Source organism: Haploplasma modicum ATCC 29102, from assembly GCF_000687835.1.
GTDB lineage: Bacteria > Bacillota_I > Bacilli_A > Acholeplasmatales > Acholeplasmataceae > Haploplasma > Haploplasma modicum.
In genome coordinates this window covers 288,358-346,028 of record NZ_JHYB01000002.1, presented here as the reverse complement: position 1 = coordinate 346,028, position 57,671 = coordinate 288,358, and the positions used below count along the sequence as shown (strand labels likewise).

The window sequence follows — 57,671 nt, the reverse complement described above, 5'->3', positions numbered from 1 at the left end:
ATTTAATTAAGTTAAAACAAAAAAAATATCAAACCGAGTTTGATGAATTTTTAGTGTTTGGTGAGCATTTAATTGAAGAAGCTAATAAATATAATCTTATTAAAGAAATCTATACAACAAACAACCAAAAATCAGGAACTTTAATTAGTAAGGAAATAATGAAACAAATTAGTTTTACAGAAAGTCCAAGTGAGAGGGTCGCTGTAGTTAAAAAGTCTGTTTTAAATATCAAAAGTGATAAAATATTAATATTAGAAGATGTTCAAGATCCGAATAATGTAGGTGCGCTTCTTAGAAGTGCCTCAGCATTTGGATTTAAGGAAGTTTATTTATCCGAAAAATCTGCTGATATCTATAACGATAAAGTGATAAGAGCATCCCAGGGCTCAATCTTTCAACTTAAAATTGAAAGACTAAATGTTATTGAAAAAATTAAAGAATTGAAAGTTAAAGGATTTAATATTTATGTGACATTACTGAATGGTGATGAATCAATTAGTTTTGATGAAAAAGCTGTTTTAGTATTAGGAAATGAAGGTAGTGGCGTAAGTAGTGAAGTAATAGCTCTTGCAGATAAAAAAATCACTATTAAAACCTCTACAGTTGAATCGCTAAATGTAGTTGTTGCTGGTTCGATATTAATGTATTTAGGGGGAAAATAATGAAAATAATTAGTTATGTTGATTTTTATGGCAATGATTTAGATACACAAGTTAATACCGCAAAGTCTTTAAGCATAACTAACATTATCTTAAGAAATATATTTGATAAGAAGATATATGACTTAACAAGTGAAGACTTAGAAAACATTAATTTAAGCTTTAAAGATGAAAAAATAAATATTTTCGCACTTGATCCCAATATTTTAAGGTATGATATTTATAATGAAGAAGAAGTTATAAAAGTTTTAGAAAATTATTATAAGACAATTGACTTTGCACAATTATTAAAAGTAAATAATGTTTTTTTAAACCTGCCTAAAATAAATAATGTAATACAAGAGTATGATGCAATAAATTATAGTATTGATAAAATAGTAAAATATGCTAAACTAAAAAAAATTAATTTGTTAGTTAATACAAAAGATGAAAAAACTAGTACTTTTAACTATCTCTTAAAAAAAGCAAAATATTCAAATTTAAGCTTTATTTTTAATCCAAGTCTGATTGTTCAAAACAAAGAGTCTGTTTTAGTAGCATATAGAACGCTTAAAGGAAGTTTTAATTTAGTTGTAGCCAATGATTCAGATAAGAATAACAATCCTGAATTGCTAGGATATGGCAAGATAAATACACTTGATTTATTCAAGCGACTTTTACGTGATAAATACCAAGGAGATATTTTATTAGACGAAAGATTTAGCAATCTCTTTGATATGGGCGAAGAAAAAAGAGTTCCTTTTTACAAGAAACTCTTACCAAATAAAGATAAATCAATTTTACTTAATTATAGTAGTAAAATCTTTAATAATGAACCTAAAAGAGTTCCTACACTAAATGAAATACTTGAAAGTCAAATTAGCGCATTAAAGATTATTTTTAATCTGAAATAATTTCAAATGCAGGCTTTGCATTTTCTAATTTAGGAAAAAGTTTTTCCGTGAATAAAACACCTTCTAAGTGATCGTATTCGTGTTGGAAAACAATACCGATATAACCACTAACTGTAATTTCAACTGGAACAACAATATCAGCTTTTGGTTCATATCTTAATGCTTTAAATTTAACTTTATTGTATCTTGGAGTCAAACCTTCAGTTACTCTATCAACACTAAGACAACCTTCACCACCAGGTAAATAGATTAGACTGTCATCAATTATTTCCATAGTTGGATTAAGTAAAATATATTCATATAATACATTATCAAAATCTTCAACTGAAATAGCAAAAATTCTTTTTTCAATACCTAATTGTGGAGCAGCAATACCAACTGCAGGTCTTAAATCGTATTTTGTCGCTATTTCATGGTCTTGTGAATTTAAAACAAACTCAAGCATTTCTTTTGCTAATTTTTTATCATTTATTGATAAAATTTCTGGAACATCTTTGGCTTTTTTATTTAAAGTCGGATGTCCTTCTCTAATTATATCATCCATTAATATCATAATAACACCTCAGTAGGTATTATAACATAAAGGAGTTAAAATGCGCATTGATAAGTTTCTAAGTAATCTAAAATATGGTAGTAGAAGTAATATAGGTATCGATATTAAAAAAGGTTTAGTAAAAATTAATGATAAGATTATTACTGATAGCCATTTTAAAGTAAATCCTCTGAAAGACAAAGTATTTTATAATAATATTTTAGTACCATATTTTAAAAATTTAAATTTAATGATTTATAAACCAAAAGGTTATCTATCGGCAAATAGTGATAACCTACATGAGGTTGTTGTAAGTTTAATTAAAGATCCATTTGACAAATATGATTTAAAGATTGCTGGAAGACTAGATCTAGATAGTGAAGGATTATTAATCTTAACAAATACCGGTAGTTTTGCACATAAAATAACAAGCCCTAATAGTAAAATAGCTAAAATTTATGAAGTTTTAACTGATAATACAAATTTAAATTACGAAAAAATGTTAGATGGTGTTATAATAAAAGATAAAGATAATGTTGATTTTTTAGCCAAAGCCTTAAAAATCATCAAAATTGGTGAAAATTTATTCGAAATTACAATCGATGAAGGTAAATTTCACCAAGTCAAAAGAATGTTTAAAGCTTTAGAGATGAATGTAATAAATTTAAAAAGAATTCAAATTGGTAAACTTAAACTAGGTGACCTAAAACCTGGTGAATATAGAATTTTTGATGAGGATGAACTATTATGACAAATTTAACAATGCTTGCTTATGATTATTTAGATGAGTTAAGAATGGATAAAAATTATATAGATTACCTTAAAATAAATAAGGAAATTAAAGAAAACTATAAAGATGAATTAATTAAAATTAATGAATATAAAGTTGCCTTTGAAGAAGTATTATCATATGGTACATATCATCCAGATTTTAAAGAAATCTCAGAAAAATATTCAAATTATAGTAAAGAATTATTTAGTCAACCGATATTTATTGAACAATTAAGACTAAATACCTTAATAGAACATCAAATAAATGAATTTATAAAAAAAATAACAAATAGTATTTCATCTTATATTCCTTATCCAAATGAATATGGGATGATTAGTAAAAAAGGAGTTAATAGTTGTGGATATTGAAAGAATGTTATATATTATTTACTTCAAAGGTAATCATATTATTAAAAAAATTGAAACATTACCTGTAAATGTAAGCTATGTTTCTAAGAAAATGAACTATGCAACATTTTATGGGGAAAAAAGTGGAGAGAAAAATTATTTTAACCAATTAAAAAATGTTAAAGGTTTTTTAAAATTTGAGAAGTCGGAAAGCTATAATGAAGAAGTAAATTATCAAATTAGTAACAATGTTAAGTAAAAAGGCTTGACATTGTTTTTTATTTTGTTATAATGATATAGAAATAAATGAAAGAGAGTGAATATAAATGGCAGTTAAAATTAGATTACAACGTTATGGATCAAATAAAAAACCTTTTTACCGTGTAGTTGCAAGTGATGCAAAAGCACCAAGAGATGGAAAATTCTTAGAAATTATTGGGACATATGATCCACTAACAAACAAAGTAGCAGTTGATAGTGAAAAAATTAACAAATGGTATGCACAAGGTGCTAAACCAACTGATACAGTAAAGAGCTTATTTAAAAAATACAACGTATTAGACAAGTAATTGAAAGGGGTGATTTGAATGGCAGTAAATTTTGAAGTTTTAGTAAAAAACATGATTGAGCCATTAGTAACAAACCCAGAAGATGTTGTTGTCAAAACGTTGTCAAATGATAGTGACAATATTTCAATTCAAGTTATGGTTAACAAAGACGATTTAGGACGTGTTATTGGAAAAGGTGGAAAAATAGCAAGTGCAATTAGAACAATTGTATATGCTGGAGCAACTAAAGAAAATAAAAGAGTTCAAATCGACATTGATGCATTTTAAGCTATATGTTTGAAATTGGAAAAATAACAACAACCCATGGAATTAAGGGTGAACTTAAAGTAGTTAGTTTAAGTGACTTTGATCGATTTAAAAAAAATGAAAAAATGTTTATTGTAAAAGATAATCAAAAAATAGAACTAACAGTAGAAAACATTAAAAATCAAGTTAATAATTTAATTGTTAAATTTAAAGAATTTAATAATATAAATGAAGTCTTAGACTTTAGAGGATTAATTATCTATAGTAATACTAGAGGTAAGCTTAATAAAAATGAATTTTATTATGAATCATTGTATGATTTAGAAGTATATAACGTTAATGATAATAGTTATATTGGTAAAGTAACTGATATAGTTGAGTTACCACACGGAAAACTTTTAGAAATATATAATGAAGATAAGAAGATTTTAATACCTTTTGTTGATGAATTTATTGTAGAAGTTACTGATACAAAGATTATGATAAAACCAATTGAGGGATTATTATGATTATTGATATTGTTACGATTTTTCCTAATTTTTTTAATGAATTTTTAACAACATCAATTGTTAAAAGAGCAATTGAAAGTAATATTGTTAAAATTAACATTCATGATTTAAGAAATTATAGTGATAATAAACATAAACAAATAGACGATACACCTTATGGTGGAGGCGTTGGAATGTTAATGACATTCCCACCATTTTATAGAATTATCAAAGAACTAAAAACTAAAGACACTAAAGTAATCTTTCTTACTCCACAAGGAAACCTTTATAATCAAGAAACAGCAACTAAATTTGCTTTGGAAGATAAACACTTGATTTTACTTTGTGGACATTATGAAGGAATAGACCAAAGAGTCCTAGAGTTTGTTGACTATGAAATATCAATTGGTGATTATGTCTTAACTGGTGGTGAAATACCAGCAATGATAGTATCTGATGCTATTGTTAGACTTTTACCAGGTGTTATTCAAGAAGAATCTCACACAACTGATTCATTATCTAATGATCGGTTAAAATATCCACAGTATACAAAACCTGAAAGTTTTGAGGGATATGATGTTCCAAGTGTTTTAGTTAGTGGTCATCATGGAAACATTGATCTTTATAGAAAATACATGAGCATTAAAGTTACTGAAGAAAAAAGACCGGACTTAATAGTTAAGACTCCTCTAAGTAAAGAGGAATTAAAAATAAAAGAAAAATATATGAAAAAATAAAAACTTTTGTTCCGCTAGATAAAATTCTATGAGCAAAGAAGAGGAAAGAGGAAAAATAATGTCAAAATTAAAAGGACAAGACTTACTTAATAAAGTAACAGAATCTTATTTAAAAGAAGTTCCAGCATTCCAAGCTGGAGATAACGTTCAAGTTAACGTAAAAATTAAAGAAGGTAACAGAGAAAGAATCCAGATGTTTGAAGGTTTAGTAATTAAACGTCAAGGTGGAGGTATTTCTGAAACATTTACAGTTAGAAAAATATCATACGGTATTGGTGTTGAAAGAACATTTGCTCTACATGCACCAACAATCGATAGTATCGTAGTTGTAAGACGTGGTAAAGTTAGAAGAGCTAGACTATTCTACATCCGTACTCTATCAGCTAAAGCAGCTCGTATTAAAGAAAAACGATAAATTATGGAAGGGCTTGAAGGCCCTTTCTTTTTATGGTAAAATAATTGTAGCAAAGGGGTGAGATTCATGGCTAATAATGCAACTATATATGATGTCGCTGGTGCAGCAGGTGTTAGTTTAGCTACTGTATCGAGAGTTTTAAATAATCCGGATAAAGTGAAGAAAGAAACTCGTGAACGTGTTTTACGTGTAATTAAAGAGTTAGGATATCGTCCTAATGTGATAGCTAGAGGATTAGCAAGTAGAAAAACAACAACAGTAGGTGTTATCGTATCTGATATGACAAGAGCTTCTGTTGCAGAAATGCTTGGTGGTATTAGTGATATCGCTAGAAAATATAAATACTCTATAAAATTATTTACAATTGATGAATTTGCAGATATTTCTGATGAATTACACAATATTATTGCTGAACAAGTTGACGGTGTTTTATATTTAAATGATGAATTAACTGAAGCAGAAGTTGCCAAAGTTAAGAAAATATTTAACAATAATAATACTCCTTTTGTTTTTGCTAACGTTGCATCTGAAGATCCAACAGTTGCAGCAGTAAATATTGACTATAAAAAAGCTGGTTATGAAATTACGAAAGCAATTATTGATGATAATACAAAAGAAGTATATTTATTATCAACAACTAGAAGATATGCAACAAATGACCTTAAAGAACAAGGTTATATTGAAGCGATGGAAGAAGCAGGACTTGTACCAAATATCTTTAGAACAAGTGGTGACACTAAGATTAATAGACCTCACTTTGAAACATTTTTTGATGACAAGAAAGTTGATGCTGCAATCGGTGTGCGTGACTCAATTGCTGTTTCATTTATGAATAGTGCAATTGAACATGGTAAGAAAGTTCCTGAAGATTTACATGTTGCAGGGTTCCAAAACACTAAATATGCAGAACTTTCAAGACCAAAATTAACATCAATTAATATTCCAGTATATGAAATTGGTGCAAGTTCAATGCAATTATTAACACAAATGATGCATAATGAAAAAGTTGATCAAATCAAGATTATTCTTCCACACAAGATAATTTATAGAGAATCAACAAAAATTAAATAGTCGGTGAAGTATTAAAAGTAAGGTATAGAATCCTAATCAAGAGATCTTATGGTGGTGAAAATAAGAAGAAGTCTATAACTGAATTACGAATACGGAGACATACTATAATGAGTGCTAGATTATATCTAGAACTAAGGTGGTACCGCGTATTTCTACGTCCTTAGATTTTTTCTTTGGACGTATTTTTTTTAAAATTAAAGGAGAATTATTTATGAAATTATATGATGAGTTAATCTTTAGAGATTTAATAAAAGATGTTAGTGATGTAGAAAAAGTTAAAGAATTATTAAATGAAAATAGCATTAGATTTTATTGTGGATTTGATCCAACAGGAAAATCACTTACTGTTGGTCATTTAGTACAAATAGTTAGAATGAAATTATTACAAAATTATGGTCATACTCCAGTTGTTTTAATTGGTGGTGGGACAGGTTTAATTGGTGATCCAAGACAAACTAGTGAACGTCAATTATTGAAATTAGAAGAAAGTTTAGAAAATGCTAATTTAATTAAAAAACAAATTTCTAGATTTTTAGATGAATCAAAAACAATATATGTAAATAACTATGACTGGATTAAAGATATTAATATGATAACTTTCCTTAGAGATTATGGAAAGAATTTTAATATTAATTATATGCTATCTAAAGAAAATGTACAATCAAGACTTGAAACAGGTATCTCATATACTGAATTTTCATACATGATAATTCAAGCACTAGATTTCCTTCACTTATACCAAACAATGGATGTTAAAATGCAATTTGGTGGTTCAGATCAATGGGGAAATATTACTTCGGGATTAGAATTAATTAGAAAAACATTAGGAGAAAATGATGCAGTTGGGCTTACATCTCCACTCTTATTAAAATCAGATGGTCAAAAATTTGGTAAAAGTGAATCAGGTGCAATTTGGTTAGATGAAGAACTAACAAGTCCATATGAAGTATATCAATATTTCTTTAACACATCAGATAGTGATATTTCGAAATACTTAAGAACTTTAACATTACTTGATAGTAATGAAATATTAAGTCTTGAAGAACAAGCAAAATTAGAGCCTGAAAAACGTGTTGCTCAAAGAAGATTAGCAGAGGAAGTAACTAAATTTATTCATGGTGAAGAAGCGTTAAAAGAAGCATTACTAGTTACGGAATCACTATTCACTGGTGATTTTGCTAGTTTAAATGAAAAAGCCTTTAAAACACTAGAAAAAGTTTTAGAAACAAGGAAAGTTGAATTAGATTCATCACTTATTTCAGTAATTCAAGAATTGAAACTTGCAAGTTCAAACCGTGAAGCAAGAGAATTTATTTCAAATGGTGCTATTTTATTAAATAGCGAGAAAGTTTATGATGTTAACTATAAAATTAATAATACAAACTTATTGTTTGATAAATATATTATTGTTCAAAGAGGAAAAAGACGTACAGGTCTTTTAATAGTTAAATAATGGACGTCATATTATTTAATCCACTATCTAGAAATGGTAAAGGACAAAAAAGTGTTGAAAAATTATCAAAACAACTCTTAAAACAAAAAAGAGAGTTTAGATTAGTTAATATCTTAGAAATTACTAACATTCATGACTTTATTGAAGAAAACCAAGTTGTAGATAGATTCATCATAATCGGTGGAGATGGAACTTTAAATAAATTAATAAATGAAGTAAAAGGAAAAGAGATTATTCCTGATATTTGTTTATATCGCTCAGGAACTGGTAATGATTTTGCTAGAAGTATTAAGCATAAAAAAGGAATAGTAAGTATCAAAGAATACCTTAGAGTATTACCTACTGTATCATTTGATGATCAAGAAAAATATTTTCTAAACGGTGTAGGACTAGGTCTTGATGGACTTACTGTAAGTAAAGTAAATAATTCAAGATTTAGAAAAAATAAACTTAATTATTTTCGTCATGCGCTAGAAGCATTTCGTGAACATAAACCAGGTAAAATTACCGTCGATACTGAAAACCAAAATATTATTGTCGATAAGGCTTGGCTTGTTGTTGTTATGAATGATAAGTATTTAGGTGGGGGAATGAAAATTGCACCTAAAGCCAACAGAAATAATGAAATGCTAAATGTTGTTATTGTTAAAGATGCACCAAGATATTTAGTACCATTTTTAATGCCTACAATTTATCTAGGTATACATACTATGTTTAAAAAATATGTGAAAGTAATTGAAACTAAAGAAGTAACTATAACATCACTAGATAGTACTTTTATGCAGATGGATGGGGAAGATTACGAAAACATTAATAAAATAGTAGTAAAAAAGGATAATAACTAAATAAATATCTTGCAATGTTATAAAAAGTATGTATAATTGTTGCTAAAGACTATGAAGGATAGTAGTAATTAATTTAGAATTTTAAGTGAGCTAATGGTTAGTGTGAATTAGTAATTACAATTAATGAACGTGATCTGGAGTTGTTAGGTCGAAGTTATTTGAGGCCTAAACGTATTTCGGCGTAAACGAATTTATAAGTGCTAGGAAACTAGAACTAAGGTGGTACCGCGTAAATTTACGTCCTTAGACATTAATTAATGTCTAGGGATTTTTTTTATTTTAAAGGAGAAGAAGAAAATGAAGAAACAAATAATGATTTTAGTTTTAATTATATCAAGTGTATTCCTGCTTGTAGGATGTAGTAGTAAAAATATTTATACATATATCTTAGATGATTCATATAAAGAATATTTAGTAATGGGAACATCAGCTGACTATCCACCTTATGAATCACCTAAAAAAGTAAACGGTAAAATGGAATTAGTTGGTATTGATATTGAACTTGCTAAGGAAATTGCTAAAGCAGCAGGGAAAAATTTAAAAATAGTTAATAAAGATTTTGACTTTTTATTAGATGATCTAGTAAATAATAAAGTTGATTTTGTAATATCGGGAATGAATCCATCACCTGAACGTGAACTTATTGTAGATTTTTCTGATGTTTATTATGAAGCTACACATTCAGTTATCATTAATAATAAGAGTAAAGATAAATTTAATAGTGTAGAAGACTTAAATAATAACAAAATAAAAGTTGGAGCACAACTTGGATCGATTCAACAAGAAATTGTTGAAGCAGATATGAACCAAAGTAATACCGTATTTTTAAAGAATGTAACTGATCTAATCATGCAACTTAAAGATGATAAACTAGATGCAGTAATTTTAGAAACTCCGGTTGCATCAAGTTTTATAAAAAATAATAAAGATTTATCGCTGCTTAACTTTACTGTTGGTACTGGTGAAGATGGAACAGCGGTTGCGGTATCTGAGGGTAATGTAGAGTTATTAAACTTAATAAACTATGTTATTAATAATCTAATTGATACAGGTAAAATGGAACAAATTATTAATGATGCAATTTTAGGTGATGAAATAGTAGAAAAAAGTTTTCCATTCTCATTTATCTTTAACATCGATTATGTAAAGATATTACTACAAGGCTTATTAATGACAATAGTATTAGCATTACTGTCAGTAACCCTAGGTAGTTTAATTGGCTTATTCGTTGCATTAGGTAGAATAGTTGATAATAAATTTATTAATACAATTAGTAAGGGATATGTTGAAATCATTAGAGGAACACCACTTTTAGTCCAAGTATTATTAATTTATTCATTATTCAAGTTGCCAGTAATCTTAGTACTTGGAATTGATTTATCTAGCTTCATTCCAGGTGTTATTGCTTTACTTATTAATTCAAGTGCTTATGTTTCTGAAATTATTAGAGGGGGAATTAACTCAATTGATACGGGACAAAAAGAAGCGGCATTAAGTCTAGGATTTAATGATAAACAAGTCATGAGAAAAATTATTTTACCTCAAGCAGTTAAAAATATTATTCCATCACTTGGTAATGAGTTTGTAACAATGATTAAAGAAACATCAATCTTTATGTATTTAGGAGTTGCAGAATTGATGTATGCAGCAAGTATTGTAAAGGTTCAAACATATCAAATCAAAGAAGTTTATATTGTTACAGCACTACTATATTTAGTACTTACATTATCAACATCAAAACTAATGACTATGTATGAAAGAAAGTTAGGTCTTAAAGATGAAAAATAAAATATTTGAAATAAAAAATGTAAAAAAAGAATTTAAAAATGGGACAAAAGCCTTAAATGGTGTCAATCTATATATTAATGAAGGTGTTACAACTATCATTGGTCCAAGTGGATCGGGTAAAAGTACCTTGCTTCGTACACTTAATTTATTAGAAAAACCAACTGATGGTGAGATAATATATAAAAATAATAATATTTTAGACAAAGACTTTAATTTAATTGAACACCGTAAAAAAGTTGGAATGGTTTTTCAAAACTTTAATTTATTTCCACATTTAACTATTACGCAAAATTTAAATATTGCACAAATAGATGTCTTGGGTAAAAGTTTAGATGAAGCAACAGCAATCTCTGAAAGTTACTTAAAAAAAGTTGGTTTATTTGATAAAAAAGATAATTATCCTAATCAATTATCAGGTGGCCAAAAGCAAAGAGTTGCGATTGCACGTGCACTTACAATGAAACCAGAAGTTATTTTGTTTGATGAACCAACTAGTGCACTTGATCCTGAGATGATTAAAGAAGTTTTAATAGTAATGAAAGATTTAGCAAACCAAGGAATGAATATGATAATAGTAACGCATGAAATGGAATTTGCAAAAAAGTTTAGTAATGAAGTTGTAGTAATTGATGAAGGTGAGATTGTTGAGGTAGGTAGTGCACTACAGATTTTCAGTAATCCAAAAGAACAAAGAACAAAGAAATTTATTGATAGCATTTCGTTAGACTTCTATAACTAAAAATTTGTGATATACTAAATGCAGGTGATAATATGCATTGTTGTTTAGAAAATAAAAGTGAACTATGTGTTGCTAAAGTTCCAATTTTTAAAACCTTAACTTATTTAGAGCAATTAGATGTCTCAAAACTCGCCAAGACTAAAAACTATGAAAAAGGTAGTTACTTATTTAATCAAGGCGACTTAATTGATTCCTTATATATAATTAATAAGGGAAAAATTAAGATTGTAAGATATTCATTTAATGGCGATGAGCAAGTAATTAGAATTTTAAAAGAAGGTGACTTTCTCGGTGAAAAGAGTCTTTTTAAAAATAGTCCAGCAGATAATTTTGCAATATTTTTAGAAGATACAAGTCTTTGTACAATTACTAGCAAAGATTTAAGAAATGCCTTAATTGGAAAAGAGACAATAAGTTTTAAAATAATTGAAGAATTAAGTGACAGATTATACCAAGCTGAAAATACGATAGAAAATATTAATCTATACTCTGTAACTAAAAGAATTGCAGATGCTTTACTTAAGTTTAAGAGTAGAAAGATTATCTTACCAATTTCTAAATCAGATTTTGCATCAAGTCTTGGAATGAGTAAAGAAACACTTAGTAGAAAATTAAGTGAGTTTCAAAATAATAAGATAATTAAGTTAAATGGTCAAAGAGAAATTATTATCTTAGATAATGTTAAATTAGAAAATTTAAGTTATGAATAAAAAATATAATTATTATTATTTAGATAATTTAACAATACCACTTTATGTAGTAATAGATGATGATAAAAATATTATATACATAAATACAAATTTAAATGATTTTAAAAATGACCAATTAACGGAAATTAACGATAAATATAAACATTCAATATGGTTAGAGTTTAATAATTATTTTAATAATAAAAGTAAAAAAATTAATCTAAAAATAAAATTTAGTGGAACAAAATTTGAAATTGATGTTTGGAATAAACTATTAGAAATTCCATATGGAATTAACGTATCATATAGTGATATTGCTAAAAAAATGGGTAATATCAAACTCTCGCGGGCAGTAGGTAATGCGATTGGAAAAAATCCTATCTTAATTATTATTCCATGTCACAGGGTGATAAAAAAAGATGGTTCACTTGGTGGTTTTAGCTCAGGTATTAACAATAAAATAATTTTACAAAACATTGAAAAGAACTTTAATTAATATTTAATTAGAGTTCTTTTATTGTAAAAAAAAGACGCTAATAAGCGTCTATATTTATTTTTTTATAGTTTTAAGTAATCTAAGTCCACTTAAAATAACGACTAAAGTACTACCTTCATGAATCACAACTGCAAGTGGCATTTCCATAATTCCTAAAATATTTGTAACAAGTAAGAATAAAACAACAGTCATTGCAAATATAATATTTTGAATAACAACTCTTTTTAACTTTTTAGCAACCTTATATGTATAAACAAATTTGTTCAAATCATTTTTCATTAAAACAGCATCAGCTACATCAATAGCAATATCAGTTCCACTACCCATTGCTACACCAATATTACTTGTAGCAAGAGCAGGAGCATCGTTTATCCCATCTCCAACCATAGAAATAACCTTGTTATTATCACGATATGACTTAATAATTGAGGCTTTTTCAGTAGGTAATACATTAGCATGAACTGTAGTAATATTTAGCTTATTAGCAATCGTTTTAGCAGTATTTTTAGCATCTCCTGTGATCATTACTGTTTCTATATTTAAATTATTTAGTTCTTTTATCGCATCAATGCTTGATTCTTTTATATTATCAATTAAACCAATAATTGAAATAGTAATATTATTTTCTTTAAAGATAACAACAGTCTTACCATCATTTTGTAGGGTGCTAATTATTGAATTTATATTTTCATTTTCAAAATCTTCATCAAGTGGTTTGAATATTTGATAATCATTGTTGTTATAAGTAGTATGAACACCTAAACCAATCATATTTACAACTTCTAAATTTAGATTTTCACCTTTATTAAAATGGCTTGTTAGAGCTTTTGCTAGTGGATGATTTGAGTTACTCTCCATATGATAAATGATATTATCATGAAAACTAACATTACTATCTTTTACTCTAATTACATCAGTTACAATTGGATAACCTGTTGTAAGTGTTCCTGTTTTATCAAACGCAACAACATCTAAGTCTGCCATATTTTCTAGGTATGATCCTCCTTTAAATAGAATACCATTTTTAGCTAAATTTGAAATTGCTGATAGAGTTGCTGGTATATCTGTAACTGCAAGAGCACAAGGAGAAGCACCGATTAGTAAAACCATGGTACGGTAGAAGGCAATGTCCCTGTCCCATTTAAATAGGTACATCCCTAGTAAGAAAAATATTGGAGCAAAAATTAAAACAATATTAACATAAATAGGTTCTATCTTTTTGATTAAAACTGCTGTTTTACTTAAATCATTTTGAGTTTGACTAACAAGCTCAATTATTTTTGCTAAAACAGTTTCATCACTATTTTTATTAATTTCAACAATTAATAAACCTTCGCCGTTAATCGTACTTCCAAATACTTGATCACCAACTTTTTTGTAAGTAGGGATAGATTCACCTGTTATGTTTGCCTCATTGATTTCTGAATGTCCTTCAATTATTATTCCATCTGAAGGAATAGAACTTCCATTTAAAACTCTAACTTTATCACCTATTTTTAAAGTATCACTAGCAACTTCACTAAAAGAACCATCTTCATTAATTAAAAGTGCTTTTGACTTGTTAAGGTTTAGTAATTTTTTAATTTCCTTAGTACTTTTTTCACTGGCAAAATCTTCAAGAAAATGCGCACCTGCAAAAATTAGTATAAGTAGCACTGCTTCAATATATTCACCGATAATTAGTGCACCAATTGCCGCAAGTAACATTAGAATATGGACATTAGGTGTAAATTTCTTTTTCTTTTTAGTGCTTTTAATTGTATCTTCAATACCCTCTTCAATAACATGAAAACCAGATAAAAATAATATTAAATAATATACGGGTATAAGAATATATTTATTATTAAAAGTATTACCAAATATTGTTACATTGTTACCCATTTTGAAAAATAGTGTAACTATAAATATTACTAGACCTACTAAATATAAAATAAAAAATAATTTTACATTGTGGTGTTCATGTTCGTGTTCGTGTTCCTTTAATGGAATAATAACTTTTTTACTTGTTTCTTCATTTTTTAATTTCATGACAATTCTCCTCTGTAACGTGTTCGTAAGTTTGTTCTAAGATTAGTGAGACATGATTATCGGAGATTGAATAAAAGATATTTTTTCCAACTCTCTTTGTTTTGACTAAATTATTTTCTCTCAGTAATCTCAGTTGATGTGAAATAGCACTTTGACTAATATTTAAACTTTCAACTATCTCATTTACTGATAATTCGCCATTTTTAAGAGATTCGAGAATTCTAATTCTTGTAGGATCAGATATTACTTTAAATAAATTACTTGCTTTAATAATTATTTTTTCATCTAACATAAATAACCTCCACATATGAATAACTAATCATATGAGTATTTTATCATATATTGAATAATTGTCAATAGATTAATAGTATTATTTAAAAAATGTTATAATATAAATATAATTTATAGTAATTAATTATAAGGGGGATTACAATGGGTGAACTATTAATATTTTTTTCCAGATATTATTTAATTGTATTAAATATGAGTGTTATTATTGTTTTTGCCTCACTAGTTAATTTATTAAATCCTGAATTAGAGTCAAAAGGATCAAAAATAGGACTAAGTTTAATTATTTCAGGAATTATTATTATAATTATGTCTAGTTCATATCGTTTTGGAAATATTTACTATTTTGATTCAAGAAGTATTGTTCTTGGAATAAGTGGAGCTTTTTTTGGGCCTGCAGTCAGCATTTTGCCATTTATTACAGCAATAATAGTTAGATTATTTATTGGCGGAACAGGTACGTATATGGGAGTATTTGAAATCGTCTATGCAATTTTAATTGGTATTGTTTGGCAAAGAATAATGAAAAATAGCAAGTATAATAATAAATTACTTAAAGCAACTATTTTTAGTTTAATCGTAAATCTATTTTCTTTATCGGGTATTATATTCTTTGGTTTTTATAATAAACTGTCGGCGACGGTTTTTTTGACATTTATAATCTATCAAATATTAAACAACCTAATTGGAATAATTGTTCAAATATTACTTTATAAATTTAATGAAAAGAAAATTTTAATTAAAAAAATTAATCATGAAAATCGCTTATTAAATCAAATCGTCAACATAGTAGAGGACTTAGAAATTTATACTCTAGATTCAAACTATAATTATTTAGGTTTTAATGATCATCACAAGATTATTATGCGTTCTTATTCAGGTTCTAATATTAAAGTCGGGGATAATTTTTTTAAATTATTAGATAATCATCCAAAAATTGCAAGTATTCAAAAGTCATTTTTAGAAACAGCATTAGAAAAAGGTGAATATCACTCTAATTTGGAAATAAAGGAACATAATCTATTTTATGAGGAATATTATTATTTGATTAAAAATAATGATGAAGTAATTGGTACTTCAGTCTTTTCTAGAAATATAACTAATGATATTTTACAAACAAAAGAAGTAGAGTACTTAAGTTATCATGATGGACTGACAGGATTTTATAATCGTAGTTTTTTCAATATTTATTCTAAAAAATTTGATACTAAAAAAGAGTGTTCAGTTATTTATTTAGATGTTAATGGTTTAAAGTTCTTTAATGATGCATTTGGTCATAATGTAGGTGATCAGTTATTAATCTTAGTTTCAGATTTAATTAAAGAAGCATTTACTGATTCACTTACATTTAGAATTGGTGGCGATGAAATACTAATTATTAGTGAAACAAATAATCACAATGATTTTGAATTAATGTTAGAAAAAATGGAAGATAGTTTAAAAGATAAAACAGTAAAAAATATTAGTATATCTGTTTCCAGTGGTATTGTTAGAAAGAGTGAAAATCAATCATTAGATGAAGCTTTAAAAGAAGCAGAAGATAAGATGTATTATCAAAAATTAATGAATTCAAACGAAAAACAAATAGAAAATTACTTATCAATAATTCAGTCAAGTAAAAATTCTAGCAAAAAGAAAAAAAACGTATTAAAATATACTGTAGAAATAGGTAGAGAATTAAAGTTTAGTGAAGATGAATTAATGAATTTGAAACTTGCAGCAACAGTCTATGATATTGGAAAAATCGGTCTTGATAAAGAAATTAAAGAAGAGTTCAAAAATACTAATGAATTACCTAACTTAACTAGATATGGTCATACAGTTATTGGTTTTAGAATACTTCAAACATCAAAAGCACACCTAAATGTTGCTTATGATGTACTTTCATGTCATGAAAATTATGATGGAACAGGTTTTCCGCAAAATTTAAAGGGAGAAAATATTCCTATTAATGCAAGAATTATTCGCTTAGCTGATTATGTTAGTAACTATTTTGATGTAGAAAAATCTGAGATTAATGATATAATTGATAAACTATTGAATTTAAGTAATGTTTATTTTGATCCAAAAATAACAAAAAGTTTTATAAAAATTTTGAAACGAGAGAATAGGAGCATAAAATGATTACTAAATATTTTGGTACAGATGGAATTAGAGGAAAAAGTTTTACTGAATTAAACTCAAAAATAGCATTTTCTATCGGACAAAGTTTAAGAGAGACATATAATAAAAATCAAGTTGTAATAGGTCATGATACTAGAAACTCTTCACCGATGTTAGCATATGCAATTGCAAATGGTGCAATGAGTGTAGGTATTAATGTGGTTTTTGCAAAAGTTGTTTCTACACCAATGATTGCTCATTATTCAAAGGTTAAAGAAATTCCTGGAATAATGGTTACAGCAAGCCATAATCCTTATACCGATAATGGAATAAAAGTTTTTAATTGTGGTTATAAGTCTACTATTGAAGAAGAACTTATCATGGAAAAATACATTGACAGTGAGATTATAAAGGGTAGTAATTGGGGTGAGTTTTTATTATCTTTAGATATAAATAAAGAGTACTTAAAGGTTATTGATAAATTAGGATTAAATGAAAGTAGCCTTAAAGTTGTTTATGATAGTGCTAATGGAGCAAACTATTTAATTGCTAAACAAGTAATGAGTAAATATTTTAAAAATAGTGTACAACTTGCATCTGAACCGGATGGTCTAAATATTAACTTAAACTGTGGGTCAACTAATCTTTCCTATATTAGAGAATATGCTAAAAATAATAATATTGATATTGGCTTTTCTTATGATGGTGATGGCGATAGAATGCTCATGATTGATAAAAACGGAGTAACTTACGATGGTGATTACATTATATATTTAATAGCAAATTATTTGAAAAATAAAAACATGCTAAATAAAAATACAGTTGTAGTTACCAAAATGACAAACCCAGGAATCTTAAAGGCATTAAGAAGTAAAAATATTGATTATATTTTAACTGATGTTGGTGATAAATATGTTAGTAAGGAATTAATTGATAATGATTTATCATTAGGTGGTGAGTCAAGTGGTCATTTAATTATTAGAGATATTCTACATTCAGGTGATGGTTTATTATCTTCATTGTTTATTTTAAAACTTTTAGAAGAAGAAAAAATTGAATTAGAAGATATCGTAAAAGAAATAGAATTATATCCATTTAGTCTTGTTAATATTAAAAATATTAATAAAGATGTTTTAAAAGATAGGGAAGTTTTAGATTATTTAGAAAAAATTAAAAATTCACTCGATACCGATGATTTATTTTTAATAAGAGCAAGTGGAACTGAACCACTATTAAGAGTTACTATAAGTGTAAAAGAAGAAGATAAACTTGATAATTTAATTAGTGAAGTTGTTGAGTTTTTAAAAAAGAAAGGTAGTTATTAATATGAATTATTCATTAATATTAGCAGCAGGTAAGGGTACTAGGATGGAGTCTGACTTACCAAAGTGTGGATACCCAATCTTACGTAAACCAATGATTGAATATATCATTGAAAATATGGAAAAATCAGTTGTTGATCAATCGGTTGTTGTAGTTGGCCATAAGAAAGAATATTTAATGCAAATACTGGGAAACCGAGTTAGTTATGTTTTTCAAGAAGAACAACTTGGAACAGCACATGCTGTTTTACAAGCAAAAGAGTTTTTCAAAGATAAAGAAGGAACATTATTTATAACTGCTGGCGATGTTCCATTAATTGGTAATCACTTAATTAATAAAATCATTAGAGCGCATGAAGATATGGGAAATGATTTAACAGTTGTTTCAATGAATGTTGATTATCCTAAAGGATATGGCAGAATAAATAGAGATGAATATGGCCAAATTATTTCAATCGTTGAGGAAAATGACTGTAATGATTATCAAAAAAATATTAAAGAAGTTAATACTGGTATTTATGTTGTAGACATTAAAAAAATTATTTGAAGTTTTAGATTTAGTAAAAGTTAATAAAAATAAAAATGAATACTACTTAACAGATATTGTTGAATTAATGCATAAAAAATATAAAGTAAATTCCTTCTTAGCAAGACACCCTCACGAAACAATGGGGGTAAATGATCTATATAGTATTAGCATTGCTGAAAAATATATTAGAGACATGGTAAATAAACGTCATATGCTCGAAGGAGTATCAATAATTAACCCAGAAACAGTTACTTTAGGGGACAATATAATTATTGAAAGAGGTGCAATTATTTTACCTAATACTACAATTACAGGTAATACTGTTATTAAGAAAAATGCAAAAATAGGTCCAAATACAGAAATTCATGATTCTGTGATTCATGAAAATGTAACTGTTAAGCATTCATTAGTTTATGATTCAGTAGTAATGGAAAATACAACGGTTGGTCCATTTGCTCATTTAAGAGAAAAAACTGTAATCGGAAAAGATAATCGTATTGGTAATTTCGTGGAAGTAAAAAAATCAACAACAGGAAATAATACTAAAGCAGCTCATCTTGCCTACATAGGTGATAGTGAAGTTGGTAATAATGTCAATTTTGGTTGTGGATCAGTAACGGTTAATTATGATGGCGTTTTAAAACATAAAACAAAAATTGGTGATGATGTTTTTATCGGATGTAATGTTAATTTAATTGCACCTGTAGAAATTGGTAATAATGTGTTCTTAGCAGCAGGTTCTACGGTTACTCAAAACGTTCCAAGTGGTAGTCTTACAATAGCAAGAAGTAAACAAATTAATAAAGAAGATTATGCAAAAAATTTAATTAAACCTAAAAAAACAATTGAACAGACAGCTGATGATATCAGCGTGGAGATAAGTAAATGAAAATATTAATTACAGGTGGTACAGGCTATATTGGTTCACATACGGCAGTCGAATTAATTAAAGATGGTCATGAGGTTGTTATTGTTGATGATTTAAGCAATAGCTTTGAAGATGTTATTGATAAAATTAAAACAATCACAAATGTTTTAGTACCATTTCATAAAATTGATTGTAAAAATTATGATTTATTGGATAAATTATTTAAAGAAGAAAACTTTGATGGAATTATTCATTTTGCAGGGTTTAAGGCAGTTGGTGAGTCGACAAAAGAACCACTTAAATATTATGAAAATAATTTACTTTCAACAATTAATTTAGCAAAACTAATGGAGAAATATGATGTTAGTCATTTTATATTTTCCTCATCAGCAACAGTTTATGGCGATCAACCAAGTCCTTTAAGTGAAAAAAGTCCCTTAATGGAAACTACTAATCCATATGGTGAAACGAAAAAAATGTGTGAACGTATTTTAAATGACTATGCAAAAAACAGAAGTGATAAAACAATTGTATTATTAAGATATTTTAATCCAATTGGGGCACATAAGTCAGGCTTACTTGGTGAAATACCACAAGGAACTCCTAACAATTTGATGCCTTATATTACACAAGTTGCAAGTAAGAAGCGTGATAAACTCTTTATTTTTGGCAATGACTATGACACTGTTGATGGGACTGGTGTTAGAGATTATATTCATGTTGTTGATTTAGCTAAAGGTCATTTGGCAGCATTAAATAAAGCAAATAAAGGATGCTCAGTTTATAATCTAGGAACTGGAGTTGGAATCTCAGTCTTAGAGTTAGTTGAAACATTTAAAAAAATTAATAAAATAGATATTCCTTATGAAATAGTTGCAAGAAGAGCTGGGGATATTGCTACAGTTTATGCAAGTTCAGAAAAAGCTTTTAAAGAGTTAAATTGGGAAACTAGTTTAAGTGTAGAAGATATGGTTAGAGATTCGTGGAATTTTGAAAAAAATATAGAATAATAAAAACATAATTTTAGTAAATGTGTTCCTAGAGACCAATTAGTGATATAATTGACAAATACATTTATTTAAGGGAGAAAAAAATGAAGTTTTTAATAAACATACTTAAGGGGTCTATCGTAGGAATATCATTTATTTTACCCGGAATAAGTGGTAGTATGCTAGCAACCTCACTTGGTATTTACGAAAAATTGATTGAAGCATTAAGTAATTTAAATAAGAAACCAATTAAATCAATTCTAAGTATCTTTGATTGCTTAATTGGTATTACGCTAGGAATTTTAATTGGAGTATTAGCTATTAAAAGTGTTTATAGCTTATTTCCAATTCCAGTTACCTTACTTTTCATTGGTTTTATTTTAGGTGCAGTACCTAATATTTTAAAGTCAATAATTAATAATAAGAAGATTTGGTATAATTTTTTAATAGCTACAATAACATTAGTTGTAATGATTGCTATAATGTTTATTAAGCCAAGTGCTAGTCAAGAATTAAATTTACTAAGTTACTTTATAATTGGCTTATTAACAGCAATACCTCTAATAGTTCCAGGCCTATCAAGTGCAATGTTTTTAATGATTTTTGGTGTTTTTGATACAATCATTAGTGATATATCAAATTTGGTATCAGCCCTAACAACATTAAAAATTAATGAAGCATTTAGATATTTACCAAGTACTTTATTTTTAATGCTTGGTATGTTAATAGGTGTAGTAATTTTATCAAAATTAATTAATGTTTTAATAAAAGAACACCGAATTTCATTTAATTATTCGGTTTTAGTAATCTTACTAATCTCGCCAATGAATATAATTTATTCAATGTATAAAGATAGTAAGTATCACGACTTTTTTGATAAAATAAACTATGTAACAATAATAGCAAGTATATTATTATTAGTTCTAGGATTTAGTATAGCATTTGTTTTAGACAAAAAGAGTAGTAAGGAGAATTTAAATGCAGAGCTTAAAGAAGAATAGATTTACATTACTTTTAGTATTAATTGATATAATAATAATTATCTTATCCTATGTATTTTCAGTTTTAGTGGTAAGAGTGATAGGTGGAAACTCAGACTTTCCAATTTTAATTCAATCACTAGTTGTGATAACAATGATTAAGATAGCAATTAATTTTGCATTTGGGATATATAATATTATGCTATCTCATCTAGATTTTAATAATGTACTTAGGATATTTTTAGTTATTTTATTAACTAATTTTATGCTAGTTTTATTACTAATGTTACCAAGTATTCCTAAATTTATGCATAAATCAGTATATTTATTTATTACAGCTTTTGAGGTTACAGGAATATTAGGATATCGTGTCGGGATTAGAATCTTTTTAACATATGAAAAAGTAAAAGTTAAATCACTAAAAGATTCAAAACGTACAATTATTTTAGGAGCTGGTTCACAAGCTGAAATGGCTATTTTTGAAATAAATAATAATAAAGATTTAAATAACTATGTAGTTGGTTTCTTAGATGATGATCCAGTTAAACTGGGTAAAACTATTTCAAATAAGGCAGTTCTCGGTACTTTGTCACAATTAGATGATATTATTGAGAAATATAAAATTGATGAGGTTATTTTAGCAATTAATGATTTTCCTAAGGCTAAATTAAATAATATTTTAGAATATATTAATAACAATAGAATTGGTATTTCATTAAAGCAAACATCTTTTATGAATGACTACAAAAAAAATCAAAGATTAAGTATTGAAACTATTAAAATTGAAGACTTATTAGAAAGAACAGTCGTAAAACTAGATAATAATCAAATTTTTGATTTACTAACAGATCAAGTTGTCCTTGTAACAGGTGGTGGTGGATCAATTGGTAGTGAGTTATGCCGCCAAATTTTTGAATTAGGTCCCAAAGAATTAATTATTTTTGATATTTATGAAAATAATGCATATGATATTCAAATGGAATTAGAACGTTTAAAATATAAAAATCGTTCAATTAAAACTGAACTTAAAGTTTTAATTGGAAGTGTTTATAATGAAAAAAGAATTGAAGAGATTTTTGAAACATATAAACCATCAATTGTATTTCACGCAGCAGCATATAAACATGTACCTTTAATGGAAGATAGTGCACGAGAAGCAATTAGAACTAATGTTATTGGAACAAATAATGTAGCAAAACTTTCAGTAAAATATGGCGTTAAAAAAGTTGTTTTAGTTTCAAGTGATAAAGCTGTTAGACCAACAAATGTTATGGGAGCAACAAAAAGATATGCTGAACTTATTATTAGTTATTATAATAATCAAGGTAAAACCATGTTTTCTTCAGTAAGATTTGGTAATGTTTTAGGGTCTAATGGTAGTGTGATTCCCTTGTTTAAAAAACAAATTGAAGATGGTGGTCCAATCACTGTTACCCATAAAAACATTACAAGATATTTTATGACAATACCTGAGGCTGTTGGCTTAATATTACAAAGTGCCGCATATGCTAAAGGGGGAGAAATATTTATATTAGATATGGGAGAACCAGTTAAAATTATTGATTTAGCTAATAAAATGATTATGCTTGCTGGTTTAATTCCTGATGTAGATATAAAAATTGATGTTGTTGGGTTAAGACCTGGTGAAAAATTATACGAAGAACTATTAATTGATCATCGCATCAATAATTTTACTGAGACAAGTAATTCTAGAATTTTTATTGAGCATCAAGATGATAATTTTGATTGCAGTATTCAAATTGAACATATTTCTAGTATATTTGAAAATATATCAAATGATGAAGTAAAAAACGAACTATCGAAAGTAATAAAAGGATATACAAGAAATGAAATTTAAAGTACCAAGTCATCTTGCTATTATTTTGGATGGAAATGGTCGGTGGGCACAAAAAAGAGGCTTACCGCGTAATTTAGGACACTATAACGGGGCAATAAACTTATTTAAAATAGCTAATCATGCTAATAATTTAGGAGTGAAGTTTCTAACTGTTTATGCTTTTAGTACTGAAAATTGGAATAGACCAAAAGCTGAAGTAGATTATTTAATGTTAAAACCACTTGAATATTTAAATGAAAATATAGATCGATTAAAAGACATTTCATACAAGATAATTTTTGTTGGGAGAAGAACTAAACTACCTAAAGAAACAATTTTGGTTATAGATAAATTAGAATCGCAAACAAGAAATAATAAGGGAATGATTTTACAAATTGCATTTGATTATGGTAGTAAAGAAGAAATAATTAATGCATTTAATCAAATTGAAAAACCTTATACCGAGGAAAAATTGCGTGAGTTTTTATATGTGAAAGAAGATGTTGATTTATTAATAAGAACTAGTGGAGAAGTTAGATTGTCAAATTTTCTGTTGTGGCAAAATGCTTATGCAGAGCTAATTTTTATTAAAAAACATTGGCCTTCTTTTTCTAAGAAAGATTTAGAGAAATCATTTAAAGAGTATAGTAAAAGAAATCGTAGATTTGGCAAGCTTTGATCATTCAAAGCTTTTTCTTTATACTTTAAAATTAATTAAAGTATACTTGAAATATAATAAAATATTATGTATAATTAATATGTTCGGTAGTTGAACAATTGGAGGGTTTAATGAAAAAAAATAAAAGAGTAACATTATGGGGCGAATACATCAGTATAAAAGATTTTTTATTATCCCTTTTAATAAGTCTTAGTATTTTATTAATTGTAATACTAATGCCCGCCTTAAATAAAGATTTAAAGTTAATTTTAGGATTATCTGCAGTAGTAATAGGATTTATTATTAATACAATTTGGATTAAACCAAAAAGAAATGTAAAAGTAGTTAAAGGTGAGAGAAAATGACTATTGATCTAATCTTAATTTTTCAAATGGCCCTTGGTGCCATTTTAGCTACATTCTTGTATACAATTGTTGGAATTATACCAGGAACTGATGAGACATCAGTTATTGTTCCAGTTACTGCAGTTTTAGTTATTATCGGAATTCCACTTCCAATTATTTTAACCTTTTTTATTGCATCGATAGTAACTATTACAACAACTGCCTCAATTCCAACGGCATTAACTTCAATTCCAGGTGGGGTTATGAGTACACCTTTAATTGAAAGTAGTAGTTATTTAAAAGAACAAGGTAAAACTTCAAGTAGTATTAGAAAAATGACTATTGGCTCATTTATAGGAACGGTTGTTGCTATTCCGGTTTCATTGTTAGTATTTTTCTTTGTTTATTTAATTGAAAAAAACACAAATTTTGATATTAAAGGTAATATTGCTAAATATAATGGTCAAATATTTTTAATAGGTGCAATTGTTTTATCATTACTTAATAAGAAAAAAATAATTTCATTACTAGCGATAATTCCTTTTGCATTAATAGTTGTCTTTTCAAGAAAGATTCATCCTATTGGTGGTACACCATTTTTTCTAAGTATTACAATGGGCCCACTACTTTTTAGTATTTTTATGTTATTTTTTAAAAAACAAAGACAAAAGGCAACAGTAGAAGGAAATAAAGAAATAACAATTGAAAAAGAAGATGATTCAAACTATAATTTATTTAATATCTTAGATAAAATAGAAATGAAAAAATCCGTCATTTCAAGTATTTTAGCAAGTTTAACAATATTTTTATCACCAGTTGGAATGACATTACTAATTGGTGATACACTATCTAGTAATATCAAAGATAAAGAACAAAAGGCATTTACAAAAGTTAGTATAATGAATGCAATAAGTAATGCATCATATCTTGCTGGAATAATGATTTCACTTTTAGCCTTCAAATTTCCGTTATCACCAGCAGCAATGGGTCCAGGTGCGATAATCTTTAATCCTGATAACAAATTTTTTGAGTTAAGTTTTTCAGTAAGTTTAATTGCAATTTTAATTGGTGTAGCAATTGCTCTTTCAATTACTGTTTATTTATCTTTGAAATATTCTAATAAGATGACTGAAATAGTTTTTAAGTATATTCCACAAGAGGCAGTTTTAACATTGTTATTATCATTGGTTGTTTTGCTTGTTTACTTAGATTCTGGCTTTATTGGGTTGTTAATTATTTTAGCAATAAGCCTATTAAGTGGCTTTTTATCAAAAATTGGGGTTAGTTTTGGTGTTTTATTTATGTCATTTTATGCCTCACCATTTATTTATGAGTTATTGATGAGGATATTTTAATGAAAATAGGTATAGGAAAAGCAGGAGCTAAAATAATTTTGATTGGTGAACATTCTGTAGTCTATGGCAAGCCAGCAATTGCAATTCCTTTTAATGGAATTGAAACAATGGTTGAAATTACTAAAACTAATGATGATTTGTCGATTGATTCAATGTACTATAAGGGTTTATTAAATGAAAGTCCTTTAGTTATAGAGGGAGTAAGTAAACTTATATACTATGTTTTAGATAAACTAAATATAAAAAAATTTGGTCTTCATTTTAAGATTAACTCAAATATTCTTGGGCAAAGAGGATTAGGATCTAGTGCATCAGTTAGTATTGCTATTGTAAGAGCAATTTACAATGCCTTTAATTTAGTAATTACTAATCAAGAATTGATTAATTTAGCTATGTATGCTGAAAAGATTAACCATTCAAATCCAAGTGGCTTAGATGTTTATACGATTGTTTATCAAAAACCAATTTTATTTGTTAAAGATGAAGGATTTCGTATTTTAAGTATAAACTTAAATGCATATTTATTAATTGTTGATAGTAACTTACCAAGTAAAACTAAAATTGCAGTAGATCACGTTAGAGAACTTTACAATAAAGATTTTGATGTTGTTAATCAAGTATTTATAGAACTTGCAATGTTAACTAATAATGCATCTAATTATTTAGCAACAAATGATATAGAAAAATTGGGACAAACTATGAACTTAGCTCAAGTATTATTAGAAAAAATTGAGGTAAGTAATGAAACTATTAATAATTTAATTGAAAGTGTTAAAAAATTCCAAGTTTTAGGTAGTAAACTAACTGGTGGAGGAATGGGTGGATCAATAATTCTACTAGTTAAAACAAAAGAAGAAGCCTTAAAAATAAAAGATGAATTAAGTAATAACAAAGTTTGGTTTTATAACTTAGGAGATTTGAAAAATGATAAGAGCATATGTTAATTTTGCATTAATAAAATATTGGGGCAAACTAGACGAAGATTTGAGGTTACCATATCAATCTAGTTTATCTTTTACTGTTGACAATTTATATACAGATACAGAAATTACGATATTAAATGATGCTAAAAAAGATATAGTTATAATAAATGGCGTAGAAAATCCTAAGGAAAGTATGCGTGTCATAAATTACTTAAATAGACTTAGAAAAGAGTTAAATGTTTCTAGTTATGTTAAGGTTATTTCAACTAACAATGTGCCAATGGCAGCTGGACTTGCAAGTAGTGCCTCTAGTTTTGCTTCCATTGCAACAGCTTTTGTTAAAGCATTTAAATTTGATTTAAGTCAGGAAGAGATATCTAGACTTGCAAGACTTGGTTCTGGATCAGCAAGTAGAAGTATTTATGGTGGATTTGTAGTTTGGGAAAAAGGAACTGATAAAACAAGTGTTGCCAAAAAAATAGATGTTAAATGGGATGAATTTAGAATTATTGTTTGTCTTTTAGACAAAAATGAAAAAAAAATTAGCAGTACTTTTGCTATGGAAAAATCAGTTAAAAATAAAGAATTATATAATAAATTTGTAGTAGCATCAGAAAAAGATTATAATAATATGTTAATTGTATTAAAAAATAAAGATATTAATGCTGTTGGTACTATTGCTGAAGAAAATAGTGAACGAATGCATGAAATTATTGAAGCAAGTGGCATCAAATATAAAAATGAAGAATCTAATTATTTAATTAATTTAGTAAAAAAAATGCGCAGTGATAAAATTATCGCGTATTTCACAATGGATGCTGGTCCAAACGTTAAAATAATTACAGTTGAAAGTGAGGTTAAAAAGATTCTTTCATACCTTAGTAATGTTGAAACAATTGTTTGCAAACAAGGCTTTGATGCCAAGGAAGTCAAGCATTAAATTTAACCTTTTTAGACTTATATAGTATAATTAAAGAGGTGATAAAATGAAAAAAGAAGAAGTGTTAAAATATTTACCAGCACACAAACTAGATAATTTTTATATTGATGATATGATGGAATTAAGTGATGATGATTTTACATATTTAATTGATGGCTTACTACTTTGGATGAAAAATATGAATTTTTTAGTAAGTAAAGAAATAGCATTAGTTCTAGCAAAAAGACCAGTACTAATGCGCGATATCTTTATTAAATTATTAGATGATGAAAGAGTAGATGCAATCTTTAAATATAATATTATTGCATATGTCATTAGTCAGTATCAAGAAAATGAATTAAAAAATTATGAAAAATCTTTTAATAGGTTGGCAGATAAACCAACAAAAGAAGAAAAATATGCTGAAGTTGATATTTTAGTGAAAAAGTTAATTAATAAATGAAACTAGTTATGCTAGTTTTTTTTATTATTAAGAATAGATCTAACGATTAAACTAATTTTAGGCACTATATCATTACTAAACCAAGGATTTTTGTTTAACCATCTAAAGTTTAGTGGAGATGGATGAGGAATAACGATATATTTTGGTAAATATGAGTCAAACATTTTAACAGTATTTGTCAAATTGTTTTGCACTAAATCTTTTAAATAATATTTTTGAGCGTAAAAACCAACTAAAATAATAAGCTTAACTTTAACTAAATTGGGTAAAATTAAATCATGATAATGAAAAAATTCTTTTCTTGGTGGTAAGTCACCCAATTTACCCTTGCCTGGATAGTAAAAATCCATGGGAATTAAACCAAACAAATTAGTATTATAAAACTCATCTTTACTAACACCTAACCACTGTCTTAGGGTATCACCACTTTTATCGTTCCAAGTAATCTTAGAATTTTGGGCTTTTATACCTGGTGCTTGTCCAACAATTAAAATTTTGGAATTTTTATTTACACTATAAAGAGGCATAATATTTTTACTAGTATATGCTTCGTTAATTGGATCGTTAATAATCATATTTTTAATTTTTTCTAGATTATCATCAAAATTTTCCATAATAATCCCTCCTATAAATTAATACTATACTAAAACTATATATTTGACTAATAATGTGCTATGATAATTATAAAGTAAAAGGGAAGTGAAGATTATGTATAAGGCAATTATTTTTGATTTAGATGGAACATTACTAAATACAATTAAAGATATTAAGTATAGTTTAAATCATACGATGGAAGTATTTAAATTTGATAAATTAAGTACAAAACAAGTGAAAAGAAACTTAGGAAACGGTTCAAAAAGATTAGTTAAAGATAGTCTACCTCTAAACACTAGTTTAAGTAGTCAGTATGAAGTTTACAACTATTATTTTAATCATTATAAGAGTAGCTCTAATGTAAATACAAAACCTTATAAGGGAATAATTAACCTCCTAATAAGTTTAAAAAAATCTGGCTATAAGCTAGCTATTACATCAAATAAAATGAATGATGCAGTTCATAGACTTAATATTGATATGTTTGAAGGTTTATTTGATTTTGCAATTGGTGAAATGAAAAATGTTCCGGTTAAACCACACCCTAAAATGGTTAATATCGCACTTGAAAAATTAGGGGTTAAAGCAAGTGAAGCAATCTTTGTAGGTGATAGTGAAGTAGATATTAAAACCGCTAATAACGCTAAAATAGACGTTTGTGCAGTTAGTTGGGGTTTTAGATCGAAACAAGAATTAAAGTTATTAAATCCTTTCTTTTTAATAAATAAGCCAAAGGAGTTATTAAAGATATTAAATGACAAATAAAGAAATGATGTTAAGTAGTAATCTTTACTTGGCAAGCGACAAAGAACTAAAGATTCTTGCTAGGAGAGGAAGAACTATTAGTGATAAAATTAATAAAACAAAGACAATGGATTTTAAAAAAAGAGAAAAACTAGCAAGAAAAATGTTTGCTTATGCAGGGACTAACTTAAATATTAATAAACCATTTTATGTTGACTATGGTTCAAACATAGAAATTGGTAATAATTTCTTTGCTAATTTTAATTGTACTATGCTCGATGTATGTAAAATAACAATAGGTAATAATGTGATGCTTGCTTCTAATGTCGCACTTTATACAGCAACACATCCCTTAGATAAGAACGTAAGAAATAGTGGTCTTGAATTAGGATATCCAATTACTATTGGGGATAATGTTTGGATAGGTGGTAATGTTGTAATAAATCCCGGTGTTACAATTGGTAATAATACAGTGATTGGTTCAGGTTCAGTTGTTGTTAAAGATATCCCAAGTGATGTACTTGCAGCAGGAAATCCGGCAAGAGTAATTAGAAGTCTAACCAAAGATGATTACAATATCTGGAAAAATCATGAAAAATTTTATTATGATAATATAAAAAAAGACTAAGTTTTCTTAGTCTTTTATCATAAAACGGTATCCTGCATCATCAAAACCGCGTTTTTCATATAAGCGAATTGCATCAACATTTTCTTCATTAACTTCAAGCATTATCCGATTGTTGTTATTTGTTGCATATTCTTTATTTACAAAATCAATCATTTTTGAACCAATTCCTAAACTTTGAAATTCAGGTTTTACATATAATTCATCAATGTGGACATAAAATCCGCCAATTTCATTAGAATATCTAAAAGTTAGTAGCATGTAACCTGTTATTATATTATTAACTTCATAAAAATATCCAGTTACGTAACTTGATTCTTTCATTAATAATTCAAATGTTTTACTTGCATTATAAGCTTTTGTTTTAACTAATACTGCATTAGAACTGTAAAAATCATCTGACATTTTTAAGTATGCTCGCTTATCCTTAGCATTTATTTTTCTAATCATAATTAACATCCTTTCAACTTCTCTATTATATCAAATATAAAAAATAATGCAAAAATTAAAACGGATGCAATAATTTACCATAATTAAAAAGGAAAATGATTATACATTTTCCTTATCTAACTCATTTATAAAATTGCTATAAATTAAAATTGTGTTTTTGACAGCCGGCACTGATACCTTATCGGTAGTATCATTTAAAGTATGATATGCAGTATTTCTATTGTTATTAGTCCAAGGCATTCCCATAATAGTAGTAGCCTCAACACCAATCTTACCAAATTCACCAGCATCGGTTCCACCAGTTAAGACAGCAATGTCTTTTTTTTCTAAGCTAATATTATGTTCTTTTCCAATCTTTATTAACTTATCTACTAAACTTTCACTAAGCTTAACCGTATTATTAATATCACTTGTTAGGAAAAATAAAGAGTCAGCATCGTATAGACATTCGATGTTTAACAAATAAGTCTTTGTTTTTAATAATTCTTCTTTATGTTTATTAACAAAAGCTCTAGCCCCCCTTAAACCTTCCTCTTCAGCATCAAATGAAGCAAAAATAATTCTTGTATTATTTAGTTCTTTATCTGTATTTTTCAAACCATAGTAATATTTACCAAGATTGAATGCAATCATAGTTGATGCCATATTATCTCCAGCACCAGGTGTTCCCTTTTTGCTTCTAAAAAACCATAATTGTAAAATTAAGACTAAGCCTAAGGATAAAGTAATTTTTGTTATTAAAAATAGTAAATTATTTTTAATCAATAAATTTAATGTACTTAAAATGAGTGCAATAAATACAAATGAAATAGATCCAGTTACTCTTAAATTATATAATTTTGGTTGATGAACAAAAAAATTAAAAATTGGTGCACTATCATGATGACCACTAATAATTACTTGTTTTTTTACTTCATTTTTAGGTTCAATTACTCCATAAACGTTTCTTGCTACCTTTTTCTTAAATAAAAAATCTATTACCTTCATATATCTAATAAACTGGAAATATAAAACAAGTAAGCTTGTTATAGCAAGTATTAACGTAATATATGCTAAATTAAGATAAATAAATAAAACACCCAAAGTGTATAAAATTACAATTAGATTGATCCAACCTAAAAATGCTCCTTTATTAATTTTAAAATCTTCCTTATAGGCATTGTCACTATATTTATTAGCCTCCTCATATAGGCTATCTGCCGCAAGTAATACTTTATTTGTTCCAGCTAATCTTTCATCAAACTTATCGACAAACTTTCTCGTATCATTTATTACATCATTAGTTATTTTATCTAGATTCATAAATACTCCTTTAATTTTAGAAGTATTGTACCATAATGATTTTAAAACTAAAAGAAATATTATATTAAAATTTTTTTAAGAGTTATATATTTAGTGTATAATATACTAAAATAAAGGGGTTGGTAAATAATGAATCAGTTAAAAAGAAGTGTTGATATTTGGAAAAATAAACTCTTAGATACGACCAAAAATAATCAAGCTATTAATTTTATTAGTTATAAAAATTCACAAATTGAACTAATAATTAATAATTTTAATGATTTCTTAGTTACAATTCAAAAACTTAATATTGAATTTGCTGAATTTGATGAAAAAATGTTAAATAACTTAGATATTAAAATTAAAGATGAATACCAGAAAGATGAACTAATTTCTATGATAGATCAGTACCTTAAAAAGCATAAGGTTACTGCAAAAAATGATTATGTATTTTCAAATTTAAGTGATAAAAGACAAAGACTGGCCCTAAAGACTTTAATCTCTAGAGCAAAAATGTTTCATGAAGAAAATGCAATTGATATTTTATATATGGCCTTAGGTTTTATCAACTGGAAAGAATCAAAGGACTCTGATGTGGTTCTTAAATCACCACTATTTTTAATTCCAGTTGAAATTATTCAAGATAATTTTGATGGACCTTATAAACTTAGAGTTTTTGATAATGACTTTATTTATAATGAAGCATTACTTAAATCGATTAATAATAACTATAAACTTGATCTAAGTTTTGAAATTGATTATGACCTAGATTTAAATGAAAATTATAATGATTTTAAAAACTATTTAACAAGAAATTTAAATATTAAACATATTTCAATTGATGATTTTGCAAATATTGGTTTATTTCAATTTTCAAAGATAAATATGTTAAAAGATATTGAAGATAATTATGATAAATTAATTGATAATGAAACAATATCCAAACTTGCGGGCGTAAATATCGGATTTAATGACAAAAAAGATAAAAATTTAAAAATCAAAGATCAAACATTTTATCAAGCATTAGATTCTGATTCAAGTCAACAAGTAGCAATTGATTATGCGATAAATGGTATCGACTTTGTATTAGAAGGACCTCCAGGAACTGGGAAAAGTCAAACAATTACCAATATTATTACAGAGCTTATTGCAAGAGGTAAGAAAGTTTTATTTATTGCTGAGAAAAAAGCAGCTCTAGATGTTGTTTACAATAACTTAAGGAAAATAGACTTGGAAGATTACTCATTAAACCTTCACAGCAATAACTTGGATAAAAAAAATATCATCAAAGAGTTAAGTAATTCACTCAACGAACGACAAGAGCGTAAAAAAGTTGCACAAGAATACCTGGAAGAATTAAAATCAAAGTACAAAAAATCAGAAAAAGAATTAAATGATTTTGCGATTGCACTTTTAGAAAAAAAGGGAAAAATTAATCTAAGTGTCTATGAGATGATTGAAAACTATTATAAATATCAAGATAGCATGAACCTTAGATTTTATATTCCTAATATAAGAGATATTAATAAAAATACTCTAGAAGAAATAATTGATGTTATTCATGAGTATGAACTGACACTAAAAATTTTTGAAAACGATATAAATAATAGTCCATTTATTGGCTTAAATATGAAATCTCTTAGTCAACTTGAAAAGGAAGAAATAGAAAGAAATTTAAAAGATATCATTAAAATAACTCAGGAAATAGAAGATTTATTGACAAATGATCACTTTATATATTTTAATTCTAATTCATTCACCTTGGAACAATTGAAATCAATTTCTATTTTATTTGAGATTTTAGATAAACTTAGTTTTTATGATAGAGATATATTAAGAACATATAAAAAAAGTAACATTAAAAATTTAAGTGAAGATATTAATAGTTTTAATCAGTTAATTGAGAATAATCTTATTTTAGAATCATACAGTAATATTAGTTTTAACTTGATTGAAAAAGATATTAGTAGTTACTTAATATTTTTAAAAGACTATGATAGTAAAATAAAAAGATTATTTTCAAAAAAATATAAAAAAACGATTAAAGAATTAAATAATGCGATTAACAAAAACAAACTATCGCATCAAGAGATAATAGATGAACTAAATAATGCTAAGAAATATTATGATAAATCCTTAGAAAATAATTTGATAAAAGAAAAGATCACACTAAATAAATATCAAGACTTAAAAGGTATTGAACTTGAAACTATTGTAAATGAACTATCAAACTATAGTGAGTTGTTAGAGTTTTTAATTTCAAACAAACATTTTGATTATAATATTAATAAGTTTTTAGAGATTTATTTTAAAAACCAAAAAACTATTACAAAAGAAATTAAAAAATATAATAAATTTGTTGAAAGTCTGGATAAAAATTATCAAAATCTGCAAAAAAACTTTAATTTATCAAATTTAAACTTAAATAAAAATCCTTATTTGGCAAATTTAGTTACCGTAATTAAAATGAACAAAGAGATTAATAATATTTCTGAAGTTATTAAATATAATAATGTTATAAATAAATCCAAAAAACTATTCTTGAATGAATTTTTTGATGTTGCAGAAAGAGAAAACATAAGTAGTGGACTACGAGATATCTACTTAAAGAGATTATATTTACTTCTAGTCGATAATTATTTATCTGAAGATAAAATATTGAATAATTTTAAACGTGAAATATATGATAAAAAGCGCGAGGAATTTATAAAAAGCGATAAAGGGTTAATAGACTTAGCAAAACATCAAATAGCAACAAATATTGAGAAATACACACCAATAGTAAGTGGTTTAGAAAGTCTAAACTATGAAGTTAAAATTTTACTGAGGGAAGTTGAAAAAAATCGTAAGTTAATGCCTGTTAGAAAGCTCTTTGAAAATATTCCTAATTTAATCTTAAACTTAAAACCATGTATAATGATGTCACCACTTTCAGTTAGTACATATTTAAAAAACTTAGATTATAAGTTTGATGTTGTGATATTTGATGAGGCATCACAAATTCAACCCGAAAGTGCACTTGGTGCAATTTATAGATCCAAACAAACAATCATTGTCGGTGATAGTGAGCAACTTCCACCAACTAATTTCTTCCAAAATATTGATAAAACTGATAGTGATGATAACGATGTTGATTCATTTGAAAGTATTTTAAATATAGCTAAGGCAAGTATGGATAAAGTATCACTAAAATGGCATTACAGAAGTAAGTTTGAAGAATTAATTTATACTTCAAATAGTGAAATATATAAAAATTTAATTACTTTCCCAGCTAAAAATAAGCCAGGTAAAAATGAGGGGTTAGAATTTATTTATTTAGATGGTATCTATGAAAATAGTGGAAATAAGATAGAAGCCTTAAAAGTTGCTAATTTAGTCAAAGAACATTTTTACACATATGGTTTTAATAGAAGTATTGGTATAGTAACATTTAATGAACAACAACAAAGACTAATTGAACATGAAATAGATAAAATGCGAAGACTAAATAGAAGTTTAGATGAATATTTTTCTCCAAATCTAAAAGAACCATTTTTTGTTAAAAATATTGAAACAGTCCAAGGTGATGAACGTGATACTATAATTATTAGCATTGGTTATGGTCCAGCACCAGTTACTAAGAAAATTAGTATGAATTTTGGGCCTTTAAACAAAGATGGTGGCTATAGAAGATTAAATGTAGCAATAACTAGATCTAAGTTAAATTTAAAGGTTGTATCTTCTATTAGATCAAGTGATATTGATTTATCTAAAACTGATGCAAGAGGTGTTAAATTCTTAAAAGAGTTTTTACGAATTTCAGAAACAAGATTAATTAATGATTTAGAAAAAAGCGTAGATGATACTAATAATTTTGCAAATGATGTGGGTTTTGAGTTAGAAAAACTTGGTTATGAAGTTGATTTTAATCTAGGAACTTCAAATTATAAGATTGATTTAGCAGTTAAAAATAAAAATAATAAAAATGAATATATTTTGGGAATTGAACTAGATGGTTCGGTTTATAAAATAGATGATAATGCTAGAGCGAGAGAGCGTTTAAAAAAAGAAGTTTTGGAAAGTAGAGGCTGGAATATTTATAGAATTTGGTCAGTAGATTGGTTTAGAAATAAAGAACTTGAATTAAGAAGACTAGTTGATCAATTAGAAAATAGATTTATTCATGTAGATCTCAGTAATACTAGCGAAGAAGTAATTTTAGAATATGTAAACGAAGATACTTCATTACTTGATACATTCGCAAGCTATCCAAACTATGATAATTTAATTAAGGAAGTCAATACAAATAATACTCTAAATGATATTAGAACTATAATTAAAACTTTAGAACCAGTCCATTTAGATGAACTAAAGAAAATTGTTCCAAAATATTATGATAGAGAAGTATATAGTAAATATGTAGATAAAAAATTTATTGTAGATTTAGATACATTAATATATAAAGAATACTTATTTAATAAAGATAATGACTATATAGTAAGTCCTAATCAATCTATCTATTTTAGAAAAACAACAATAAATAGTACAAGAAGAAATTTCTTAAATATTCATGACCTTGAAATTAGAGATGGGATTATTGCTATTTTAAAAATAGTAAAGATTATTGAGGTAGAAGCACTAACTAAAAAAATATTAGAGTTTTCCGGATATACTAACTCTAGTATAGAAATTAGAAAGAAAATTGATAATATTTTAAAAACTTTAGTTGATGAAAAAATTATTATTATCTCAAAGAATTTAATCAATTATATTAACGAATAATAAACTTTATAGTTTTTCTTGTTTTTAAATAGTAAAATGTGATAGAATTGTTTTACTTTGATGTTCGAACAAAAGGAGGACTATATGATTAAAGCAAATGGTTTTAGCTATCAAAAATGTGAATATGTTTATATAAAAGAATTTAAAGATAATAAATGGCAAGAAGGATACTTAAGTACCGAAGATACAATAAATATTTCTGTGATGTCAACATCACTTCATTATGGGCAGCAGGCCTTTGAAGGTCTTAAGGCTTATAAAGTAAGTGATGGGTCTATCAATTTATTTAGAGTAAAAGAAAATGCAAAAAGATTTATTAAAAGTTGTAGTAGAATGATGATGCCTGTAATTTTTGAAGATGAGTTTACTAAAATCATTGTAGAATTAGTAAAAGCTAATAAAAAATATATTCCAGAGAATAATAAAAGTGAAGCTCTATATATTAGACCATTAATGATTGGGGTTGGCCCAAAACTTGGAGTTGGTCCAAGTAATGACTATATGTTAATAGTAACTGTAACTCCAGTAGGTGCATATTTCAATAATTTAGCAAAAACTAGATGTCTTACAACATTTTATGACCGTGCAGCTCCCAATGGAACGGGTATGGTAAAAGTTGGTCCTAATTATGGATCATCGCTTTATGCACTATCTAGCGTCAAAGCATTAGGATATAACGATGCAGTTTTTTTAGACCCATTAACTCATACCAAAATTGAGGAAGTAGGGGCTGCAAACTTTTTTGGAATTACATATGATAATAAGTATATAACACCAAAATCAAACTCAATTCTTCCTTCAATAACTAATGATTCTTTGAAAGTTATCGCAAGAGATTATTTAAGTTTAGAAGTTATTGAGGAAGATGTATACATTAATGACTTAAAAAGATTTAAAGAAGCTAGTGCTTGTGGAACTGGTGCACTTATTACGCCAATAAGTTCAATTACTCATCTTGGCGAAGAAACAGTATTTCTAACTCATGATAAATCTTTGGAACTTAAAGAGATATTAACAAATATTCATTATTCAGTAATTCCTGATAAATATGATTGGATTACAAAAATTGTTTTATAAGTAAAAATTATGTTATAATTAAGACAGTAAATAGGAGGATATATATGAGTAAATCTGAAATAGGAAGACCTTCATATGGTTTTGCATTAAAATGGGTATTAGCAGTAATACTAATTGTTGTTGGTATTGTTTTTAAATTTAATACTGAATTAGTATATTTAGTAACAGGTGGCGTAGTAATTGTATTTTCTATTTTTAGAGTATACTCATTAATGAAATCACTAAACAAAGAAATTCTTAGAACTTTAAATCTTATTGAAATAGTTCTTGATACAATACTTGGAGTTATTTTATTAGTAATTGGGATAAAATCAATGAATGATGAAGTTACTTTAAGTAATACATGGCAAATCGTTTATAAATATAGTTTAGTTTTTATCTTTAGTATGAGAGCAGTTATCTTCTTTTATTCAATTACTTTTCTTGGTGAAAAAACTGAACAAGTTAAATTTTGGGCTCATCTTGCATTATTACCATTAGCAACCGTAATTGTAGCAAATAAGAATTTTGATTCAGAATGGGTTGGTTGGCTATTACTAGTTATTTCTGTAGTTGGTGGTGTATACTTAATTTATGATGGAACTGGTGGGTATGGTAAATACCGTTTATACCAAAAAGCATTAAATGAACAAAAAATGCCAAAACAAAAAGAAATAGAAGAAAGAAAAGATGTAATTCTTGATAAAGAAGAAGAGGATAGACCATATATAAGTTAAATATTAAGTAGACATTATGTCTACTTTTTTATAGGAGGATTGATTTTTTGAAATATTTAAAAAAAATAGTAGTTGTAATTGCAGTAGCAATAATTGGGATAGTATTATATTTGTTAGTAAAACCAGCTAAAACTATCGGAAGTTCATCAATTACGGTTATTTTAGAAAATAGCGAAAGTAAAAAAGAATATATTTTAAAATATAATGAAAGTGAATCACTGTATGATGTTTTAAATAACAATTTCAAAATATATGAAAAACACGGAATGATTATTCAAATAACGACAAACAATCAAGATTTAGTATCTAATTTAGAAACTAACTTTCTTGCTATCTATATTAAAAATAATGATGAATTTGAAATGTCGATGTATGGAGCAAGAGATATGAGTTTAAAAGCGTATGGGATTTATTTAATAAAACTAGAAGAGATTAACTTTGATGAGTAAATTAAGAAGTTTTATTTTAATTGTTAATTTGACTGCAATTTTAATTGTTCAACAAGTATCCTTAGCTTTTATTCCTAATGTATCACTTACAACCTTTTTAATAATTTTATACAGTAAAGTATTAAGAGTTAAAGAAACATCGATAATCATTGTTTTATATAGTTTTATCTTTAATTTAATATCACCAAATGGGATGCTTTTATATACACATTATATTTTTATTGTTATAGCTTGGTTATTTATTCCCTTATTATTAAATACAATATTTAGAAGTGATAACATTTTATTTTTAAGTTTATTTAGTCTTTTTTACGCAATGATATTTGGTTTAATAATGGCTATACCAAGCGTATTTATTACGAAAATTCCGTTTAAAATCTATTTACTAAGTGATCTTCCGTTTCAAATTATTATGGGGTTTTCAAACTTTATTATTGTATATTTACTCTATGAAAAAACTTATAATACCTTTAAAAATATAATTTTAAAATACAACAGTTATCAAAGATAGTTTTGATAACTTTTTTTTGAGTATTTTTATTTGCTTTTTTAAAATAATAGTCTATAATAGTTAGGAGCCTAACAATAAGGAGGTACTATGAAAAATAATCGTTTAATAAAAGAATTATTTATTTCTTCAAATAAATTAAAAAGATTACTAGATAAAAGACACTTAGAAAATGGACTATATGTAGGACAAGCTAGAGTTTTATCATATATCTACCGTAATAAAGATAAAATAATTTATCAAAAAGATATTGAAAAAGAGTTTCAAATCAGAGGTGGTTCAGTAACTGGAATTATTGATGGCCTAGTACTACAAAATTATCTGCTTAGAAATGAATCCAAGATAGATAAAAGAAAAAAAGAAATATCACTTACAAATAAAGGTGAAATGCAAGCAATTAAAGCATTGGAAATTACTAATGAAGTAGAAGAATCATTTAATATAATGCTAGGTGATAAAGATACAAAATTATTGAAAAATGTAATTGATAAAATAGATAAATGGATTGATGAGGAAGAAAGTAATGAGAAAATTATTTAAATATTTTAATACAGTAAAAAAAGAATTAATACTAACACCAATTATTGTTTTAATTGAAGTGTTTTTTGAAATACTAATACCAGTATTTATGAGTAAATTGATTGATGATGGTGTTAAAAACAATGATATGAAGTTAATATACACCTATGGTGCATTAATGGTTATATCAGCAATTATTGCGCTTATATTTGGTATTCTTGTAACAAAGCTAGCAGCAAAAGTTTCAACTGAATTTGGTCATAATTTAAGACAAGCACAATTTGAAAAAATCCAAGAATATTCATTTGAAAATATTGATAATTTTAAAACATCTAGTTTAATTACAAGAATGACATTAGATGTTAATATGATTCAACAAAGTACTAATATGATCATTAGAATTGCATTTAGATCACCGGCTTTAATTATCTTTTCAATTATAAGTATTTTATTATTTGCAGGAAAACTTGCTTTAACATTTGTAATAACAATACCAATCTTAATTGTTGGTTTTTATTTAATCATGAAAACAGCACATAAGCATTTTGTTAAAATGTTTACAAAAATAGATAACTTAAACCAGACTATTCAAGAAGATTTAATGGGTATTAGAACGGTTAAATCATATGTAAGAGAAGATTATGAAGCAAATAGATTTCATAATGCAACTAAAGATGTAAGAGATGTTGCAATAAGAGCTGAGAAAATAATTATTTTTAATAGTCCTTTAATGCAATTTGCTATTGGATTAAGTTTTGTTTTAATTGGTTGGTTTGCTTCAAAAATGATGGTTGGAGGCAATTTAACTGAAGGACAATTTGCAAATTCTATTACATATATTAACCAAATTTTATTTAGTTTAATGATGATTAGTCAAGTATTTTTAATGATTGTAATTTCTAGAGCATCAGTTAACAGAATTAATGAAGTTTTAGATGAAAGACCATACTTAACTGAAAGTCAAGAACCAGTTAATGAAGTAAGAGATGGATCATTTAGATTTGAAAATGTAAATTTTAGTTACAATCAATCAAATGATAAGTATGTTTTAAAAAATATTAATTTAGATGTACCAAGTGGTTCATTTGTTGGAATATTTGGGTCAACTGGAACTGGTAAAACAACACTTGTTCAGTTATTATCAAGACTATATGATACAACTAGTGGCTCTGTTTATGTATCTGGCATCAATGTTAAAGATTACGGATTAGAAACACTTAGAAAAGAAGTAATTTTAGTGTTACAAAAGAATGTTTTATTTAGTGGGACAATTAGAGATAATATTAAATGGGGCAAGAAAGATGCAACTGATGAAGAGATAATTAGAGCACTTAAACAAGCTCAAGCTTATGACTTTGTATTTAAAATGAAAGATAATCTAGATACTTGGATTGAGCAGGGTGGAGTTAATGTTAGTGGTGGACAAAGACAAAGATTAACTATTGCTAGAGCTTTAATTGCAAATCCTAAAATTCTAATCCTAGATGATTCAACAAGCGCAGTTGATACAAAAACTGATGCAAAAATTAGAGAATCATTAAAAAATGAGACGCCAGATATGACAAAAGTCGTAATCAGTCAAAGATTAAGTAGTATTGAAAGTGCGAATATTATAATTATCATGGATGAAAATGGAATTAGTGCAATTGGTACCCATCAGGAATTATACGAAAAAAACTTGATGTATAAAACAATATATGATACTCAAAGCAAGTCTAAAGAGGTGGAACAATAATGAATAAGAAAATACAAGCCAAAAAAGGAACTTTTAAAAGACTACTTAGTATTGTTATTAAAGAAAATGGATTTAAGCTTTTACTTGTAGCAATATTTATGATTGTAGGAACACTTGCTAATGTTAAAGCAGTAAGTACAATTCAAAATATTCTAGAAGAAGCGGTTAGAATATCAGGGATAACTAATCCAAGTTTTGCAGGAGTCATTAAACTAATTACCACAATGATAGTCTTTTATATAATAAGTATTTCATTTACTTATGTTCATTTAAGAATTATGGTTGATGTTGGACAAGATAGTCTACTTTATATTAGAGGTAATCTATTTGAACATATGTTAGATTTACCACTTAATTATTTTGATACAAATAAACATGGTGATTTAATGAGTAGATACACTAATGACGTTGATGCAACCCGTCAAATGATCTCTCAAAGTTTACCACAGCTAGCAACATCAATTCTGATGATGTTTGCATATTTACTTGCAATGTTACTCACATCATGGATTTTATCAATATTTACAATTATATTCAGTGGTATATTAATAATTATAACAAGACTCATTTCAAGAGGAACTAGACCATTTTTTAAAGCTCAACAAGTAAATGTTGGTAAACTTAATGGTTATATTGAAGAAATGATTGAAGGTCAAAAAGTTGTTAAAGTATTTAGACATGAGGAAGAAAATATTAAAGGTTTTAGTGAACTAAATAGAAATGTAACAAATGCAGCAAGAATATCCACTCCACATCTAGAAGTGGAATGTTAATACCAATTACTGTTAATATGGGGTATTTAAGTTTTTCAATTGCAGCAGTATTAGGTGGTATATTAGTTTCAAAAGGACTACTTACAATTCCAGCACTTGTAACATATTTATTATTTACTCGTCAGTTTACTGGACCAGTAAACCAAATGGGTCAACAACTAAACTTTGTTCAAATGGCACTTGCTGGAGCAAGTAGAATTTTTGAAGTAATGGACTTAGAAAAAGAAGTTGATAATGGACATGTTACATTAGTTAATGTTTTAATAGATGAAGAAAATAACTTAATTGAGTCAGAGGAAAATAGTAACCAATGGGCATGGAAAGATAACGATACCCTTACTTTATTAAAGGGTGATGTTGTATTTAAGGATGTTGATTTTGGATATGATGAATCAAGATTAATATTAAAAGATATTTCGCTTTATGCCAAACCAGGTCAAAAGATTGCCTTTGTTGGATCAACAGGTGCAGGAAAAACAACAATAACCAACTTAATAAACCGTTTTTATGAAATAAATAAGGGTTCCATCCTGTTTGATGGAATTGATATTAAAAATATTAAAAAATCTTCTTTAAGAAAATCACTTGGTATCGTATTACAAGATACACATCTATTCCACACAAGTGTTAAAGAAAATATTAAGTATGGCAAACTTGATGCCACAATGGATGAAGTAATAGAAGCAGCAAAACTTGCTAATGCACATGAGTTTATTTTAAAACTTAAAGATGGATATGATACTATAATTACTGATGATGGAGCAAATCTATCACAAGGACAAAGACAATTACTTTCAATTGCACGTGCAGCAATATCCAATCCACCTGTTTTAATATTAGATGAGGCTACTTCATCAATTGATACATACACAGAAAAATTAATTCAAGATGGAATGGATAAACTAATGAAAGGCAGAACAGTATTTGTAATTGCCCATAGATTATCTACAATTAAAAACTCAAAAGCAATTATTATCTTAGAAGATGGTAAGATTATTGAACGAGGTGATCATGATACTCTAATTGAGCAAAAGGGTGTTTATTACCAGTTATTTACAGGTGTTTTTGAATTAGAATAAAATTTAGCTTCTAGGCAACTAGAAGCTTTTTTTTCATAAAAAAAACTTAACGTTAAGTTAAGTTTCTAGTTTTATAAAAATGCAACAAGTACTGCAAATAAGTTACTTAAAGCATGAAGAATTATAAGTAAAGTAATATTTTCCTTAGTTTTATGATAATAATATGCAAGGAATGCACCTATTCCAATATATGGGATAGAAAGAATTATAACTTCAAGAAATTTCATCATTTCAAACCCATTCATAAATAGTAAAACCATTTCGCTTGTAAGGTGGATTGAACCAAAGAATATTGCCGAGACAACAATTGCTATTTTTTTGTTTTTAAATAAATTGAAAATTGAATATCTAAACACTAATTCCTCAACAATTGGTGCAAGTATAACAGTTGATAAAAATAAGAAAATACCAGCACTAGAGTTTAACATGTTAATTATTTGTGTTTGATTATCTGAAGTACTTTTAAAGTTTAACAACTGACTAATTAGTGTAACTGGAATATTGATCATGAATGATGCAACCAACATAGCAGCAAATCCCTTAATTGATTTAGTAAATATAGGTTCTTCTTTATCTGCCAATAATAAATTAAAGTCTTTGATAACAACTTTGTAGTTAAAAGCCATTAAAACTAGAGCAACAATCAAGTAAGTTGAGAACATCAAAAGTGCATTTTTGTTATAAGTATATGCAGAAGTTATTTTCTGATATTTACTATCTTTGATGTCAAGAGCTGAACTTATTGAGCTAGAAGAACTATAAAATAAATTAAATTCAATTTTTTTATCATCCTCTAGTGTAACTACATCAATATTTTGTGCTATTATATCTTCAAAAGTTAAAGTTTCACTTAAATAATTTTGATATAAAGTATTATTAGTGTTTGATACTAATATTAAAGAATTATTAAAATCTACAGTGAATAAATTATTAAAATCACCAGAATTATTTTCATAATATGAAGTATCGATAATCGCAACAGCATCACTATAATTTTTCATTGAATCTAAAACAACTTTGTTTGGATTGTCCCTCTTAATAAAAAGCATTGGAATAAGTGAAGCAAATCCAATAATAAATAAAAAGAAATAAATCAAAATATTAATAAATCCTTGATCTCTTTTTTTAATAAAATCTAAATTTTCTTGTTTGTGTTTAAAGATTTCCTCATAATTAATAATATTATCTTTTTTTTCTTGCATAGTATCCCTCGTTTCTTATCTTATTTAATTATATAATAATAATATTATTATTCAAGAAGAGTTTAAAAAAAGTAATATTATGATATTATATAAATAAGAAAAGTAGGGATAGTATGGTTGATGAAATAATAAAAGAGATAAAACATATCATGAATGTAGAAGAAATAAAAAATTTAACAAGATTTAGCGAAGGAATGAGTAATTATACTTATTACTTTGAAAGTGATAATATTAAATATGTATTTAGGAAAATAGGATTAGAAGCCGATAAATATGTAGATTACTATAATGAATTAAATAGTATTATTGCCGCAAGTGATAATAATTTAACAAGTGAACTTATATACTTTGATCCAAAGACTGGAACAAAAATTCAAAAGTATATTGAAGGGAATACAATAGATTTCAAAAATTTTAGTTTGTTTAAAAATAAACTAACTGATTCATTAAAAAAGTTACATAAAATAAAAAATTCAAGTATTAAAGATTATGATTTAATAAACAGACTTAATAAATATGAAAGTTATAATAAAGATAATATTATTGATGAGAAATACTTTGATGTAAAAAAGTATTTTATTAATGTATACAATAATAAATATAAGAATACTGAGAAAGTTTTTTGTCATAATGACTTACAAAATATTAATGTAATTGATACAGATAATAAAATATATTTTATAGATTTTGAATATGCAGGACTAAATGATATTTATTATGAGTTTGCCTGTTTTGAAGAAAATTCAACTCTTGTTTTAGAAGCTTATTTTGACCGTAAAATAACTAAAGAAGAAGATAATCATATAAAATTATATAAAATATATCAATCACTTCAGTGGTATAACGTTGCACTATATAAAGAAAGTGTTGGTTTTTCAAAACTTACAAACTATAATTTTTTAGATTTAGCAAACTATTTTATTAGTAACGCCTATAAGATTTATCTAGAGATAAGAGAGGAATTAAAATAATGACTTTAAATGATATTTTAGTGTTAAATAATGATTTATCTAACCTAGATTTAATTATGGAATACCTAGATACATCATTACCAGTAGTTGATTATGAAAGAGCAGTATTAAAATTTTTAGATATTGCAATTTTTAATGAGCAATATGAATTTGCTTTAAAACATACTAGTAATTTAATGCAAAATATTTTAGATAAAAAACCAGGAAAAACAAAAGAAAAAATCTATTTTAAATTATTTAATATTGCCTTAAAGTTAGAAAAATTTAATGTTGCATACGATTTTTTAGTAAAAAGACAAGAAATATTACCTGAAATGGATAAATATTTATCTCTCTTAGATGAATATGAATATTATAAAGCATTAGGTGATGACACACTTGATATTTTATTAAAATTAAAACATGATATTATTCCTAAAGATATTTTAGTTTATGTAAAAGAGGAAATACTAAAATATTACACTGATAAACTAGACTTTGAAAAAGCAATAATAATTAACAATGAATTAATTGATGATACATTAAATATTAAGTATGAAAATAATTTAGTAAAACTGTTTTACTTAAAAAAAGACTTTGAAAAAGCAATTGAAGTATCAAAGAAATTAGAAGAAGAAAATAATATTGATTTAAAAACTATTATCTACTATATAGCTTCACTTCGTGAGCTTAAACAATATAAATTAGCAGTCACAGTTGAGACAACCTATGAAATATCGTTTGATAATTCAAGTGACTCTGATTTAAAGACATTTGCATATAAGGAAATTATTAAACTCTATGATGCACTTAATAATAAGTATTCAAAAGACTTATATCAAGCAAAATTAGATAAAATAACTCCTAAGGAAAAAGAAATAGTTAAAAAAACTGAAAAACCAATTAAAGAAGTTGTAAAGATTAAAGAAATAACAACAAACAGACTAATTAGTAGTGCTAAATATTTAGAACATTTCAGTTTTCTAAAAGAGTGGAATATTTTTTCTCATAATCTAGACTTAAACTTAAAGTTTAGAGAATATCTAAGACTATTATTTATTGAAATAAATAAAAAATTTGAGTTTCTTGATGTTATTGTATATTTAAATAATTCCTTTGATTCTAATCTGTTTAATTATAAAAAGGGCAGATTATATGATAAGAAGATCTTAAGACATGTTTTGGATGATACAATTATATCAGAGACAATTGCTGAAGGTCATGATATCTTTATTAATCCAGAGAACCTTATAAAAAATAAAAATATTCTCACCAATAAAGAGTATGATGATGAAGTTAAGTTTATATATAGTTTTTATATAAATCAAGATTTTGTTGTTTTATTCCATCTTGATGAAGAAATAACCGATCAAGGTGTTTATTATGAATTATTAAGTGGTATTACTAATATAATTTATTTAAGAATACTTGATTTAGGTAGTAATACAAGACTTAAAAATGAGTCAAATTATTTAAACAATGTATTTAATAATAAAATCATGCCAATGCGTATACTAAATGAGACTAGATCAAAATATAATGTGAATGCTATAAACCTGTTTAATATAGAAGAAAATCTTTATTTAGAATTATTTATGCGTGAAATGGATTTAGAAGATGCTAAAAATTATGAGAAAGTAATAAATAGACTATTTAATTATCCAAATGAAACAAACATAGTTACTTATAAATACCAAGATATTTATATAAAAGAGTATTTATTTGCCGTAAATGAAGAAAACAAAGTCTCAGTTGTAAGTTTTTTTACAGATGTTACAAGTGTTCTATTAAATGAAGAAGATTTAAAGAATAAAGTTATCTTAGACAACGAAACAACTTTATTTAATAAAAATCAACTAATTTTAGATTTTAATGAACATATCAAAGATAAAGCAACATTTGTTTTAGTTGAACTAGATTTTTCTGCTAAAGAAATTTATGGCAGCGAGCGAATGAATAAGTTTTTCATTGAGTTTTCTCACGCAACTAAGAAACATTTTTCCGAAAAAGTTTATAGATATGACCATAATCAACTTTTAATAATTTTAGAGTATAACGATATACGAACTGTAACAAATACAGTAAATCAGTATCTTCAAGTTGTAAATCACTTAAAATCAGTAATTCTAAAATATGAAAAATTCAAGGTTTTTATAAGCTTCTTAAGATATCCAGTTGCTTCAAATGACAAAAATCATGATAAGATTTTTAGATATCTTGATGTTTCTTTAGCTAATGCTAAAAATACAAATACTGATTTTGTCGATTTTAGTCACAGTCTTTATGAAAATGAAGTTTATGAACAACAAGTAATTGATTACTTAAATTTAGCTATTGAAAATAAAGAGTTATCAGTCAATTTTAAACAAATAATTGATACAAACGATAATTTAGTAGTTTTATATGAAAGTGAATTAAGTCTACCTCAAATTAATACTGAAAATAATTACTTAAAACTAATTGCAAAAAAACGCAATAAATTAATCGAACTTGAATACTTTCATATTGAATATATTGCAAGTTTCTTAAACAAAATGAAAAAAGAGACTAATCATTTAATAAATATCTTAGTTCCAATCTCAAAAGAAACATTTTTAGATAACTTATTTGAGTCAAACTTAATAACAATATATAAGAAAAATAATATTAACTTTGAATCTATTAGACTACTAATTAATGATGAGATTAAATCTGCAAAAGATATTTTAAAAATTCAAAGTTTAAATAAACTAGGTTTTAAATTAGAAACTACAAATGTTACTTCAGTTTTACATGAAAATTTTTCAAAAGTTCATTTAGATCTTCAAAAAAATAGCAAAAAGATAAAATTATATTATCAAACAATCAATGAATTTCTAAATAATTTTAATATTAAACTTGTTATTAGAAATGTTAATACAGTAGAAGATAAAGAATTTATAAACAGTTTGGGTATTAATTATATTGAAGGTAAATTGTACAAAACGATTAGTCCAGATGTAATATTAAAACAAATAAAGGAAAAATTATAATGAAATGGTTAGAAGATTATATTAAAAAGTTAGATAATAAATTAGATATTATTAAACTAGGATCAACTCTTAAAACGCTAGAACAAATAGACAAAGTAATTTTGTATCATAATAATCATTCGGATCAATTAGAAGAGGCAATTATTATTGATATTTTTGGTCTGCTTCAAAGTTTATTTGTAGGAGTTGATGCATTATATGTCTTAACTCTAACCCTAACCAAAAATAAGGCATATATCAATATCAATCAAAATAAAACACTAAATCATTTAAAGCATATTAGAAATGATATTGTAGGTCACCCTATTAGTAGAAAATATGGTGATTCAGGAATTGGCTATTCAATTATTAAAACTGATAGTCTTAATTATGATTCTTTTGATTATACAACGTACTTAAAAACTAATGGAGAAATTAGTAAGACTGAGACTAGTGTTGATTTAAGTGATATGAAAGAACAATATTTAAAAGAAAAAAATATTATTACTGAAAGACTTAAAGCATATGTCATATTAGATAAGAAATCAATTGATTTTAGTGATTTAATATATGCCTTACTTCATGATTTTAATATTGATAATTTATATAAGATTAAAAATAAATTTATTAATAATTTTGGTAATATTGAAACTCATCGTTTTATTTGGCGTATTGACCTAATTGAATATTTACTAAATTATAAAACTGATGAAAAAGAAATAGAAGAACTAATTAATTACTTAAAAAACATTCAAGCAGTAAAATTATTAGAAATTAATTATTCAATGCTGGAAGTAAAAAAATCACTTCCTAAAATAAAAAATCCCTATATAATTAAAAAGACATTTGAGTATTTAAATGAAAACACTAAATATGCGGATTACATAAGAAATCTTCATGATGCAAATAATCCGTATTTTAAAAGTGACTTAAATTATTTACTGAAAAATGTTGATAATAAGCATTTTATTAAACTATTAGAGTTAATTAACAATGCTGATAATCCATTTTTAATCTATTTAATCGGATCAGTATTAAAAAAATATCAAATTAGATAATTATATGTTATAATATATTGTAATTGTAAGGAGGAATCTAAATGGCTTGGAGCAATGAAACATATATAATTGGTGAAAAATGTCGTGTTGAAAATGAAAAAGATGAAGGTGTAATAACAAGAATAGATAAAGAACGTGGTTTAATCTATGTGTTATTTAAAAGAATGAGAGAAGAACCATTCCCATATCCAGAAGCAATTGAACAAGGAATTATTATTCCGTTAGTACAAAAAAAATAAATGTGAGCAATCACATTTTTTTAATAAGGAGGACTAAATGGTAAATGTTTTATTAAGTAGATCTAGTGCACTTAACTATCCCTTTGTTAAAAATGTATTAGATGAAATACTAAAGCCTAATATGAAAGTTGTAGTAATTGCATTTTCATTTTTTGGCAATCTAACTAAAGAAGAATATAATCAAACCTATAGTGATAATAGCGAATATGTAGTTAAAATAAATGAAAACTTTAATGATTATGGTATTACTAATATCTCATGGATAAAATATTATGATATGACGACTGATTTAATGATTAGTTTAATTAAAGATGCTGATATTTTATATTATCCTGGTGGTGCACCTGATTTAATGTTTGAGCGAATTAAAGAAAAAAAGATTTTTGAAGCTTTAAAAAGCTTTGATAAAATAATTATAGGATCTAGTGCCGGATCTATGATTCAGTTAGATAACTATCACATTTCAAAAGATAATGAATATTTTAAATATAGTATGAACGAAGGAATGGGTTATATTAATAATATGTTTGTTGAAGTTCACTATAGAAGAAGAAAGAAACAAAAAAGTTCTTTAAGAAAAGTAAGAAGATTATATAAAAAAGATGCTTACATAATTCCTGATGATGGAGCAATTATTAAAATTAATGATAAAATATTAACACTTGGAACAGCAAGAAAGTTTTCAAATAAAAAAGGAATTATTAAATAACAGTTAAAACTGAATTTATTAATTCCTTTTTATAAAAAAAAACCATTTAATGGTTTAATTATTTGATTTATTAAATTAAATTTTATTGTATTAATCAATAAAAAAATGTATAATAAACAAGATAATTTACTACAATTTAATAAGTAGTAAATGGTACACCCTCAGGGGCTCGAACCCTGGACCCACAGATTAAGAGTCTGTTGCTCTACCAACTGAGCTAAGGGTGCAAATCAATATTAATATTATAGACCTATATAAAATAAAAATCAAGTATAATTTAAAAAAAAATTATAATTTAATGAAGATGGATGATTTAATGATAGAAATAAAAAACTTAAACTTTTCATATAGTAATGAAAAACTTTATAACAATTTAAACTTTAGAATATTAAATAATGAACATGTTGTTTTAGTCGGGCCAAATGGAACTGGTAAATCAACTCTTTTAAAGTTGATTGCTAAGGAATTAATACCTGATTCCGGGAGTGTTATTTATGAAAAGGAATTAAAGGTAGGATATCTTGATCAGTACATGAAAATAGATAATAAAATGTTAGTCAAGACTTATCTTTATGATGTTTATGAAAAATTATTTGATCAAGAAAATTTGATGAATAAAATGTATCATGATATAAGTAATCCAAATATAAGTGAAAATGAAATGGAACGACTATTAAATATCGCATCTAACATTCAAGAACAATTAATAGAAAGTAATTTTTATCAAATCAAATCGGAGATCAGTAACATTATTCATGGATTTGGCTTATCAATGGACGTTTTAGAACAAGAAATTAAAACTTTAAGTTCTGGAATGAAGTCAAAGATAATACTAGCAAAACTGCTTCTTGAAGAAAATGATTTAATCTTACTAGATGAACCAACTAACTTTTTAGATATTTCTCATGTAATATTTTTAAGTAAATTTCTAAATAATTATGAAAAAGCATTCATTGTTGTAAGTCATAATGTAGAATTTGTTAGAGAGATTGCCAATGTAATTATTTCAATAGAAGGTAAAACAGCGGAACGTTATAAAGGAAATTATGATTTTTATTTAGTTGAAAAAGAAGTTAGAGCAAACTTACTTGACAAAAAATATGAAGCACAACAAAAATTAATTAAAACTACTAAGGATTTTATTGATAAAAATATTACAAGAGCATCAACAACCAAGCGTGCACAAAGTAGAAGAAAAATGCTCAATAAGATTGAAAGAATTGAAAAAAGAATTATTGATAGAACATATAACTTTTCATTTCCAATAAAACTACAAACAGGTAAAGATGTTTTAAAGGTAGTTGATCTAGAAATTGGTTATAATAATAACTCACTTTTAGAACCACTTAATTTAATTATTAGAAATAAGGATAAAGTTGTTATTACTGGTAAGAATGGTATTGGTAAATCGACATTAATTAAAACAATAATTGAAAGTATTCCTAAAATTAGTGGAGATTTTTACTGGGATAAAAATGTTAAAATAAACTATTTAGGACAAGATGAGTTTTATCTAGTAAATGATACACCATTTAATTATGTAAGTAATTATTATGAGTCATTTACAAACAAAGAAATTTATGCATTACTTGCAAGGTACGGTATTACCTTTGAAATGGCAAATAGACCTATTAATACCTTGTCTGGTGGCGAGCAGATGAAGATTAAGCTTGCTTTAATGAAAGATAATTATGGGAATGTTTTAATTCTTGATGAACCAACTAATCATCTAGACATTAATGCAAAAGATGCACTTAAAGAAGCACTAAATAATTATGAAGGAACTCTTATTTTAGTATCCCATGAGGCTTCGTTCTATGAAGAAATATGTGATTATGAAATAAGTTTGTCCTAATTAGTTTTTTTTATTGAAATTCAGAAATTAATTTGATATAATATTAAAGAAGTTTGGAGGGAATAAATATGCGTGATTTAGTTAGACTAATTTGTACAGAATGTGGAGAAGAAAATTACTACACAGATAAAAACAAAAAAACAATTACAGGACGTTTTGAAATTAAAAAATATTGTCCAAAAGAAAGAAAACATACATTACACCGTGAAAAACGATAAAAATAAAGTTGTTTCTATTAAGTAAATTTTTTAATTTGCTTTATAGAAACTTTATTTTTATATAGGAAAGGAAGAAGAATGTGGAATTTTTAAAATATTATTTATTATACATACCTTTATTTATAGTACTAACAATACTAATTCTTAAATACTTAAATAAACAAGATGATGAAAAAAGATTATATTTTTTAAAAATAGTTGCTCTTGTTGGAATAATACTTCATATAAGTAAACCCTTGTTTTATCCTTATAATGGCAATATTTTAATTGAAGGTACAACTAATCCTGATATTTTTAGTTTTCCATCAATTTTAAGAAAAATAACAATTGAAAATATATCAGCTGCAACAACTATTTTTTATTTGCCAATTTTAATTTCTAAAAATAAAAAATTGTTAGATTATATTGTAATAATTGGTTTCTTAGGTGGTTTTTTAGCAATTATTTATCCTGCAGAAGTAATATTTAATACGTTTGATAGCCTACCTATCGATCAAAATAACTATAAAAAAGGTTTATTTACCTTTGACACAGTGAGATTTTATTTTGTTCACTATATTCCATTTATAATATCATTTTCATTAATGTATTATAAATTACATGTGTTTGATTCAAAACGTATGATGTTTTTTCCAGTATCACTAATGATTTTATTGTCAGTTCTTTATTTAAATGAACTAATAATCTGGAAATTAGGTTGGTTAGATGATATTGAAAATATTTTAATTTCAAAGGGTAATATCGGAGCTAAAGGTGAACTATTTTATGATAGAAATTACCGTAACTTCTCATTTGTTTTTGGGATTCCTGATAATTTTAAAGAAATGGGTATGTTTATTGACATTTTAGTACCTAAATTTATGAAGGAACCAAATTATATACCAGTATTTTGGGTTACGTTACCTGTGTTTTTATATGGACCACTTTTATATCAAGCGTTTAATAAGGTTTCAAGTAAAATATATTATAAAGAAAATAATGAAATTGATTATTCAACTGAATAATCTTTTTTTATTGATAAAATAAAAAACGGATTACTCCGTTTCTTTAATCTCTTTTATAAAACATCTACGTCTTTTATGTTCTAGATATGAAAATCCATTCCAAACTGCTTGAATATTTAAGTTTGCTTCAAGTTCTGGACCTGTTTCAGCATATTTGATATTATGTTTTAAGCCAGTTTTTATTCCGTCTTCAAAAATTAATGCATGAACACCGCGACCTTGATGCTTTGGATCAACTGCTATAAAGTAAAAATCAATAGTATCAGTAGTTTTTAAAGCTTTTAAAATTCTGAAAATTCCAAATGGTAATAATTTACCATTGCTTTTCTTATTTGCTAAAGCTAATGAAGGCATCACCAAACCAAAACCAGCAACTTTGTCTTCTTTATCATAAACAACCCAAATCCAGTCTAATTGAATAATCGATTTTACTTGTTTTACGTAAAAATCTATTACATCATCAGGAAGTGGTAAAAATCCATATAAATCGATAAATGCATCATTATATACTTTAAAAATATCATCAATGAATAAATCTAAGTCTTTCATCTTTGTTGGTTTGTATAAACGGTAACCATATCTTTTTTTGATCATTTCTGTTGTTTTTGCTAATTTTTCAGGCACTTCAGTTGGCCAGTTTATTCTTTTTTCTAACCAATCAACATCTTTTGCAAACCCGAGACTTTCTAAATGGTCTTTGTAGTATGGAAAGTTATAAATAGTAATAAACATATTTAAATGTTCAAATCCTTCAATTAATAAGCCTTGACGATCCATATCAGTAAAACCAATTGGTCCAATTATTTCTTTCATTCCATAAACATCACGTCCCCAAGTCTCAACAGCATTAATTAATGCTTTTGTCACTTCTAAGTCATCAATCATATCAAGTCTTGTAAATCTAACTTGTTTAACATTAGTTTGGTAATTTATTTTATGGTTAACTAACCCCGCAATACGTCCAACCACTTTGTTATCCTTGTATGCTAAAAATCTAATAGCAGTAACATATTTATGTGTTGGATTTTTTTTAGGATTAAATACATTAATTTCATCTAATGATAATGCAGGTACAAATGCTTCAATCTTTTTGTACATTTTATTAGGAAATTCTGTAAATATTTTTGCTTCTTTTTTAGTTTTAACCTCTTTAATTAAAATCATATTTTTCCCTCCAATAAGTATTATAATTTTACCTTAATTTACCAATATTAGCAAACTTAATTGTATTTTATTGCTATTAACATTTGAATTGTGTTATAATTATTAACGTTATGAACATATTAGGAGGATTAATTATGAAAATAGAAAAATTATCAAATAATCGTGTAAAATTTACATTTGAAGTTTCAAAAGAAGAATTTGCACACGGACTAGACCATGCATTTGAACATATTAAAGAAAATGTAGAAGTTAAAGGTTTTAGAAAAGGCCATGTAACAAGAAAAGTATACGAAAGTAAGTTTGGTGTTGAATCACTATTTGAAGAAGCATTAAACCACGTATTACACCACAAATATCATGAAATCTTACAAAATAAAGACTACCAAGTTGTTGGAAACCCAACACCAGTATTAAACTTTGAAGATGTTGGTGTTGATAAATCATTTGAAGTTGCACTTGAAGTTCCTGTTAAACCAGAAGTTAAATTAGGAAAATATAAGAATATTGAATTAGAAAAATTATCAAGTGAGGTAACAGATGAGGAAGTAAGTGCTGAAGTACTTAACTTATTAAATCAAAATGTTGTTTTAGAACCAAAAACAGAAGGTGTTTTAGAAAATGGAAATACTGCAGTTTTTGATTACGAAGGATTTGCTGATAATGTACCATTTGAAGGTGGTAAGGCTGAAAACTTTGAATTAGAAATTGGATCAGGTCAATTTATTCCGGGATTTGAAGAACAAATGGTTGGTATGAAACAAGGTGAAGAAAAAGAAATTAATGTTACATTCCCAGAACAATATCATTCAGAAGACTTAGCAGGTAAAGATGCAATCTTCAAAATTAAATTACATGACATTAAACAAAAAAGTACTGTTGATTTAACAGATGAATGGGTAGTATCACTTGGTAAAGAAGAAAAAACAGTTGAAGAATTAAAAGCAAATATTAAAGCAAATATTCAAAAAAATAAAGAAGCAAATAATAAAAATCAATTATTAGATCAAGCATTAAAAGCAATTGCTCAAAATACAAATGTAGATATCCCAGAAGAAATGATTGACTATGAAGTTGAAAAAGCATTTGAAGGATTTGAAGGTCAAATTAAACAATATGGTTTAACATTAGACCAATACTTACAAATGAGTGGAATGACAGTAGAACAAATTAAAGAACAATATAGAACAGATAGTGAAATTAGAGTATTAAACTCATTATTAATTGAAGCTGTTGCTAAAGCAGAAAAATTTGAAGTTTCAAATGAAGAAATAGAAGCTAAATATGAAGAAATTGCAAAAATGTATCAAATGGAATTAGCAGAAGTTAAAAAACATTTAAATAATGAAATGCTAAAACAAGACATTGAATTTACAAAAGCAATTGACTTTATTTACGATAATATTTTATACAAATAAAACTACTGGGGGCCATGGCCCCTTGTATTATGTTAAAAAATTGGCACTCTAACATATTGATTGCAAAACAAGAAAGCTTAGAGTATAATATATACTATGAAAGGAAGTGAATATATGGATACAATTAAGAGTTTACCAGCTGTTGCTGTTCGTGGCGTTGTACCTATTCCTAATAATGATTTTAGAATTGAAGTTGGGCGTAAAATTTCTTTAAAAGCAATTGAAGTTGCCGAAAAAGAGTTTGCACAACATATGATTATCTTAATCCAAAAAAATCCTTTAATTGAGGAACCTACAAAAGATGATATGGAAGAGTATGGTGCATTAGTTAAAGTTGGAATGAAATTTAAATTACCTAATGGAAATTTCAAATTAAAATTTAATGTAATTGAACGCGTTAAAATAACAAATTATGCTCAAGAAAGTAAATATTTTATTGTTGATTATGTTGATAGCCCAAATATAATTGGTGAAACTGATGAAGAATTAACACTTGTCAAGATGGTAATAGAGGAAGTTACTAAAAACGCAAATGTACTTTTAGAAGCAAATAATAATATTTTAGATAAAATATCACAAGGTGTTACAACTGATATTTTAGTTGATATTGTTGTAAATGCACTTAAAATTAATGAAGTTGAAAAATATAAATACTTAGAAGAAGCTTCTGTAAATAATAGACTTAAAATGTTACTTAGTGACATTAGTCATTTAAAGATGATCATTGATTTAGAAAAGAAATTAAATGATGAAGTTAAAAAATCGATAGATGAAAATCAAAAAGAATATTATTTAAGAGAAAAAATGCGTGCAATTCAAAATGAATTAGGTGATAAAGCACGTAAAGAAGAAGAAATTGAAGAGTTAAGAGAAAAAATAATTAGCGCTAAAATGCCTTTGTTAGTTGAGGAAAAAGCATTGCAAGAACTTGCTAGACTTCAATCAACTCCTGCTCAAATGGCAGAATCTTCAATTATTAAGACATATTTAGACTTCTTAGTTGCCCTACCATGGTATAAGGTAAGTGAAGACTTAAATGACTTATCTAAAGTACAAGAATCACTTGATAAAAATCACTATGGTTTAGAAAAAGTTAAAGATAGAATTGTTGAATATTTAGCTGTTAAAATTATGACAAATAAAAATCCTCAAACTATCTTATGTTTAGTTGGACCTCCAGGTGTTGGTAAAACCTCACTTGCAATTTCAAT

57 protein-coding genes, 1 tRNA gene, 1 pseudogene and 1 other annotated feature (2 of these 60 only partly in view) are annotated in these 57,671 nt (G+C 26.2%); of the genes and pseudogenes, 50 read left to right on the top strand and 9 right to left on the bottom strand.

Annotated features, from left to right (window positions below; translation table 11 throughout):
• Positions 1–662, top strand: partial view of a TrmH family RNA methyltransferase gene (locus T352_RS0101725; RefSeq protein ID WP_026391501.1) — the 3' portion only. 34 nt of this gene lie to the left of the window's left edge; only the last 662 of its 696 coding nucleotides appear in the window; the start codon falls outside the window, past its left edge; its stop codon occupies positions 660–662.
• On the top strand, positions 662–1,552 hold the full coding sequence (locus T352_RS0101720) for a hypothetical protein (RefSeq protein WP_026391500.1): 891 nt from the start codon (positions 662–664) through the stop codon (positions 1,550–1,552). The genes T352_RS0101725 and T352_RS0101720 overlap by 1 nt, the downstream gene beginning before the upstream one ends.
• Here T352_RS0101720 and T352_RS0101715 read toward each other — a convergent pair.
• On the bottom strand, positions 1,539–2,105 hold the full coding sequence (locus T352_RS0101715; protein WP_026391499.1) for a peptide deformylase: 567 nt from the start codon (positions 2,103–2,105) through the stop codon (positions 1,539–1,541). The two genes, T352_RS0101720 and T352_RS0101715, sit on opposite strands and share 14 nt — an antisense overlap.
• 40 nt (positions 2,106–2,145) lie before the next feature.
• On the opposite strand from T352_RS0101715, the gene T352_RS0101710 reads away from it, so the two are divergent.
• The 15 genes from T352_RS0101710 (at position 2,146) to T352_RS0101640 (ending at position 12,739) form a co-directional block, all read left to right on the top strand.
• Positions 2,146–2,835 (top strand): pseudouridine synthase, encoded by a 690-nt coding sequence (locus T352_RS0101710; protein ID WP_162151097.1) that lies wholly within the window; start codon positions 2,146–2,148, stop codon positions 2,833–2,835.
• Positions 2,832–3,224 (top strand): hypothetical protein, encoded by a 393-nt coding sequence (locus tag T352_RS0101705; protein ID WP_162151096.1) that lies wholly within the window; start codon positions 2,832–2,834, stop codon positions 3,222–3,224. Before T352_RS0101710 ends, T352_RS0101705 begins: the two co-directional genes overlap by 4 nt.
• Positions 3,214–3,462: a DUF2129 domain-containing protein gene (locus T352_RS0101700; protein ID WP_026391496.1), complete on the top strand. Its 249-nt coding sequence runs from the start codon at positions 3,214–3,216 to the stop codon at positions 3,460–3,462. The genes T352_RS0101705 and T352_RS0101700 overlap by 11 nt, the downstream gene beginning before the upstream one ends.
• A 67-nt stretch (positions 3,463–3,529) precedes the next feature.
• On the top strand, positions 3,530–3,772 hold the full coding sequence (gene rpsP, locus T352_RS0101695; RefSeq protein ID WP_026391495.1) for a 30S ribosomal protein S16: 243 nt from the start codon (positions 3,530–3,532) through the stop codon (positions 3,770–3,772).
• 18 nt (positions 3,773–3,790) lie between these two features.
• Positions 3,791–4,039 (top strand): KH domain-containing protein, encoded by a 249-nt coding sequence (locus T352_RS0101690; RefSeq protein ID WP_026391494.1) that lies wholly within the window; start codon positions 3,791–3,793, stop codon positions 4,037–4,039.
• A gap of 5 nt (positions 4,040–4,044) precedes the next feature.
• On the top strand, positions 4,045–4,527 hold the full coding sequence (rimM, locus tag T352_RS0101685) for a ribosome maturation factor RimM (RefSeq protein WP_162151095.1): 483 nt from the start codon (positions 4,045–4,047) through the stop codon (positions 4,525–4,527).
• Positions 4,524–5,243, top strand: coding sequence for a tRNA (guanosine(37)-N1)-methyltransferase TrmD (gene trmD, locus T352_RS0101680; protein ID WP_026391492.1), 720 nt, complete (start codon positions 4,524–4,526; stop codon positions 5,241–5,243). Before rimM ends, trmD begins: the two co-directional genes overlap by 4 nt.
• Before the next feature lie 58 nt (positions 5,244–5,301).
• Positions 5,302–5,658, top strand: a complete 357-nt coding sequence (gene rplS / locus T352_RS0101675) for a 50S ribosomal protein L19 (RefSeq protein ID WP_026391491.1) — start codon at positions 5,302–5,304, stop codon at positions 5,656–5,658.
• Positions 5,659–5,724: 66 nt separating this feature from the next.
• Positions 5,725–6,729, top strand: a complete 1,005-nt coding sequence (locus T352_RS0101670) for a LacI family DNA-binding transcriptional regulator (RefSeq protein WP_026391490.1) — start codon at positions 5,725–5,727, stop codon at positions 6,727–6,729.
• Positions 6,730–6,940: 211 nt separating this feature from the next.
• On the top strand, positions 6,941–8,182 hold the full coding sequence (tyrS, locus tag T352_RS0101665; RefSeq protein ID WP_026391489.1) for a tyrosine--tRNA ligase: 1,242 nt from the start codon (positions 6,941–6,943) through the stop codon (positions 8,180–8,182).
• Positions 8,182–9,027, top strand: coding sequence for a diacylglycerol/lipid kinase family protein (locus T352_RS0101660; RefSeq protein WP_026391488.1), 846 nt, complete (start codon positions 8,182–8,184; stop codon positions 9,025–9,027). Before tyrS ends, T352_RS0101660 begins: the two co-directional genes overlap by 1 nt.
• 42 nt (positions 9,028–9,069) lie before the next feature.
• Positions 9,070–9,275 (top strand) — a binding site (T-box leader).
• A 49-nt stretch (positions 9,276–9,324) separates the two neighbouring features.
• Entirely contained in the window at positions 9,325–10,815 is a 1,491-nt protein-coding gene (locus T352_RS0101655) for an ABC transporter substrate-binding protein/permease (protein ID WP_035344765.1), read from the top strand.
• Complete coding sequence (locus tag T352_RS0101650) at positions 10,805–11,554, top strand: amino acid ABC transporter ATP-binding protein (protein ID WP_035344763.1); 750 nt, start codon at positions 10,805–10,807, stop codon at positions 11,552–11,554. Before T352_RS0101655 ends, T352_RS0101650 begins: the two co-directional genes overlap by 11 nt.
• A gap of 32 nt (positions 11,555–11,586) precedes the next feature.
• Complete coding sequence (locus T352_RS0101645) at positions 11,587–12,264, top strand: Crp/Fnr family transcriptional regulator (RefSeq protein ID WP_026391485.1); 678 nt, start codon at positions 11,587–11,589, stop codon at positions 12,262–12,264.
• Positions 12,257–12,739, top strand: a complete 483-nt coding sequence (locus T352_RS0101640; protein ID WP_026391484.1) for a methylated-DNA--[protein]-cysteine S-methyltransferase — start codon at positions 12,257–12,259, stop codon at positions 12,737–12,739. The genes T352_RS0101645 and T352_RS0101640 overlap by 8 nt, the downstream gene beginning before the upstream one ends.
• 54 nt (positions 12,740–12,793) lie before the next feature.
• Here T352_RS0101640 and T352_RS0101635 read toward each other — a convergent pair whose 3' ends face one another.
• Together T352_RS0101635 and T352_RS06100 are read right to left on the bottom strand one after the other, a co-directional pair.
• On the bottom strand, positions 12,794–14,767 hold the full coding sequence (locus tag T352_RS0101635; RefSeq protein WP_026391483.1) for a heavy metal translocating P-type ATPase: 1,974 nt from the start codon (positions 14,765–14,767) through the stop codon (positions 12,794–12,796).
• On the bottom strand, positions 14,751–15,059 hold the full coding sequence (locus T352_RS06100; RefSeq protein WP_162151094.1) for an ArsR/SmtB family transcription factor: 309 nt from the start codon (positions 15,057–15,059) through the stop codon (positions 14,751–14,753). The genes T352_RS0101635 and T352_RS06100 overlap by 17 nt, the downstream gene beginning before the upstream one ends.
• A gap of 140 nt (positions 15,060–15,199) precedes the next feature.
• On the opposite strand from T352_RS06100, the gene T352_RS0101625 reads away from it, so the two are divergent.
• From T352_RS0101625 to T352_RS0101570, 13 genes are all read left to right on the top strand, one after another.
• On the top strand, positions 15,200–17,179 hold the full coding sequence (locus T352_RS0101625; protein WP_162151093.1) for a diguanylate cyclase domain-containing protein: 1,980 nt from the start codon (positions 15,200–15,202) through the stop codon (positions 17,177–17,179).
• The gene (locus T352_RS0101620) at positions 17,176–18,483 is read left to right on the top strand and encodes a phosphohexomutase domain-containing protein (protein WP_026391481.1); all 1,308 of its coding nucleotides are present in this window, start codon (positions 17,176–17,178) and stop codon (positions 18,481–18,483) included. The genes T352_RS0101625 and T352_RS0101620 overlap by 4 nt, the downstream gene beginning before the upstream one ends.
• A gap of 1 nt (position 18,484) precedes the next feature.
• A complete protein-coding gene (locus T352_RS07315) occupies positions 18,485–19,027 on the top strand; it encodes a sugar phosphate nucleotidyltransferase (RefSeq protein WP_232361950.1) in 543 nt (180 codons plus the stop codon).
• Positions 19,028–19,094: 67 nt separating this feature from the next.
• The gene (locus tag T352_RS07310; protein WP_232361949.1) at positions 19,095–19,898 is read left to right on the top strand and encodes a DapH/DapD/GlmU-related protein; all 804 of its coding nucleotides are present in this window, start codon (positions 19,095–19,097) and stop codon (positions 19,896–19,898) included.
• A complete protein-coding gene (gene galE / locus T352_RS0101610) occupies positions 19,895–20,887 on the top strand; it encodes a UDP-glucose 4-epimerase GalE (protein WP_026391480.1) in 993 nt (330 codons plus the stop codon). Before T352_RS07310 ends, galE begins: the two co-directional genes overlap by 4 nt.
• 83 nt (positions 20,888–20,970) lie before the next feature.
• Positions 20,971–21,867, top strand: coding sequence for a DUF368 domain-containing protein (locus tag T352_RS0101605; protein WP_026391479.1), 897 nt, complete (start codon positions 20,971–20,973; stop codon positions 21,865–21,867).
• Positions 21,845–23,704 carry a polysaccharide biosynthesis protein gene (locus T352_RS0101600; protein ID WP_035344760.1) on the top strand — a complete coding sequence of 620 codons (1,860 nt, stop codon included), beginning with the start codon at positions 21,845–21,847 and terminating at the stop codon, positions 23,702–23,704. Before T352_RS0101605 ends, T352_RS0101600 begins: the two co-directional genes overlap by 23 nt.
• Positions 23,694–24,362: a polyprenyl diphosphate synthase gene (gene uppS, locus T352_RS06090; RefSeq protein ID WP_162151092.1), complete on the top strand. Its 669-nt coding sequence runs from the start codon at positions 23,694–23,696 to the stop codon at positions 24,360–24,362. Before T352_RS0101600 ends, uppS begins: the two co-directional genes overlap by 11 nt.
• A 110-nt stretch (positions 24,363–24,472) precedes the next feature.
• Positions 24,473–24,706, top strand: a complete 234-nt coding sequence (locus tag T352_RS0101590; protein ID WP_162151091.1) for a hypothetical protein — start codon at positions 24,473–24,475, stop codon at positions 24,704–24,706.
• The gene (locus T352_RS0101585) at positions 24,703–26,040 is read left to right on the top strand and encodes a tripartite tricarboxylate transporter permease (protein ID WP_051615699.1); all 1,338 of its coding nucleotides are present in this window, start codon (positions 24,703–24,705) and stop codon (positions 26,038–26,040) included. The genes T352_RS0101590 and T352_RS0101585 overlap by 4 nt, the downstream gene beginning before the upstream one ends.
• Entirely contained in the window at positions 26,040–26,984 is a 945-nt protein-coding gene (mvk, locus tag T352_RS06085) for a mevalonate kinase (protein ID WP_035344754.1), read from the top strand. Before T352_RS0101585 ends, mvk begins: the two co-directional genes overlap by 1 nt.
• Positions 26,965–27,903 carry a diphosphomevalonate decarboxylase gene (mvaD, locus tag T352_RS0101575; protein ID WP_035344751.1) on the top strand — a complete coding sequence of 313 codons (939 nt, stop codon included), beginning with the start codon at positions 26,965–26,967 and terminating at the stop codon, positions 27,901–27,903. Before mvk ends, mvaD begins: the two co-directional genes overlap by 20 nt.
• A 46-nt stretch (positions 27,904–27,949) precedes the next feature.
• A complete protein-coding gene (locus tag T352_RS0101570) occupies positions 27,950–28,345 on the top strand; it encodes a DUF5071 domain-containing protein (protein ID WP_162151090.1) in 396 nt (131 codons plus the stop codon).
• 11 nt (positions 28,346–28,356) lie between these two features.
• On the opposite strand, the gene T352_RS0101565 is transcribed toward T352_RS0101570, so the two are convergent.
• Positions 28,357–28,959 (bottom strand): uracil-DNA glycosylase family protein, encoded by a 603-nt coding sequence (locus T352_RS0101565; protein WP_035344748.1) that lies wholly within the window; start codon positions 28,957–28,959, stop codon positions 28,357–28,359.
• A gap of 94 nt (positions 28,960–29,053) precedes the next feature.
• Between T352_RS0101565 and T352_RS0101560 the strand changes: the two genes are divergently transcribed.
• Positions 29,054–29,704: an HAD family hydrolase gene (locus T352_RS0101560; RefSeq protein WP_026391472.1), complete on the top strand. Its 651-nt coding sequence runs from the start codon at positions 29,054–29,056 to the stop codon at positions 29,702–29,704.
• Complete coding sequence (locus T352_RS07360) at positions 29,694–30,311, top strand: sugar O-acetyltransferase (RefSeq protein WP_026391471.1); 618 nt, start codon at positions 29,694–29,696, stop codon at positions 30,309–30,311. The genes T352_RS0101560 and T352_RS07360 overlap by 11 nt, the downstream gene beginning before the upstream one ends.
• Before the next feature lie 6 nt (positions 30,312–30,317).
• Here the strand turns inward: T352_RS07360 and T352_RS06080 are convergent, their stop codons facing one another.
• On the bottom strand, positions 30,318–30,758 hold the full coding sequence (locus T352_RS06080) for a GNAT family N-acetyltransferase (protein ID WP_051615697.1): 441 nt from the start codon (positions 30,756–30,758) through the stop codon (positions 30,318–30,320).
• Positions 30,759–30,857: 99 nt separating this feature from the next.
• Positions 30,858–32,060, bottom strand: coding sequence for a M28 family metallopeptidase (locus T352_RS0101545; RefSeq protein WP_026391470.1), 1,203 nt, complete (start codon positions 32,058–32,060; stop codon positions 30,858–30,860).
• 129 nt (positions 32,061–32,189) lie between these two features.
• On the opposite strand from T352_RS0101545, the gene T352_RS0101540 reads away from it, so the two are divergent.
• The 8 genes and pseudogenes from T352_RS0101540 (at position 32,190) to T352_RS07395 (ending at position 43,656) form a co-directional block, all read left to right on the top strand.
• Complete coding sequence (locus T352_RS0101540; RefSeq protein WP_026391469.1) at positions 32,190–36,800, top strand: DUF4011 domain-containing protein; 4,611 nt, start codon at positions 32,190–32,192, stop codon at positions 36,798–36,800.
• A gap of 60 nt (positions 36,801–36,860) precedes the next feature.
• On the top strand, positions 36,861–37,877 hold the full coding sequence (locus T352_RS0101535; protein WP_026391468.1) for a branched-chain amino acid aminotransferase: 1,017 nt from the start codon (positions 36,861–36,863) through the stop codon (positions 37,875–37,877).
• 44 nt (positions 37,878–37,921) lie between these two features.
• Positions 37,922–38,593, top strand: coding sequence for a hypothetical protein (locus T352_RS0101530; RefSeq protein WP_026391467.1), 672 nt, complete (start codon positions 37,922–37,924; stop codon positions 38,591–38,593).
• 47 nt (positions 38,594–38,640) lie between these two features.
• Positions 38,641–39,042 carry a hypothetical protein gene (locus T352_RS0101525; protein ID WP_026391466.1) on the top strand — a complete coding sequence of 134 codons (402 nt, stop codon included), beginning with the start codon at positions 38,641–38,643 and terminating at the stop codon, positions 39,040–39,042.
• Positions 39,035–39,553 carry a hypothetical protein gene (locus T352_RS0101520; protein ID WP_026391465.1) on the top strand — a complete coding sequence of 173 codons (519 nt, stop codon included), beginning with the start codon at positions 39,035–39,037 and terminating at the stop codon, positions 39,551–39,553. Before T352_RS0101525 ends, T352_RS0101520 begins: the two co-directional genes overlap by 8 nt.
• Positions 39,554–39,640: 87 nt before the next feature.
• Positions 39,641–40,090: a MarR family winged helix-turn-helix transcriptional regulator gene (locus T352_RS0101515; protein ID WP_026391464.1), complete on the top strand. Its 450-nt coding sequence runs from the start codon at positions 39,641–39,643 to the stop codon at positions 40,088–40,090.
• Positions 40,074–41,804 (top strand): ABC transporter ATP-binding protein, encoded by a 1,731-nt coding sequence (locus tag T352_RS0101510; protein ID WP_084301348.1) that lies wholly within the window; start codon positions 40,074–40,076, stop codon positions 41,802–41,804. The genes T352_RS0101515 and T352_RS0101510 overlap by 17 nt, the downstream gene beginning before the upstream one ends.
• A pseudogene (locus T352_RS07395) lies at positions 41,804–43,656 on the top strand (ABC transporter ATP-binding protein). Before T352_RS0101510 ends, T352_RS07395 begins: the two are co-directional and overlap by 1 nt.
• Before the next feature lie 71 nt (positions 43,657–43,727).
• Here T352_RS07395 and T352_RS0101500 read toward each other — a convergent pair.
• On the bottom strand, positions 43,728–44,858 hold the full coding sequence (locus T352_RS0101500) for a CPBP family intramembrane glutamic endopeptidase (protein ID WP_026391462.1): 1,131 nt from the start codon (positions 44,856–44,858) through the stop codon (positions 43,728–43,730).
• A gap of 113 nt (positions 44,859–44,971) precedes the next feature.
• Here T352_RS0101500 and T352_RS0101495 point away from each other — a divergent pair, with 113 nt between their 5' ends.
• The 5 genes from T352_RS0101495 to T352_RS0101475 are packed head-to-tail and all read left to right on the top strand — an operon-like array spanning position 44,972 to position 50,804.
• Positions 44,972–45,829 carry a phosphotransferase gene (locus tag T352_RS0101495; RefSeq protein WP_026391461.1) on the top strand — a complete coding sequence of 286 codons (858 nt, stop codon included), beginning with the start codon at positions 44,972–44,974 and terminating at the stop codon, positions 45,827–45,829.
• The gene (locus T352_RS0101490; RefSeq protein ID WP_026391460.1) at positions 45,829–48,819 is read left to right on the top strand and encodes an EAL domain-containing protein; all 2,991 of its coding nucleotides are present in this window, start codon (positions 45,829–45,831) and stop codon (positions 48,817–48,819) included. The genes T352_RS0101495 and T352_RS0101490 overlap by 1 nt, the downstream gene beginning before the upstream one ends.
• Entirely contained in the window at positions 48,819–49,856 is a 1,038-nt protein-coding gene (locus T352_RS0101485) for a hypothetical protein (protein ID WP_026391459.1), read from the top strand. Before T352_RS0101490 ends, T352_RS0101485 begins: the two co-directional genes overlap by 1 nt.
• 41 nt (positions 49,857–49,897) lie before the next feature.
• Positions 49,898–50,095 carry a hypothetical protein gene (locus T352_RS0101480; RefSeq protein ID WP_026391458.1) on the top strand — a complete coding sequence of 66 codons (198 nt, stop codon included), beginning with the start codon at positions 49,898–49,900 and terminating at the stop codon, positions 50,093–50,095.
• 37 nt (positions 50,096–50,132) lie between these two features.
• Complete coding sequence (locus T352_RS0101475) at positions 50,133–50,804, top strand: Type 1 glutamine amidotransferase-like domain-containing protein (protein WP_026391457.1); 672 nt, start codon at positions 50,133–50,135, stop codon at positions 50,802–50,804.
• A 151-nt stretch (positions 50,805–50,955) separates the two neighbouring features.
• On the opposite strand, the gene T352_RS0101470 is transcribed toward T352_RS0101475, so the two are convergent.
• Positions 50,956–51,031, bottom strand: a tRNA-Lys gene (locus T352_RS0101470).
• An 89-nt stretch (positions 51,032–51,120) separates the two neighbouring features.
• Between T352_RS0101470 and T352_RS07025 the strand changes: the two genes are divergently transcribed.
• From T352_RS07025 to T352_RS0101455, 3 genes are all read left to right on the top strand, one after another.
• Positions 51,121–52,659, top strand: coding sequence for an ABC-F family ATP-binding cassette domain-containing protein (locus T352_RS07025; protein WP_035344923.1), 1,539 nt, complete (start codon positions 51,121–51,123; stop codon positions 52,657–52,659).
• Between the two features lie 68 nt (positions 52,660–52,727).
• Positions 52,728–52,877 carry a 50S ribosomal protein L33 gene (gene rpmG / locus T352_RS0101460; protein ID WP_026391455.1) on the top strand — a complete coding sequence of 50 codons (150 nt, stop codon included), beginning with the start codon at positions 52,728–52,730 and terminating at the stop codon, positions 52,875–52,877.
• 80 nt (positions 52,878–52,957) lie between these two features.
• Positions 52,958–53,881: a hypothetical protein gene (locus T352_RS0101455; RefSeq protein ID WP_026391454.1), complete on the top strand. Its 924-nt coding sequence runs from the start codon at positions 52,958–52,960 to the stop codon at positions 53,879–53,881.
• A 30-nt stretch (positions 53,882–53,911) separates the two neighbouring features.
• Here T352_RS0101455 and T352_RS0101450 read toward each other — a convergent pair whose 3' ends face one another.
• Positions 53,912–55,045, bottom strand: coding sequence for a hypothetical protein (locus T352_RS0101450; protein ID WP_026391453.1), 1,134 nt, complete (start codon positions 55,043–55,045; stop codon positions 53,912–53,914).
• Between the two features lie 134 nt (positions 55,046–55,179).
• Here T352_RS0101450 and tig point away from each other — a divergent pair, with 134 nt between their 5' ends.
• Both tig and lon read left to right on the top strand, forming a co-directional pair.
• On the top strand, positions 55,180–56,460 hold the full coding sequence (tig, locus tag T352_RS0101445; protein WP_051615694.1) for a trigger factor: 1,281 nt from the start codon (positions 55,180–55,182) through the stop codon (positions 56,458–56,460).
• 114 nt (positions 56,461–56,574) lie between these two features.
• Positions 56,575–57,671, top strand: the 5' portion of a protein-coding gene (gene lon / locus T352_RS0101440; RefSeq protein WP_026391451.1) for an endopeptidase La. The gene runs 1,213 nt beyond the window's last position; 1,097 of the gene's 2,310 nt are visible here — the first part of the coding sequence; the start codon lies at positions 56,575–56,577; its stop codon lies off the right edge, out of view.

Bases quoted from the DNA above. Each gene is read 5' to 3' on its own strand.
- T352_RS0101605 (WP_026391479.1), top strand. From the start codon at position 20,971: ATGAAGTTTTTAATAAACATACTTAAGGGGTCTATCGTAGGAATATCA.
- T352_RS0101720 (WP_026391500.1), top strand. From the start codon at position 662: ATGAAAATAATTAGTTATGTTGATTTTTATGGCAATGATTTAGATACA.
- T352_RS0101565 (WP_035344748.1), bottom strand. From the start codon at position 28,959: ATGGAAAATTTTGATGATAATCTAGAAAAAATTAAAAATATGATTATT.
- T352_RS0101600 (WP_035344760.1), top strand. From the start codon at position 21,845: ATGCAGAGCTTAAAGAAGAATAGATTTACATTACTTTTAGTATTAATT.
- T352_RS0101655 (WP_035344765.1), top strand. From the start codon at position 9,325: ATGAAGAAACAAATAATGATTTTAGTTTTAATTATATCAAGTGTATTC.
- T352_RS07310 (WP_232361949.1), top strand. From the start codon at position 19,095: ATGCATAAAAAATATAAAGTAAATTCCTTCTTAGCAAGACACCCTCAC.
- T352_RS0101530 (WP_026391467.1), top strand. From the start codon at position 37,922: ATGAGTAAATCTGAAATAGGAAGACCTTCATATGGTTTTGCATTAAAA.
- tyrS (WP_026391489.1), top strand. From the start codon at position 6,941: ATGAAATTATATGATGAGTTAATCTTTAGAGATTTAATAAAAGATGTT.
- T352_RS0101560 (WP_026391472.1), top strand. From the start codon at position 29,054: ATGTATAAGGCAATTATTTTTGATTTAGATGGAACATTACTAAATACA.
- T352_RS0101485 (WP_026391459.1), top strand. From the start codon at position 48,819: ATGAAATGGTTAGAAGATTATATTAAAAAGTTAGATAATAAATTAGAT.
- T352_RS0101520 (WP_026391465.1), top strand. From the start codon at position 39,035: ATGAGTAAATTAAGAAGTTTTATTTTAATTGTTAATTTGACTGCAATT.
- mvaD (WP_035344751.1), top strand. From the start codon at position 26,965: ATGATAAGAGCATATGTTAATTTTGCATTAATAAAATATTGGGGCAAA.
- T352_RS07025 (WP_035344923.1), top strand. From the start codon at position 51,121: ATGATAGAAATAAAAAACTTAAACTTTTCATATAGTAATGAAAAACTT.
- T352_RS0101510 (WP_084301348.1), top strand. From the start codon at position 40,074: ATGAGAAAATTATTTAAATATTTTAATACAGTAAAAAAAGAATTAATA.
- T352_RS0101710 (WP_162151097.1), top strand. From the start codon at position 2,146: ATGCGCATTGATAAGTTTCTAAGTAATCTAAAATATGGTAGTAGAAGT.
- T352_RS0101475 (WP_026391457.1), top strand. From the start codon at position 50,133: ATGGTAAATGTTTTATTAAGTAGATCTAGTGCACTTAACTATCCCTTT.
- T352_RS06100 (WP_162151094.1), bottom strand. From the start codon at position 15,059: ATGTTAGATGAAAAAATAATTATTAAAGCAAGTAATTTATTTAAAGTA.
- T352_RS0101640 (WP_026391484.1), top strand. From the start codon at position 12,257: ATGAATAAAAAATATAATTATTATTATTTAGATAATTTAACAATACCA.
- T352_RS0101625 (WP_162151093.1), top strand. From the start codon at position 15,200: ATGGGTGAACTATTAATATTTTTTTCCAGATATTATTTAATTGTATTA.
- T352_RS0101645 (WP_026391485.1), top strand. From the start codon at position 11,587: ATGCATTGTTGTTTAGAAAATAAAAGTGAACTATGTGTTGCTAAAGTT.
- T352_RS0101585 (WP_051615699.1), top strand. From the start codon at position 24,703: ATGACTATTGATCTAATCTTAATTTTTCAAATGGCCCTTGGTGCCATT.
- T352_RS0101480 (WP_026391458.1), top strand. From the start codon at position 49,898: ATGGCTTGGAGCAATGAAACATATATAATTGGTGAAAAATGTCGTGTT.
- T352_RS0101450 (WP_026391453.1), bottom strand. From the start codon at position 55,045: ATGATTTTAATTAAAGAGGTTAAAACTAAAAAAGAAGCAAAAATATTT.
- T352_RS0101490 (WP_026391460.1), top strand. From the start codon at position 45,829: ATGACTTTAAATGATATTTTAGTGTTAAATAATGATTTATCTAACCTA.
- T352_RS07315 (WP_232361950.1), top strand. From the start codon at position 18,485: ATGAATTATTCATTAATATTAGCAGCAGGTAAGGGTACTAGGATGGAG.
- rplS (WP_026391491.1), top strand. From the start codon at position 5,302: ATGTCAAAATTAAAAGGACAAGACTTACTTAATAAAGTAACAGAATCT.
- uppS (WP_162151092.1), top strand. From the start codon at position 23,694: ATGAAATTTAAAGTACCAAGTCATCTTGCTATTATTTTGGATGGAAAT.
- tig (WP_051615694.1), top strand. From the start codon at position 55,180: ATGAAAATAGAAAAATTATCAAATAATCGTGTAAAATTTACATTTGAA.
- T352_RS0101535 (WP_026391468.1), top strand. From the start codon at position 36,861: ATGTTCGAACAAAAGGAGGACTATATGATTAAAGCAAATGGTTTTAGC.
- T352_RS0101670 (WP_026391490.1), top strand. From the start codon at position 5,725: ATGGCTAATAATGCAACTATATATGATGTCGCTGGTGCAGCAGGTGTT.
- galE (WP_026391480.1), top strand. From the start codon at position 19,895: ATGAAAATATTAATTACAGGTGGTACAGGCTATATTGGTTCACATACG.
- rimM (WP_162151095.1), top strand. From the start codon at position 4,045: ATGTTTGAAATTGGAAAAATAACAACAACCCATGGAATTAAGGGTGAA.
- rpsP (WP_026391495.1), top strand. From the start codon at position 3,530: ATGGCAGTTAAAATTAGATTACAACGTTATGGATCAAATAAAAAACCT.
- T352_RS0101705 (WP_162151096.1), top strand. From the start codon at position 2,832: ATGACAAATTTAACAATGCTTGCTTATGATTATTTAGATGAGTTAAGA.
- mvk (WP_035344754.1), top strand. From the start codon at position 26,040: ATGAAAATAGGTATAGGAAAAGCAGGAGCTAAAATAATTTTGATTGGT.
- T352_RS07360 (WP_026391471.1), top strand. From the start codon at position 29,694: ATGACAAATAAAGAAATGATGTTAAGTAGTAATCTTTACTTGGCAAGC.
- T352_RS0101620 (WP_026391481.1), top strand. From the start codon at position 17,176: ATGATTACTAAATATTTTGGTACAGATGGAATTAGAGGAAAAAGTTTT.
- T352_RS0101540 (WP_026391469.1), top strand. From the start codon at position 32,190: ATGAATCAGTTAAAAAGAAGTGTTGATATTTGGAAAAATAAACTCTTA.
- trmD (WP_026391492.1), top strand. From the start codon at position 4,524: ATGATTATTGATATTGTTACGATTTTTCCTAATTTTTTTAATGAATTT.
- T352_RS0101650 (WP_035344763.1), top strand. From the start codon at position 10,805: ATGAAAAATAAAATATTTGAAATAAAAAATGTAAAAAAAGAATTTAAA.
- T352_RS0101590 (WP_162151091.1), top strand. From the start codon at position 24,473: ATGAAAAAAAATAAAAGAGTAACATTATGGGGCGAATACATCAGTATA.
- rpmG (WP_026391455.1), top strand. From the start codon at position 52,728: ATGCGTGATTTAGTTAGACTAATTTGTACAGAATGTGGAGAAGAAAAT.
- T352_RS0101545 (WP_026391470.1), bottom strand. From the start codon at position 32,060: ATGAATCTAGATAAAATAACTAATGATGTAATAAATGATACGAGAAAG.
- T352_RS06080 (WP_051615697.1), bottom strand. From the start codon at position 30,758: ATGATTAGAAAAATAAATGCTAAGGATAAGCGAGCATACTTAAAAATG.
- T352_RS0101515 (WP_026391464.1), top strand. From the start codon at position 39,641: ATGAAAAATAATCGTTTAATAAAAGAATTATTTATTTCTTCAAATAAA.
- T352_RS0101715 (WP_026391499.1), bottom strand. From the start codon at position 2,105: ATGATATTAATGGATGATATAATTAGAGAAGGACATCCGACTTTAAAT.
- T352_RS0101635 (WP_026391483.1), bottom strand. From the start codon at position 14,767: ATGAAATTAAAAAATGAAGAAACAAGTAAAAAAGTTATTATTCCATTA.
- T352_RS0101495 (WP_026391461.1), top strand. From the start codon at position 44,972: ATGGTTGATGAAATAATAAAAGAGATAAAACATATCATGAATGTAGAA.
- T352_RS0101570 (WP_162151090.1), top strand. From the start codon at position 27,950: ATGAAAAAAGAAGAAGTGTTAAAATATTTACCAGCACACAAACTAGAT.
- T352_RS0101690 (WP_026391494.1), top strand. From the start codon at position 3,791: ATGGCAGTAAATTTTGAAGTTTTAGTAAAAAACATGATTGAGCCATTA.
- T352_RS0101500 (WP_026391462.1), bottom strand. From the start codon at position 44,858: ATGCAAGAAAAAAAAGATAATATTATTAATTATGAGGAAATCTTTAAA.
- T352_RS0101660 (WP_026391488.1), top strand. From the start codon at position 8,182: ATGGACGTCATATTATTTAATCCACTATCTAGAAATGGTAAAGGACAA.